This window comes from Vibrio caribbeanicus ATCC BAA-2122 (genome assembly GCF_000165125.1).
In the GTDB taxonomy this organism is placed as follows: Bacteria; Pseudomonadota; Gammaproteobacteria; order Enterobacterales; family Vibrionaceae; genus Vibrio; species Vibrio caribbeanicus.
In genome coordinates, this window is record NZ_AEIU01000072.1 from 1 (window position 1) to 56,692 (window position 56,692).

The window sequence follows — 56,692 nt, forward strand, 5'->3', positions numbered from 1 at the left end:
TACCTTCTAGGTAGCCATCCATTCCGCAGCAATATTTTGCTTGAACTTACCTGTGGCAATGCTTGAAACCTGCACCTTTGAGTCAATACCCCCTACTAAAGTATATATTTCTTATTAAGGGCACACGCCTTTTTTTATATATCAAACGATAACTATTTAGTATGTATTTTTGAGTTATTTATTTTTATTACTAATGTTTAATGGGAGGTGTCAATTTAGAACCACAAATGATACGTTTGTAATCTCGAGGCTGAGATAAAATCTAGATTATATTTTTTGTATATCGTAATTTGTCATTTAAACCATTCTATATGTAATGACTATTTGTATGATTTTTTCTTTAACCTTGAAGGTTAAATGATGATAATAATAATGAATTTCCTTTGTTTGTATTATTCAAGCTTCTGATTTTTATGGTTATTTTATTTTTGTTGATTTTTCTCTTTGTAATTTAATTAATGTAATTGTTAAACAGGTAAATTATTTATTTTGTCATGTTTTTGTCTAAATTAGCTCTTTTTCTCAACTATGGGTAAAAATCACTGAAATTATCTAGTAAACTGTGACCACTGAAATATTTACAATAAGAATATCGATGAGGAGATCAGTAATGAGGCAACAGAAAGTCGCTTTCATTGGTTTGGGCGTTATGGGATACCCCATGTCAGGTTATCTAAGTAAGATGGGGTATGAGACTAAAGTCTATAACCGGACGAAGGCAACGGCGGATCGCTGGGTAAATGACTATACGGGAACCGTTTGTGATACTCCCAAAGAAGCGGCGATAGATTGTGATGTTGTTTTTATATGTGTCGGTAATGATGAAGACGTTCGCAGCGTAACTTACGGTTCAGATGGTATTTTATCTGGAATGAAAAGTGGGGCTGTGCTTGTGGACCATACCACAACATCCGCTGAGCTCGCAGTTGAATTAGCGAAAGTAGCTAAAGAGCAGGGTATTGATTTTATTGACGCTCCAGTTTCGGGCGGTCAAGCAGGGGCTGAAAATGGGGCTCTCACTGTTATGTGTGGTGGAGACCAGGCAGTGTTTGATCGCACGGCTCCCTATATGGCAGTGTATGCCAAACAAATCTCTCTACTCGGAGAGAATGGTCAAGGTCAACGTTGTAAAATGGTGAACCAAATCTGCATTGGCGGTGTGTTACAAGGATTAAGTGAAGGTTTGTTACTTGCTCAAAAAGCGGGTTTAAAAATAGAGGATGTCGTAGAAACGCTTAAGCATGGTGCTGCTGGTTCATGGCAGATGGAAAACAGAGCAGTCACTATGACTCAAGATAAGTTCGACTTTGGCTTTGCCATCGATTGGATGCGCAAAGATCTCGGTTTTTGCCTTGATGAGGCTGAAAAATATGGAATTACATTGCCTTTGACCAAAGAAGTCTATGAAAAATACGGAGCTCTTCAAGCAAAGGGGCTCGGGAGACTTGATACCTCAGTTTTATGTAAAGCATTAGAAGAGCATCAATAATACTTTCGATACCCACGCAACTTCAAAATTTTAGGTTCTAGGTATAAGTCAGTACCACTTGCTTTTACAACAGTATGCTGAACCTTACATTTTGAAGTTACTTGGGTATGTTTTTCGATAAGTGAACCCCGTTAGTTACTTGAATGTTTATGAGGCGCTTTAAAGCCCCCCATGCTACCTGATATTAGAGATCAAAGCGGTCGTTGTTCATTACTTTCGTCCATGCTGAGACGAAGTCTCGAACAAATTTTTCTTTATTATCTCTTTGAGCGTAGAATTCAGCATAGGACCGTAGAATTGAATTGGAGCCAAATACAAGGTCTACGCGAGTCGCTGTCCACTTGGTTGATCCAGTTTGACGTTCCACAATATCGTAACTATTTCGTCCGGTTGGTTTCCAAAGGTATGTCATATCCGTCAAATTGACAAAGAAGTCGTTGCTCAAAACACCGACCCTATCAGTAAATACGCCATCTTTTGTTCCTGAATGGTTGGTTCCAAGAACACGCATACCACCGATTAAAACCGTCATTTCTGGAGCACTAAGTCCAAGAAGTTGTGCTCTATCCAGCATGATCTCTTCTGGACTTACAGAAAAGTGTGATTTTTGCCAATTACGAAAGCCGTCAGCAACAGGCTCAAGTACAGAGAAGGACTCAACATCTGTTTGTGCCAAGGATGCATCACCACGTCCGGGATAAAATGGAACTTGAATCTCTACACCTGCCGCCCTAGCTGCTTGCTCAATTCCAAGGTTTCCAGCGAGGACTATGGTATCAGCAAGACTCGCTCCCGTTTCCTGAGCAATGGTTTCCAAAACGGCGAGCACACGGTTTAACCGTTCGGGCTCATTGCCTTGCCATTGATTTTGAGGACTTAAACGGATACGTGCGCCATTGGCTCCGCCACGTTTATCAGATTGACGATAAGTTCGAGCACTATCCCATGCCGTCACAACCCTATCTGAAATGCTCAGGTTGCTGGCGATGATTTTTTCTCTTACATCATTGATATCATAATCTAAACAGCCTTTTGGAATCGGATCTTGCCAAATAAGGTCTTCATCTGGAACGTCTGGTCCAAAATACCGTGTTTTTGGCCCCATATCGCGATGCAGAAGTTTAAACCATGCTTTAGCAAAGGCTTGGTCAAAATACTCAGGGTCTTGATAAAAACGCTCAGAAATTTTTCGGTACTCAGGGTCGAACTTTAACGCCATATCAGCGTCAGTCATCATTGGATTAAGCTTGATACTCGGGTTCTCAACATCAACAGGTTTATCCTCTTCTCGGATATCTATTGGCTCCCACTGCCAAGCGCCAGTAGGACTTTTGGTCAATTCCCATTCATAATTCATTAGTAAATAGAAAAAGCCGTGATCCCACTTTGTCGGGTAAGTAGTCCAAGCACCTTCAAGGCCGCTGGTTACCGTATCTCGGCCAACTCCTCTCGTAGTGTGGTTGTTCCAACCAAGGCCTTGCTCAGAAATACCGGCTGCCTCAGGTTCTGACTCTAAGTGCGCTGCGTTGCCATTGCCATGGGCTTTGCCTACTGTATGTCCTCCTGCTGTGAGAGCAACAGTATCCTCATCATTCATCCCCATACGCTCAAAAGTTTCTCGCATGTCTTGCGCCGTTTTTAACGGGTCTGGATTACCATCAACGCCTTCAGGGTTAACATAAATAAGCCCCATCATTACTGCGGCAAGCGGATTTTCAAGGTCTCTCTCTCCTTTATAGCGGCTATTCTCTGTACCACTCTTTGCCAGCCACTCCTTTTCAGAACCCCAGTAGATGTCTTTTTCTGGATGCCAAATGTCTTCACGCCCAAAACCAAAGCCATAAGTTTTTAGACCCATTGATTCGTAGGCCATGTTACCTGCAAGTACGATAAGATCTGCCCAACTTATATGGTTGCCATATTTTTGTTTTATCGGCCAGAGTAGGCGGCGAGCTTTATCGAGATTCGCGTTATCAGGCCATGAGTTTAATGGAGCGAAGCGTTGGTTTCCTGTATTGGCTCCACCGCGACCATCACCAGTACGGTAAGTGCCTGCCATATGCCAAGCCAAACGAACCATAAGCCCCCCATAGTGACCCCAATCGGCTGGCCACCAATCTTGGCTGGATGTCATCAGTTCAGTTAAGTCTTGTTTTAGTGCTTCGATATCGAGTTTTTTAAGCGCTTCAGTGTAAGAGAAGTCATGATCCATTGGATTGGTTTTTTGATCGTGCTGATGAAGTATGTCAAGGTTTAGTGTATTTGGCCACCATGCCACATTCTCATTATTGTTTGAGGTAATCGCGCCATGCATGATGGGACATTTACCCGAGTTCGATGATTTATTATCCATTACTTGCTCCTTTACTAGCGTGTTCCAGCTACTGCCCACTCGCGATTTCTTCAGTTCAAAACTGGGCGATGTTTTTGCGAGACAATGTAGAGATTACCGAGCAAAAAAAGGTTTTTGAAATGGATAATGACTATAAAATTAATAGTTAATTTCTATCTTGATGGTATTCATTAATGCGGATTCCTCTTTGACGAGAACAGAATAATTATTCAACGGAGTAATGATTTGATTATTATCGAGGCACTTCAATTTATGAGAACGATTTGGAGAAGTAGATTGGTCGGTAAAAGGAACAGAAGGCATCGCTCTGAATCCTGCATTTTGAAGTCACTTGGGTATATCATTCCGCGGCGTTATTTTCCTTGAATGCAACACTATGATAAGGCTCTGAATCTTGAGGTAGAGTTACAGAGCCACTCTAACTGTCTGAAGACCTCTCCTTGTTAGGGGAAGTTTAGCCTAATAATTGTCTCAATCAGATCGGGACCAGGGAAATCGGCAGCAATAATACCCACATAATTTAGGTCATTATTGGCAAGGTACTCTTGGGTTAATATGTTGGTGCCTTCGAAAACAATAGCACACCAATCTCCCCAACAATCAACGCGCGGGAAGTCAGGGTAAAAGTCACCTTGAGAGCTAATAAAACCAGTCCATAGACGCTGTGAATCTGTTTCTGGTGAAGAGTGTCCACTGGCGACAAAGTAAGGAAAACTTCCCACTGATGCACTTAAGTAATTGATTACTCCGCGGTGATCGGTGGACTGAGCGTCCTGATTCGCTTTAATGAGTTGCTGTTTAATTGCACTCCACTTGCTGTAGAGTGACCAGTTTGAGTCCATTTTCCACTTATCTTGAATGCTAAAAGAACCATAGGGCAAGCCAAACTTTTGATTAGTTTTCCTCGCAAAGTTCTCAAGTATGACAATCTTTCCGCGTAACTGACTGATGGTTGGGTTTTCTTCAGAGCCTTGCCAAAAAAGAGGGTAGTAGTTTGAGAAGTAACGAGCAAACGTGTCGCAAAAGGGCTCTGAGTTATTTTTACCGCGATACTCATTTCTTATTCTTATTAACACAGTTTCTGTTGGGTAGGAGTAAAGAAATCGTCCAACTTGATGGAGGATATCTCCAAACATCTGACGCTGAAAAACGGGACCATGGTGTACAGCCAACACATTTTCGGTCTGCCTTAAACGTATATCAAGAAAACGTACTCCAGCCAATAGCTGCTCCTCTATCGACATTTTCTGTGTGATAACGATATGTCCCCCATAAAGTGACGCTGAGTTGTGAGTTCCGGGAATATTGATATCTCGTAGCCGTGTGTTGTTATCTAGCTCACTCATCCAACCAGGAAAATGCCTTGGGCTATGTTCTTGATATAAGTAACTCAAATCCTGATGACTGGAAACAGAAAATGTCAGTAAAGAGAGAAAAAGACCCATAATTACTTTCATTATTTTACCCTATGCACTGAATTGAAATCTCAGTATAGAAGGGAAAAAATTAGGTGATAAATTAGCCTATCTTCATTCTATGAAGCAGGTCATAATTAACTTAAACATTTCTTTGTTGTTTCTTTTAAATTGCTATGTTAGCTATTTATTTATATTTATTTTAAAGAAAATGAACTATTGTGTTAAATAATTTTGATAAGAGAAAATGGTATTTTGAGTGTTTAAAATAGAAACAAAGCGATTATTTTTGAGAGATATGATATTGAGTGATGTAAAGTCTTTTGTCGCTATATCACAAGAAAGAGATTACCAAGAATATTATTCTGAGCAAGACTGTCAGCCAGAATTGTATGAAAAATTAACCAGACAGTTTGTCGATCAAGCAAATCAATTACCCCGGCAAGCCTATCAGCTTGCTGTTGAATGTAGGGCGACATCTCAGATGATTGGCGTGGTATGTCTGCGGCTAGAGAGTGAAGACCAAGCCTCTTTTGGGTGTGGTTTGGCAACGAATCGATGGGGAGAAGGTTTGATGCATGAAGCAGCGAGAGCATTGCTCAATTATGGGTTTGAACATTTGAAAATTCATCGAATTTACGCAGAAACTATTAGTGAAAATTGTTCCGCAATTAAATTGTGTCACAGTCTCAAAATGCGTAAAGAAGCACATTTTGCTCAACATCGATTTTTCAAACAGAGATGGTGGGATACTGCCGTATATGCGATATTAAGAAATGAATGGCTTGAAATAAATAGTAGGGAAGAAATATGAATCGAATTAATCCAGCTAAATTAATGAAAAGTAAATGGACGGCGCTAGAGCCACGTAATAAAGAAAAACACTTTTTAGTAACCGAAATAGAATTCAATGAAGATGGCAGTGTTAATGAATGTATCATTGAGGCTATCATGTCAAAAAATATCTACAGCATCGATTGGGTCGAGTTAAAAGATGAGAATAAATGGTTACAGGGCTGGAAGTAGTCAATATACTCAAGTGACTTCAAAGTGCAGGATTCAGAGCGATGCCACAGCGTTGAGTTTAAGGGAAATAACGAAGCGGAATAGTCGGCTCTTACCAAATTGTTTTATAGGTCATTTGGGAACATGTGGCGCACATACCTAAATGATTTGGAGGCACTTAGGTATGTCGCCAGTTTGTCTAAATCTAAGAGTAAAAAATAACTTGTTCATCATCAGAGGTCATAAGACATGCTTTTTTCTCTTTGATAAGCTGTGCAGCGTAAGAAGGAGTTACCGCCGCTACATCACCTTTCGCTTTGACCGTTAATGCTTCCCAAGCTTGGTCTCTGTATTTACCTGTTTCGGTATATTGGATAAGTACTTTCATCGTATTTTCCTTCAATTTTTGTTGCTGTGTAATTAACACTAATCCTTTTAAATCCGAACTGCGATGGCTAATTTTGCAACATAAGTTTCTCTAAAATGAAACCTATTGATTAATTTTTGAACAATCATGGGGTTGGAGAGAGGTTTGAACCTTAACAAAGACGATTTTAAGATTTGAACACTAGAAAGAGGATTCGTATGTGATGGAATTGGGGACGATATGTCCCCAGCTAAAAAGTGAGGTTAATTGATCAGTTCGTAGCGTATTTCGAATAGTGAGTCGATGTTTGGGTAAATTTCTCTGATCAAGGTCTTTAGACGCTCAAGATCCATAGATTCCTGTTCTGCATGGTGTTGGTTGATATCTGAAAAAGCGAGGGGCTCGACCGATAAGATGCGGATGTTGCATACTTTTTCGTTAGTTTCTAGTGTGTATACAGACACCGTAGAACTCGGTACATAATGCGCTTCTGATGCATCACGGATGGTAATCGTCTTTTTGCCAGCCTTGATGAGAGGGGTTAAAAACTCGAAGAAGGTTATTTTAGATGGTGCGCTCATTGATCATCCTTTATCTGACGCTTATGTTTAGGAACATAATTTAAAATAGAGATCGGGACAGGTTTGCGTGGTTGAAAACCCTCAATTTCTCTTCGCTCAATCAGATGCCCAAGGCGAGATTCAATCATGCAGAGGTTCTTGAAATTATCTTTTGACACAAATGAGATAGCTTCACCGTTGGCATCAGCTCGACCCGTCCGCCCGATACGGTGAACATACTCGTCAGCTGGAAAGGGAAGGTCGTAGTTGATGACTCGGCTAAGTCCTTCAATGTCGATACCACGAGCGCCAACACCTGTTGCAATAAGGTACTTAATCTCTCCAGATTTGAAATCATCCAGCAGTTTTGAACGAATTGCTTGGCTACGTCCACTGTGGAATGCCTCGGCATAAATGCCTCGTTTCTCAAGTTGGCTAGCCAGTTTCGCTGCACCATGTTTGGTTTCGATAAAGATGAGCGCCTGGTCCCAGTTGTTGTGCTGGATCAGATGGCTCAATAACGCAGATTTTTTATCCTTATCCACAGTGATTAACCATTGCTCGATGTTCTTTTTGGAGGCTTGGTTAGCTGCGATCGAAATCTCATAAGGATTGTAGACAGCGGTTTTCGCTAAATCACGGACTTTATTTGATAACGTGGCAGAGAATAGTAAGTTTTGAATGTCTCTAGGCAGGCGGTCTAGTATTTTATTGATGCCCTCGATAAAGCCCATATCGAGCATTTTATCTGCTTCGTCTAGAACCAGTATTTCGATTTCTTCAAAGTAAATGGCACGCTTGCCGTAGAGATCGAGTAAACGTCCAGGGGTTGCGACGACTATATCGATCCCATCTATGAGTGCTTGCTTTTGTGCCTTGTCGTCAACACCACCATAGAGAGCGATTGACTTTAGTGATAAATACTTTCCATAGCTTTGGATTTTTTCTTCAACTTGAAGAGCAAGTTCTCTTGTCGGCGTAAGTATGAGGGCGCGAGCGCGTTTCTTTTTTTGAGTTTGACCAGCGTTAAGCTTCTGTAGTATCGGAAGAACAAAGCTCGCCGTCTTTCCGGTTCCCGTTTGTGCCGCAGCAAGTAAGTCTTGCCCACTTAAAGCTGAAGGTATCGCTTGTGTTTGGATATGGGTTGGTTTTTGATAGCCAAGCTCGTGAATGGCATCAATAAGGGGTTGCTCTAAGCCAAGTTTTGAGAACGACATGCTTACTCTCTGGGTTTTAACGTATATGGTTGGCATATTGCCTTGTTCAACGCAAGATTTTAGCATGAGGAAAGCAAACTGGGTGAGTTATTTATACTCCAGTATAACTTTCCTCTAATATACCCAAGTGACCTCAAGATGCTAGGTTCAGCGAGAATGGCTTGCTTTCCAGGCAAGGCAACGATTTGAAAATCTAGTCATCTAAATTGAAAATCGGTAACGACGCATGTAAAGCAAGACAACTCGCCCTTTGGGAGCGTGCCACAGTGCCGATTTCATCGTCAAACAACTTGGTAAGAGTCGACTATTACGCTGCGTTATTTTCCTTGAACTCAACACTGTGGCATCGCTCTGAATCCTGCAGTTTGAAGTCACTTGGGTATAGTATGGCAGTACCATTATTCTGGTATTTTGGTAATAATTTCAGTAGTGACAGAATTGGCGATAAAGCAGTGTTCATGTGATAGATGGTGCAGTTTCTCTAATTGTTCACGATTCGGTATCTTAGAACCAGAAAATTGAATCTCGGGGTGCAAGATAACTTTAGTCACAGAGCTTTTTCCTTGACTGTCCTCCTCTAAGTAACCCACGGCATGATCAAAATACTGATCGATCACAAATCGTTGTTTGGCAGCAATGTTTAAAAAAGTCAACATATGGCAGCTTGATATTGCGGCAATAAACGCTTCTTCTGGATCGACATTATCGGCGACGGACAAAGGCAATGGTACGACATGTGGCGAAGATGAAGCAGGGACGACCACACCACCATCAAATACCCAAATGTGCCCACGACTGTATTGGTTGTCTTTAAAAGGTTCATTATCATCGCGTTGCCATTTGATTACGGCACTGTGTTGAGCCATTCGATTCTACCTCAGTAAGCGAAATTTAATTTAGTTGTTTATCATTAAAGCGGGTCAACAATAAAGTCAATCTAAACAAAAATTTAGCACGCCTCGCAAGTTTTTATTTAAAATAAAAAAGCCCTATATTATAACAGGGCTTTCTTGTCGGCATTATTTACATCTTATAATCACCACGAGCGGAAGCTCTGATATATTCCTCTAGTTTGCCTTGCATTTTTAATTCAGCTAAGCCGCGATTAAATGCTTCAACGAGAGCATCGTTTTGAGGCGATTTTTTGGAGAAGATGATATGGTAGTCTCGCTCGGCAAATAATTTGGGGTTTGCTTCAATTTTGTGGGTTAAACCGAGCTGTTTAATGATCTCAAGGCCCGCTAAGGTGTTGGACAACACTGCGTCTAATCGATTGAGCATTAACATTCGATAACTTTTCTCTAAGGATGGAGAGCGAAGAACTTTTACCTCTCCCTGTTTTTCCAGCTCATCGATTCCGTAAGTGTAGCCAACCACGCCACCCACTCTATATTGTCCAAGATCTGTATTATGCAGCCAAGAGATGGGCTTGTTCTTTAATTGAAAGACGGAAGTGCTTTTGTTGAATATTGGTTCACTAAAAAAGAAATGCTTTTCGCGCTCCTCGGTTCTAGTCCAACCTATAGTGCTGTCAAAAAAACCTAGTCTTGTCATTTCAAAGCCTCGATTCCAAGATAAGTAGCTAAACTGAACAGTATAACCTTGTGTCTCAAACGCTTCTTTGACGATATGAGTGAGGAACCCACCGTGCCTGAGTTTGCTCGAGGTATAAGGTGGCCACTCACCGTTGGCTATTTTTACGACTTTGGCATGAGCGAAGAAACTTATGTTGAGCAATACAGATAGACAAATGATATGAAACATTACTTTAATCATATTAATGCCTCCTAAACATCGATACACAAGAAACTAAGGTGTTAATGATTACATTATCATTAAGAGGCTAGATTTCATACAGAATGGCGTATTAAAATTGTTTCAAAAATGAGACGTCGGATGTAATAGCGAATATAAAACGATAATTGGCTTTGAAATGATTTGGTTCAATCTATTGAATTTAAATAAAAATTAGTATTTAAACAAGTATTGTTCGGGGGAAGTGCTCGTACTCGGTGCTGAAAGCAATGAACCACAGGTGCACCTATGTAGTAAGGTATCGATATGCTTGATTCAAGCCCCACGCGCAATGAGTGAGGCGAGAAACTGTTTACATTTTATATTCACCACGCACAGAAGCTTCTCGATATGCTTCAAGCTTGCCTTGTGCTTTTAACTTGGCCAAACCTCGATTAAATGCATCTAGTATCTCTTGCTTTTGTGGCGATTTTTTGGAAACAATGACAAAGTAATCGCGTTCAGTCAGTGGTTTAGCATTGGGCTCTATTTTATCTCGTAGCCCGAGTTTGGTAACGGTTTCTAGGCCGACATCTGTATCTTCAAGAACAATATCTAAACGGCCTGCACTGAGTTTTTTGTAATTATTCTCAGGACTAGCGATGCGTTGTACCTTCACTTTCCCTGTTTTTTCAAGGTCCTCTATTCCATAGGCATAACCTGTAACGCCACCAATTTTATAGTTAGCTAGATCAGACTTACTGCTCCAACTGATGGGTTTGGCTTTTTGCTGGAATAATGCAGTACTCAGTGTTATCACTGGATCGCTGTACAAGAAAAACTGTTGGCGTTCATCATTTTTGCTCCAGACCAGAGAAGCATCATAATTACCCGCCTTGGCTTGCTCAAAGCCACGTTTCCACGGTAAATAATCGAACTCAACAGTATAGCCTTCTGCTTCAAACGCTTCTCTTACGATATGAGTGATAAAGCCACCGTGTTTAAGCTTATCAGAGCAGTACGGTGCCCATTCACCGTTGGCGAGCTTGACTGTTTTTGCATGAGTAACCGACGACAAACAGACAATAATGGCGACAAACATCATACGGAAAAATTGGGTAAACATTATTAAAATCCTTTTGAAATCAAATAAGCCCTTAAAGCTTAGTTGTTGATATTAATATCACCAAAAAATCTGTGTCTGCCACTCTAGTTTTTATCAAAATGTGGTGTCGCACTCAAATGAGACCGCTTGATGGGAGTATGGGTGATCGAACTCAAGTCTTTGAGCATGTAAGCACAGTCTGGTAGATTTCTGACCATAAAGTCCATCACCGTCGATAGGCAAATTCAGACCAAGATGATGAGCGCAATGGACTCGCAGCTGATGAGTTCTTCCTGTTTTTGGATAGAGGTAAAGCTTACTTTTTCCTTCCATGTTTTCAATTAGCTGCCAGTGGGTTTGTGCTGGCTTGCCATGCTCAAAGCAGACGAGCTGACGAGGCCTATCAACGGGATCACCGCGCATGGGTAAACTGATATCGCCACTCAACTGAGACACTTCGCCTGATAATAGTGCTACATAGCGCTTTTGAACCCGTCGAGAAATGAATTGCTTTTGTAGGCTCTTATTGGCACGTTTGGTGAGCGCAAAAACAAGTAAACCAGATGTTGCCATATCAAGGCGATGTATCACAAAGGGGCCCTCTGCATCAGGGTAACGCGCTTGAAGGCGAGTATAAGCAGAATCTTTAATGGTTTTCCCCGGCACGGACAACAGTCCAGAGGGTTTATTAACAACCACCATGGCGTCATCTTCAAAGATAATATCAAGTGGTTTGTCTTTAGCCCAGCTCTCCTCTAGTGGGTTTTCATCAACATTTAGCCCCTCCAACATATGCCCGAGGATCGGTTGACATTTACTGTGACAGGAAGGATAAAACTGGCCATGTTGACGTATCTCCGATTTTGGTGAGGCTCCCCACCAAAATTCAGCGAACGCGAGAGGCTGATAACCATTTTTATAAGCAAAATGAAGAAGCTTTGGCGCAGCGCATTCGCCAGCGCCTGCAGGCGGTGTTGGGTGATTGGTTTTAGCAAAAATAGATTGCAGCGAGGCATTTTCACCACGGCCGTTTAAAAATTGATATTGGCTAAACAGCTTATTCTGTAACTGATTCGATAGGCGTTTACGCTCGGTTCGAAGTGTTTCTAATTCGTCGGTCAGTGCTGCCAGTACCGAAGCAACGCGTGCGATTTTGTGCTCCCATTCCAGCTTTAAATATTTAAGGGTATTTTTCTCCGCTACGCTCTGCTGCGCAAGCGCGTCGAGCAATTTATGGTAGTCTTCCCCATTGAGCTGGCTGTTTTTTCGCTGAGCTTTTCGTTCGGCACGACTGACGATCATCGCGTTTCTTTGTGCAGTCTCTTGTTCTTCGTAATCTGTTTTGATTGTTCTTAATTCCTGATTAAGCCGTTTGATATCAGGGTTACTATGTTTACTTTCAATTTCGATGCTCAGTTGGGTGATGGCATCGAGTTCTGCATGAAAAAAACTTTGTTCAGCGAGCATATCAAATACAGGAGGTACAAAACCTGGTAGTAAATTACTCTCTGCCACTTTGCCCGAAAAGGCGCTAAAAAAACCGATCTCTCCTGTAGGTGATGACACTAACAAAACCCCAAACATCTTGCCGATTCCTTGTCTTCCCTCCAAGCCAAAGTCATGCAGCCAATCTTGTTGGTGAACTAGGTAGGCTTTAAGCTGCTGTGCCGCCAATTCACACAATGGGTGCGGCTGATAATAGAAGGGAAAGGTAAATCTCTCTGGTAGCGGATACCCTTGGATATCAACATTAAAGCGGGTAAAGAGATCGTGTGCTTGATGCATAGGGTATTTTCACTGACAGAGAACATTACAGGCGCTGATTGTACTGATTTGCGGCATAAACGCCATTTTTTTCCTGTATATCCGTCAACAACGTTGCGCCAACTATTACCACTTTGTAATAATGAGCCCTGAAAAATAAAACTATTACAAGAGATTATGTATGTCCAACTGGGAAGGCGTTAGCGAATTTGTTGCCGTAGCTGAGGTCGAGTCATTTACGTCTGCAGCCAAAAAGCTCAATACATCAGTAGCGCAAATCAGTCGTCGTGTTGCCTCACTCGAAGAGCGCTTGGCGGTAAAGTTATTAAATCGAACTACGCGCCGGGTATCCCTAACAGAGGCGGGCCAACTCTACTACCAACAATGTAAGCACTTAGTTGAAGGACTAGAGCTGGCTGAATTGGCGGTTACGCAAATGCAATCTACGCCAAAAGGAATGGTCAAAGTGACTGCGCCGGTAACGTTTGGAGAACAAAATCTCGCCCCGTTACTGCATCAATTCTTAGAGCTCTATCCGCAAGTTGATTTAGATTTGATGTTAACGAACCAACAGCTCGACTTGATAGAGACGGGTGTAGATATTGCTATTCGCGTCGGTCGCTTGCGAGATTCGACTATGATGGCAAAACGCCTTGCTACACGCCAACTTTATGTTTGTGCCAGTCCCAGCTACCTAGAAAAATTTGGTGAACCTCATACCTTGTCAGAGCTAGCTAATCACCAGTGTTTGGCGGGTTCTGTTGACTATTGGCGTTTTCGTAATAATAAAACTGAGCAGTCGGTGCGTATTTCTGGCCGTATTCGCTGTAATTCAGGGTACGCATTGCACGATGCTGCCAAAAGAGGGATAGGTTTAGTGCAACTACCTGATCATTATGTGCAAGAGTCTCTCGAACAAGGTGATTTAGTCGAAGTATTGGCGGAATATCGTGATACTCGAGAGGGCATTTGGGCCTTGTATCCACAAAATCGCAATTTATCGCCCAAGGTGCGTTTGTTGATAGATTTTCTTGCCGACAAGCTTGGGGAGTCTTGATTAAGGAGCTAAGAGCTCCTCAATTTGCTATCAGCTTGTTATTTCGAAAGTATTTATGCAATCTGCTCTTCGGCATCTCGGCGTTTTAAGACTTTATGGCCGTCTTCAGTGACGCCTTGTTTCCAATAACTGCTGATGTAGATATTGTCGCGTTCCACTTGTCGCTCATTTCTGAAATATTGGCGTAGTCCACGCATATCGTCGAATTCGCAGGCGCACCAAACAGATGCCTGACCATCAAGCCAAGGGTAGGTTCGCACGGCATCGGCGAGTGCCGTATTTTCCGTGATCCACTCCACTTGCATACCAGTTGGTGCATTTAGCACTTGTTTGTCATGCTCTGAGGCGACTTTTATAATGGCATAACCTTTTGCATCACTGGGTAATTTTGAAATTTTGACCGATAAAGCGGGGAGAGAGGTCATGTCCGCAGCCATAAAGTACCAATCAGAGTCAGCGTTCATATCGCCTAGTAAACCTGGGCCTGCGATGGAAATACAATCACCGATCCTGACGTTCATTGCCCAGCGAGCAGCGAATCCACAATGACAATCATGGGTAATATGTTTAACAAAGTCGACGTCGATCTCTCCATTATCGGCATCGAATCGTCTTATGGTATAGGTGCGCATCACAGGACGCTGACCTTCAGGAATACCACTGATGTCAGTACTGCCTTGTTCATTAAATAGCAGCTTGATGTAACCACTCTCGCAATCAGTGGGGAAGGCTTTTAATTCGTCACCCTGTAACGTTAATCGAAGTATGCTGGGGGAAAGGTCGACCGATGATTTGACCGTGACTTGTTTGAAGACCAGTTTACTCATGACATTTCCTTGATAATGATAATTGTTATCATATAGGGTATCAAGGCGACCTCCTTAAGGGAAGTCGTTTACAAACAATTTACACTGTAATTTTCTCGGCTAGAGCATAGGAATTATGGAAGCCACTAGTAATACAGCCATCAATATATTAAACCGTTTTACTCGTTGTGAGCTTTTTAACCAACGCTTAATTGCTCTGCCTGCAATAACCCAAGTCGTCCCAGAAGGAAGATTAAATAGTAGAAAAGTAGTGGCAATAGTTACTAATTGGCTAACCGAACCATTTTGGTTGTAAACGGTTGTCGCTGTTATCGCCATAGTCCATCCTTTGGGGTTTACCCATTGAAAGCTTGCTGCAGCAAGAAATGATAGAGGTCGATAGTCATGCTGCTCTTTTTGGGCTCCACTTGTTGCTATTAGCCATGCAAGGTAACAAAGGTAGCCAACGCTTAGATATTTTAACCCAGTATAAAGATTGGGGTAGTAGCTAAATAACCCACTTAGGCCGAGACCAACTAAGAAAACCATAGCGGCAAATCCGAATGTAATGCCAAGTAAATGGGGTAGTGTGCGCAGATAACCCACATTGGCACCTGAAGTCATGAGCATTAAATTGTTTGGCCCAGGTGTAAAGGTGGAAACAAAAGCAAAAATCGCTAAAGCGCTCAATTGATCAAAAGTCATAACTTTGTCCTCCAACAACAAATAGTGAAAACGTAACTTGACCGGTCAGGACTCAGTTTAATTAGATTAATTCACAATTTTGTGTTTTTATTTGCTTATATGAGTAATTTATAACAATAATGGTGCGCGGTGGATAAGTTAGACGAGAGAATATTGCGTGAGCTTAAAGGCAACGGCAAGATACCAAACGTTGAATTGGCGGAGAGAGTGGGGTTGTCTGCTTCTGCGACTTTGAGAAGAGTACAGGATCTGGAGCAAAAGGGGGTAATTAAAGGGTATCGTGCGGTATTAGATAAATCGCTATTGGGAGTTGGACTCGTCGCTTATGTCTCAATTGGTCTTGCTAACCACAGTAAACAGGCACAACTTGCATTTGAAGCACATATTGAGTTCGTTGATGAGATTGTCGAGTGTCACAATATTACCGGAATGAGTGAGTACTTGTTGCGCGTTGAAACAAAAGATCTCGCACATTACAGAAAAATACACGCCGATGTACTGGGTGAATGCGAGCAGGTAAAGGCGATCACGACTATGGTTGTTATGGATTCATCGAAAGACACAAGATGAGAACGTGAACAAACGGTTGCGCAAATGGATTAAAAATGCAGGCTAACAGATTGTTTTTGAGCGTGTTAATTACATTTTTACTCAGTATTGCCATACGCTGGGTATGCAACTTAACCGAACTGTATCACAAAAAATCTGAAAATATCAGTCTTGCACGAAATAAATCACAGCCTATAATGCTGAAAACCGGAGCGTCTGCCAACGCTCCGGTTTTTTTGTGTCCGACAAACAGTAATCGCGTCTGCCAACGCTTTTACTACGCACTTTGACACTGATATTGAACAATCAAGGAATACACAATGCGTATCGAACAAGAACTTAAGTTAGGCTTTAAAGACGTACTCTTTCGCCCTAAGCGATCAACGCTAAAAAGTCGTTCTCAAGTTGAATTAACCCGCGAGTTTACCTTCAAGCATAGTGGTCGTCAATGGGCAGGTACGCCTGTTATTGCGGCAAATATGGACTCAGTAGGCAGCTTTGCTATGGCAAAAGCACTTGCTGAACACGGTGTTATGACGGCGGTGCATAAGCACTATACAGTAGAAGATTGGGCTGATTTTGTTGCCTCCCATGACGCTGCTACGCTTAAAAATGTCATGGTTTCCACCGGGACATCGGATGCCGACTTCCAGAAAACTCAAGACATTATGGCGCTCAGTGACGACCTACTTTTTATTTGTATTGACATTGCCAACGGCTACTCTGAGCACTTAGTCGATTATGTTGGTCGCGTACGTAAAGCCTTTCCTGATAAAGTGATTTCGGCTGGAAACGTGGTGACAGGAGACATGTGCGAGGAGCTGATTCTTGCAGGTGCAGACATCGTTAAAGTGGGTATTGGACCGGGCTCTGTGTGTACTACACGTGTTAAGACGGGTGTTGGCTATCCACAACTGTCGGCAATCATCGAATGTGCAGATGCTGCACACGGCCTTGGTGGTATGATCATCGGTGACGGAGGTTGTTCCTGTGCTGGTGATGTCTCCAAAGCCTTTGGTGGTGGAGCAGATTTTGTAATGCTCGGTGGCATGCTGGCGGGTCATGAAGAGTCTGGCGGCGAGTTGGTGACCAAAGACGGCGAGACATTTATGAAATTTTATGGGATGTCTTCTCAGTCTGCGATGGACAAGCACTCCGGTGGTGTTGCTAAATACCGCGCTGCAGAGGGCAAAACTGTATTGTTACCGTTTCGTGGTCCTGTTGACAATACTATCCAAGATATCTTAGGTGGTGTGCGTTCGACTTGTACTTATGTTGGCGCGGCAAAGCTGAAAGAGCTAACCAAGCGTACGACTTTTATCCGTGTACAAGAGCAAGAGAATAACGTGTTCGGTAAAGAATAACGTCTATAACGCTTATTTTAATGCATAGAAATTGAGCCGCTTTTTGCGGCTCTTTTCTTTTAACAATCGTCTGTACTTTATAAGGAGTGCACAATGAATATTCCCTGTTCTCGATAGATTAGCTCGCACTAATTGAGTTTATTCCAAGCCATAGACCAAGAGTCACCGACACCTGGTTCGTATTGTGTGGTGTGTTTAGACCACTGTTTACAAAAGCCATCATTGGGAAAAGGTTTGCATTGATAAATGTGCCCATCTTTTGCCATCACTTTTGTTTGTGCTTTGTACTCTTTGAGATTTTCCGGAAATAGAAAATCGTATTTGTCTGAAGGGGCTGGTGCGGTTGTTTTCCAGACCAGCATAAAGTCTTGGGTGGTTTGGTTGATGAGCTTTCCATCCTTATCTTGAACACGAGTAACAAGCATATGATGGCCAGGCTCTGATTTTGATAATGCCAGTTTAATATCTTGGGCTTTATCCTTACTGATTGACAATTTATTACTTGCTAATGACTCTTGAGCGTGGTTATAAACATTGATTATGATGTCTGCGTTGTCCGTTGATTTTACATTCAGAAGTAGCTCAACTGGGGTATCACCGATCGTATATTCGGAATTGAGGCCAGTTACTTTTACATCAGCAGGAGCTGGTGATGTTTTGACATCATAGCCAATTTCTACCCGTTTGATATCGCTGTCTTTTGCAACCCAAATCGTATTGACGCCAAACACAGGTAAGATACTTCCTTTGCCATCCAACTGGCCTGCTTGAATACTATTGTCAGCTTCATGGACTTTTTTCGCCAAGGCTTGGGCCCACTGATTTGATTGACCTTGTTGCTTTGACTCAATAGAAAGGCGGGTTTGTAAATCAGGGCGCTCACCACTGCTATCAAATACTCGTATGAATACGGCGTCGCCTTTTTTTAAATCCATAGTTGGAGTAATCGTACCAACCTGAGACCATTTGGGTGTGCCTTGATCTGGGGTATCACCATTAAATTGGACATCGATAACGTTATAGAAAGCTGCGGCAGTATCTCCCACATCCCAAACCGCTAAAATGACGTGATAACCGTTTCTGTCGGGCACATCACATGCGTGAGTGGTTCGTTTTGGTGGCTTGCGCATGTTGCCATCGACCACACAGAATGGAGTCAAATCAAACGAAGCGCGAGTCAGAACTTGGTTGGGGTTCCAGTTTGGCTGCGTAATGTAATAGCGCCAATTTCGAGTGACATGGTTTGCGGTGTATGTCCACTCGAAGTTCTGCATGCCAGAACGAATTGGCCGTTTAACCCAACGGTTAGAGGTTTGCTCATTGAGGTTTGAAAATGATGCCAAGCCTGCACTGGCGATTTGACCATCTGGCGGGCCGGCTTCAGGAAAGCCGTCTGGACCTTCTACACTTTGAGGTTCCCATTGCACAGGGCCACAACCGATATTTTTTTCTCCTGTTTTGGCAGAAAACTTACACAGAGTTGCGCGCCCCTCGACAACGCCTTTTTCTACCGCTGAAATATAACCATGGCCCTTTACATATGGGCTCATTATGGTACTGGTTGTTGCTAACACAAGCCAGAGTTTAGAGTGTTTCATACAAATACCTCCATAAAATCAATAGGTAAGCACCAACTCTTTCATCGTGTTTTTTACTCCGATTTCGGGAATTGAGTGCCAGAGCTAAACTAGAGAGGAAGCATTAAACTGGCTAATAGCGTGATTAAATCTTGGAATATATTTCCACAAAAAAAACTTATTGGCACTAATATTACAAAAGTCAGACGAAAATTCTAAAAAAGCATTAAAATAAAGCAATAAAATGGCTGAAAGCCTGAGTTTACAGACTTTATTGACCTATCTGTTTGTAAAAATTGCTTTATGAAGTCGGGCATTTAAGAATAAATGATTAAGATAAGTTAATAAATTAAGGATTACTATTATTATTTTAGATGAGTTGGTTTTTTATTAATAAAAGGCACTCTGGTGAGTGCCTCATAGTCGAAAAATAGTTATTTTTACAGATTGTCAAATTTCTCTATAAACTTTTTACCGTCGGTAGATCTCATAAACTTCTTTCGCGCTTCTTCATCTGGATTATCGAGATTTTTTTTGAATAAGTGAAACCTACTGTTCTCTGCGTTATTCTTTTTACCTTTAAAGAGGTTCGAAAACTTGATGGATTCCTTCGCAGCTTCACTGACTGCCCTATTGAACCTCGCGATATCGTAGAGCCCCTTAAAAGTTGATGCGCTAAGTTCCTCGGTATTGTGAGGCGCGACATAGTTATGTAATGTGCGGTTTTTACCGTGATAATCGGCATATTTATGTAACTCGCGAATTTTATCGTATTGTTCTTTGGTGAATTCTGTATTGTAAAAGGCTTTCATTGTAACGGTGAGTCCCATTTCTTCGCCAGTTGTTGGTAATCCACCCTTGAAGCCTGCGTAGAGGTATTTGGCGGTCATTACATTATCAAAATGTATCACTTGCGTGTGAGTGGTTAGGTCCTCGAGAAATTGTTCGGCTGTTTTTAGCTCTGTGATGTTTTCTGGGTTGGAGTCAAAATGTAGGTCCTGACATGGCGTTGTTCTATCAGAGTATCCGCAGCTATTTATCACGTGTTTCATGGCGAAAAAGTATCGTTCTGTGTTGTAACCTAAACCCTCTCGAGCCGCATTGAGCAATAGCTGGTTGTCATTATCAATATCTTCAACAAAAAGCCCACCCAGATTTGTCTGCTTCACGTATTGGGCTGTATGGAAGACACTTCTTGGCGTTTCTATGGCGATATAGTTATCTTTTTTTGAATCGTAAAGATAGTCTACTTTAAAATCGTGATCGGTAATGAGTTCAAAACCACTATTCTTTTTGTTCCTAAGTCCCTCTATTTGCTTAACATCTAGTATTTTTGTGTAAAGATTACGAGTGACTTGATTATCAACATATTGTTTGTTGGCTGACTCGGCGAGGTGAGGTTGCTCGCTGTCTTCAATTAAGGGGTAGTCACGATAGGCCTGCCTTGAATAACCCAGTTGTAATTGTCGGGCGTGAAACCCTGATTGATAGATAAGATGCTCAACACTCTCCGCGATGGACCAATGACGGTCTGGGGATGTGATCAAGCTAGCATGGTGAAGGTATTGGATCTCGGGTTGCTCAAATTCTAGACGCGGTTTGAGATAGACTTTAGTCATTGGCTGCTCAGATGTATCTTGGATGCTCACATGCTGAAGTGCCCGTGCCTCTTGTTTATTTTTAGGTATAGTAACAGTGAGACTGATTTCAGCTTCAGAGGAGACTTCTTTTAAAGTCTGTCTTAGATTGCGAAGAAATTGCTGATACTGATTTGGGTTGGCCTTAATACTTTCAATGTCAAGAGCGATATTGATCTCATCAATAAATGGATACTCACTTGCAATTTCTATCGCTGGTGCGGCAGTCATATTGAGCTTTTCTACATTGTGAATTTCTTTTGGAGAATGCAAATTAAATTTAATGCCTATTCTGGTATTTTCACGAGCATTAAGTAGTTTAAATGGACTGATGAACGTTTTGATCTTCCTCTTGCTTTGGTGCATGAACGAGTCTACTGATATAAGAACAGCATCATATTGCATTAACCTGTCTAACTCATGTTGCAGGTATTGTTTTTCTCCTGATACATAAGCGGTAATCGTGCTGAGTTTAGGGTCTTTGTAATAACGGTTCGCGTATTTTAAATCTGCGGCTCTTTTGGGGTCTGATTGGGGTGAAGGTATGGATTGTGCACTCATAGTTAACCCAAAGATTACCACAAGCAGAGAAAGTAATTTACTCATCAAGTGTGCCTTTTTATCGACGTTACGTGATTTCCATGAGTTGTGGAAATCGGAATGATTAAAAGCCAGAATTATTCAAATGAGTGGATTGAATCGTGTCAATTTTTTGTAAGCACTTGAAGAGTATGAAAATTTATAATAACTCATTTGCTAGTAATAACAGAAAATAATTTCCTTAACCTTATGATGGTTTTTTGATGTCTGGTCGATAATTGCTCATAATTTAAAGCTAAACTTAGCAATATCGTCGTAACGTAGGGGTTCAGTATGAAAACGTTTATCTTTTTATTTTTGATTGTCAGTGCGTTTTCGGCTGCTTCACAAACCAGATTAGCGACGACGGAATACCCTCCCTATGTAAACCTTGATGGAAAAGAAGTAAATGGCGTGGCTGTCGAGTTAATAGAATATATATATGGGGAGCTAGGAGAGTCTATTGATATTAGTGTGCTTCCTTGGGGCCGAGCACTTGTCAATACTAGCGCAGGAAAAGTACAAGGACTTTTTCCTACGTTTAAAACTTCTGAAAGAGAGGAGTTTGCTATTTTTATGGATGAAGTCCTCTTTGATGAGAATATTATTGCGGTAAAAAATAGCGCATCCCAAAAAAAGTGGAGTCGAGATAACTTTAAAAACCTGACTTTGTGTTTGGTCAACAATTGGAGCTATGGCGCAAAATTTGATGCTTTGGTCGAGCAGAAAAGTTTTGCAGGTATTGTTTACGTCAAAGCGGCACGGCAGTGCTTAGAAATCCTGCTGTTAAACCGGGTAGATTTTTGGGTCAATAATGAATTCGGGGTTCGCTACTTGGCTGCCATTTATGAAGCCGAGAAAAATATCCACTTTGAAGCCAAAGTCATCGACTCCAACCCCAGCTATCTCGCATTTTCAAAAAAAGGAAAAATAACCAAAGAAAAAATTGCAAAACTTGATGCAATCTTGAAACAAATGAAACTCAATGGTGAATATAAACAGCTGATTGACATTTACTTTGATAGCCTGACTGCGTTGAGTCCTTTTTAGTGTCGTTGTCGTTGTCGTTATTTTTCTCTGGAAACCATGAGAACCATGGACCGATGTCCTTTTTCTATATTTGCGCCTAAAGCAACCTATCACCTTGCTGCTAAACTGAAGTATGACCGCTAACACATAGGAATTGTTCATGAAAACTCCGCTTTCCATTCTTTTGCTCTTGTGCAGCTTCTCGGTTTATTCTCAAACCAAGTTGGTGACCGCGGTATATCCTCCCTATGTCACTTTGGAACAGGGTAGAGCGAGCGGAATTGCCGTAAAAATAGTCAAAAGAGTATTTGAAAGGCTGGGCCAACCGCTTCAGATCAATATTGCTCCATTTGTCAGTGCGATGGATGGCACAAGCTCGGGTAAATTTGACGGTATTTTCCCTGTTTTTAAAACACCGGAGCGAGAAGAGTTTGCGAGTTACATGGCGGAGATGTTATTCGAGCAAAATATCGTGATTATGGGAATGAAAGTTTCAAACAAGGTCTGGAATAAAGATATCCTAGAAAATGTCAGTCTGTGTTTGGTTGATGGTTTTAGCTATGGTGAATTGATGGACCAAATGTTGAAATACCAAAAGTTCAAAGCTGTGGAGCGTGTAAAAACACCGATGCAATGTTTGAGGCTTTTAATGAACAATCGAGTCGATTTTTGGATGCATAACGATTATGGTGCTCGTTATTTATTGTTAAGGTACGATGCTAGACCTCACGTATATATTAGGAATCCACCTGTTGACTCTGTGCCCAGTTATTTGGCTTTTTCTATCAAGGGTGGCATGACTGAAGAGGAAATTAGAAACGCTAACTATATTTTGGAAGAAATGAAGATAACAGGTGAGTATCACCAGATTATTGAAGACTTCTTTCAGGATTTATCTTACTGAAGTTTTCTTACACTAAAATTTAAAGGGAGTATAAATTATTTTTATAAAAATCAATAGATTGATGTAATCCTGTGATTAGGAGTTTATTTTCAATTTTCAAATAAAGTAAATGTCTAATTTTTGTTTTTTAAGTAAAAAATAATGTATATTCCTCTCGATTTATTAATATACCCAAGTAACCTCAAGATGCTAGGTTCAGCGAGAATGTCTTGCTTTACAGGCAAGGCAACGATTTGAAAATCTAGTCATCTAAATTGAAAATCGGTAACGATGTATGTAAAGCAAGACAACTCGCCCTTCGGGAGCGTGCCACAGCGCCGATTTCATCGTCAAATAACTTGGTAAGAGCTCACTCTTCCGCTGCGTTATTTTCCTTGAACTCAACACTGTGGCATCGCTCTGAATCCTGCATTTTGAAGTCACTTGGGTATAATATCTATACGAGAGAGATAAATTGAAAATACTTTTTTACTTTGCAGCAACTCTATTATCTTTAAATGTAAATGCTAAAAATACCCATCATTTAACAAGATCAGATGGTACGGATATTACTTATTACCTCAAAGCCCCTACTAATATGCCCCAATCAGAAACCCTCTTGATACTTATTCAGGGCTCGGACTGTAATAGTGTTTTTCGCAATCAATTTATTAATGATCATTTTTCTCAGGTAGTCAGTAGCGCTGATTTATTAACGGTAGAAAAGTATGGGATTGATGCCAGTTTGCCTTGGAGCGAGGCAAATGAGAGGGAAGACTGCCCGAAGGAATACACAATTAATGATTCACTCTGGCAAAGGTTAAATGACTATCAACAGGTATTAAAGCACCTAACGAAAGAAAAAAAGTATAAGAAAGTTATTGCGTTAGGAGGAAGTGAAGGGGCCGTCGTCTCAAACTTACTGACCTCTCAATCTGAGCATATAGATATGACGATTGCTTTGAACGGAGGAGGGCGTTGGTTTCTTGATGATGTTCTTCATACTATTAGGATTGAGGCACCTTCTGATGAGGCGTATAACCAATCAGCCAATGCCTTTATTGGTTTTTCAGAGCATATAGCCAGCAGTGAACCATTTGAATTGGATATGAGCGGACACGGTTTCAAATGGTGGAAAAGCATGTTTGAACTTGATCAAACTAAGACCTTAGCCGCTATTGATACGCCAGTGTTGATCATTCAATCGCAGAGAGATGAGAATGTTTCACCGGAGCTTGCTCAAATTCAAGCCGCGACTCTGCAAAAGACAAAAACGAATATCACCTATAAAACATACGCCAATCTCGACCATGGCTTCCGTCGACCTGATGGTGTACGCGATGCCGATAAAGTAATAGAAGATATTGAGCAGTGGTTAAGACAGCACTGATAAGGTCACTCTTCGTTACAGACACGTTAGTCAAGGCAGGTATCAAGTATGCAGTGATTACAATGCTTGATCCTGACCCAAGGAACAATGGTTAAGGAGTCTCTATCCTTAAAGCCTCTGGCGTGAAAGTCGAGCTAGGCTTGTGTGCAGCAAAAGTTAGTGCCTTTCTAATTCCTTATTTAGGGCGGTCACAGGGTTCCTGAATATGGCTTGGTTTGATTTCTAGCGAGAGAGTATTCGTATTTTTCTAGTAGCAACCGTTCGTTAAATACACTCAAATTCATAATTTTATTAAGTAAATTAAATTGAAATTTTATTTAAGGATGTGTAACACTCGTTACTTTTGTGTTTGAGTAGAGTAAATAATGTATTGGTGGGTAAATCATAAACAAACTCATGATGAGGAGATAAAAGGTGGATACATATGGTCACCAAAGAAAAACAATAATGGAGCAAGAAACCAAAGTTATGACAACATGAAGAGGACTAGAGTTGGTGATATTATTTTTTCGTTCGCAAATGCAAAGATTCAAGCGATCGGAGAAGTTGTTGAACCATGCTCTTCGGCCCAAAAACCAGCAGACTTTGGCGAGAAAGGAAATTATTGGTCTGATGTAGGGTGGTTAGTAAAAATTGAGTGGCATAAGCTTGAATCTCCCTTTAGACCAAAAGACCATATCGAGAGGATAAAATCTTTTCTTCCAGAAAAATATTCACCAATTCAGAAATCGGGCAATGGCAATCAGGGTTGCTATCTAGCGGAAATTGGCAAAGATCTTTCTGACCATCTTATTCGGCTTGCCAATATAAAATACGCGCCATCGGATGCTCCTCTGAATCGCTCTCTCGATAACCAGATTAGAGAGGGTGACGAAAGCTTCGATGAGATTACTGAAACTGATCAAGTTCGCGAAGTAATAGTACGAAAAGTTCAAGGTAAATATAGGACAAACCTCGAGCACATCGAGTCTTGTTGCAGAGTTACTGGTCTAGCAGATAAATCATTTCTGGTTGCAAGTCATGCCAAACCCTGGGTTAAATCAATTCATAAAGAGAAAATTGATGGGAATAATGGCTTATTGTTATCGCCTCATATTGACAAGTTGTTTGATAAAGGATGGATATCATTCAGGCAAGACGGAGAAATGTTGGTTAAGGAACAGAGAGTTCTTAGGGTGTTAGAGATATGGGGTATAGAGTATCCGCAAAACGTTGGCAGTTTTAGTGATGAGCAGGAAGTGTATTTGTCATATCATCGCGAGCTCTATAGATTTGAATGAACTTTTATACGAGAGGAGAGTTGCGTACCCTAGCGCAAAAAGTGCCTAGCTGTTGGCATTGCCTCACCCCAACCCCCTATGCCGCTTGACAAATATCATCAAAGATCAGCTCTGAAAGCTCAAGGATGGTCTTATTGAAGATGTTTTCATGGGCATAATCGGAGAGGTCGAAGTGGTGCTCGTCTAGTAGACAGACTTGTAGCTCAACAATATCCATACTCTCTATACCTAAATCATCCAAGGTATCGTTTAGCGGTACCTCGGTGATGGATGAGTACTCTGGTCTGATATAGATAATAAACTTACAAATGTACTCCGCAAGGTCTATAACACTATTCATTTTAATTCATCCCTAAAATCACATTGGTATATACCGATATCGAACGGCTTAAGTTCATTTCTAGAAAGTGCGCCACCAATAGCGCTTGCCTATAAACGGATATCTTACTCATTTTGAAATTAATTAATCGAATCTAAACCAGCAAAAAAAATGATGTTTACTTAGTGAAAAGTTACTTCATCGGGCGAGTCTTAGAAATGAAGCGCTTCACCTTAATGTGACTTGGGTATAGACTGATAAAAGAGTAAATAAATGATTGATTGAGAGAGCTCTTTAATGAAACAGCAAGGCTTCAACGTAATACTTACAGCAGGGTTGTATATTCTCGCAACACTCTTATTCAGTCTATACGGTGGTCGTGTTTGTCCGTTTTTAGAATCGCTCACACTAGAGGAAGTACTGCTGCATAGTGCTGTGGTATTTGGCATTATGCTTTTGACGAGAGTGATCATAACGCCGATATTGCTAGAAAAAAGGCGTGCTCGCTTTATCTTTCTTGATGGCACGTTGTTTTTGATGGGCAGTGTTCCTCTGTGCCTATTTTATTATTTGCATTACCAATTCCCCTTCGAGAGCAGCCTTAAGATCATTTTTGGTATGGGGCTGTTTGGCTTTTTTACTGGTAGCATTTTGCATTTGGACTACAAGATAAACCGGTTTAGTGAGCGTCTTAATCAAGGTCAGCCCAGCTTAAACTTCTTAGGAGCACGTTGCTCATTGGTGAAGCAGATGATTACGCTGGTGGTGATCTTGCTATGTACCCTAACGATAATGATGATCATGGTAGCTTTTAAAGACATTGGGTGGCTAGAAGAAACACCAGAGGCGCTACGTGATGGTTCCGGAAAGGTCAGTGTGCTCAAAGAGTTTATTTATATTGCTGGGATTCTAACGGGGTACTCGCTCGCCATCATGTTAATGGGAGCAAAGCTAGTCAAACAAATCTTAACCAGTCAAGAGCAGGCTCTAGTAGAGATAACTAAGGGATGCTTTGATGCTCGCTTACCCGCGGCGCAAAACGATGAGTTGGGCGCCATTGCAAGAATGACCAATCAAATGGTTGATTCCCTGCAAAGTGCCCAAGATGAGGTACAAATGACGAGAGATGTCGCTATCGTCAGTATTGCAGCTTTAGCAGAATCGCGTGATAACGAGACGGGAGAACATATCTTACGTACCCAAGAGTATGTGAAAGCTTTGGCGGTTCAACTAGCAAAACATGCGAAGCACAGCGATCTTTTGACACCAGATTACATCGATTTATTGCATAAATCAGCACCTCTACATGATGTGGGTAAAGTTGGTATTCCCGATTCGGTATTGCTTAAGCCCGGAAAGTTGACAGATGAAGAGTTTGAAATCATGAAAGGCCATGTGCAAATTGGAGCGGATGCTTTATCCATTGCAGAAAAGCGCATGGGCGAGAGCTCATTTCTGACTCTGGCGCGAGAAATTGCTCTAACCCATCATGAGAAATGGAATGGTAGTGGCTATCCAAATGCACTGAAAAAGGAAGAGATCCCTCTTTCAGGCCGTCTAATGGCTCTGGCTGATGTGTATGATGCGTTGACGACGAAGCGCGTTTATAAACCAGCGTTTTGTCACGAAGAAGCAAAGCTGATCATCCTGCAAGATAAAGGTAAGCACTTTGACCCCGAAGTGGTTGATGCGTTTTTAGCTATTGAAGATGAGTTTAAAGCGATAGCAGCTTATTATCAGGACATAAAAAAGGTATCGTAAATGTATACCCAAGTGACTTCAAAACGCACGCCCCAAAGGGCGAGTTGTTTTGCTTTGCAAGCGTCGTTACCAATTTTCAATTTAGATGGCGAGATTTTCAAATCGTTGCCTTGTCTGTCAAGCAATCCATTCTCGCTGAACCTAGCATCTTGAGGTTACTTGGGTATAACGTATTTTGATAGAGCTGTGACCAATTAGATTTACAAATGGCGCTCTATCTTTATTTCTATTTTTTTCTTTTTAGTAGAATTGACGTTATTTGATGCTCGAAATTGGAATTACATCCTAAAACTGAACTCTAGATATAAAACAAGCTTTGTTTTTTTTATTTTTTAAATAGAATGCCCATGTTCAGAGTGATGGTTTAATTATGTCTATTTATTTTGCTCTGATGGTTATTTTTATCAAGTTAATATTAAACGGAATAAATGGCTATTTTGTTAGAAAAGCCGAACCGTCTACTTTTAAGGATTAATAAAATGAAAAAATATTCAGTGTTGTTTTTCGTCTCTCTATTATCATTTCTAATGCTTCCTTTTGCTCAGGCAAACGCTGCAGAACCTCTTTCCGATTTGCATGCAGATATTATGGGCGAATGGAAACTAGATACTATTAACGGTAATGAGCCTGTAAATGAACCGACTTTAGAAATAGGATCTGATCGTATCTCAGGCTACACTGGATGTAACACTGTATTTGGCAACTTGCTTGCTCTAAGTGAAGATAATCTACAAATCAACCAACTAGCCTCAACTATGATGATGTGTCACGGTGCGGAATACGATCAAGAACAAAGAGTTATTGACGTATTTACTCATACATCAACCTTGAGCTTTGATAGTGCTATGGGTTTATTAACCATCGGCTCTAATAATAATACGTTGGTTTTCAAAAAGTAGTGAATAGCTAATCAATTTCAGAGTGTCAGGCTAGTTTGTCTCTTTGATAAGGTAATGATCTGCAGCCGACACTCTGAAGTCTCGTTATTGCTTAGTACAAGTTGACGAGCCAGCCAAGTTTACCCAGAGAAGCGGATACACAATTCTAAGCCTATCGGCCTTTTCCTGAAGATAAACAAGAATCAGACGTTACTGAAGCGAAAGGGTATAGAAGAAAGAGAGACCTGAGTTTATTTTCAATGAGGACAGATAAAGAACATTATTTCCTTTTAAAAAAGATAAGATTCATGTTCTTTTGATATTTTTGTTATTTAATTCGACTTTACCCCTGTCATTATTTATTCTTCTGTCAGCATAAATCTTGCTGACATTAAACTTTCCAATATTCATTGCCAATGATCAAATAAGATCTTAATATTTGTTTTTTATATCATTTCATGCTGGTTTATTCGCATTATTAATTATAAGTTTCAGTTTAATTTTTAATATTGTGAATAAAAGCCTTCTCTAGTTGTGGGTTTTATTTTCCTCATACAGGATACCCTGAACTTAATATTAGAAATGACTATAGCTAAGAAGATCTCATATCGAATTTTTATGGACAAAGAAAAATGAAACTAAAAACATTAGCTTTAACGACCATACTCGCTTTGAACTCTCAACCTGCTTTGAGCTACAGCACCGAGAGCTGGATGGAAGAGCTCTTTAGTAACACAAGGAGAGACACTCCGCTTAACAAAATTATTATCCCTGGCAGTCATGATAGCGGTGCTTATGACGCGAAAAACTATCGCAGAAAAGAAGCTGGTGTTAATTTTCCGCTAACGAATCTTAGAGACTGGTCTGAGACACAGGATCTCAGTGTGAGAGAGCAGTTAGATACAGGTACACGCTTTTTAGATTTAAGAATATATGAAGACCGAGGGGAGTATTATTTCGCTCACTCGCTTATTTACGGAAAAATCGATAACATTCTAAATCAGGTAAGTCAGTTCTTAGATGAAAATCGTGGTGAAATCGTCATAATAAAGTCTAAATTTGTCCGTAAGGTGACTGACACTGATAATTTTTATCAATCCCTGTGTACCAACAATTCTATCTCGAAGCACCTAATAACAAATACGTTAAAGCCGACATCTAAATACAAAGATCTCATTAATGCCGGAAACTTAATTATTATCCCTCATGAAGGTGCGTCTGGGTGCGGTGATAGTTTTTGGTCGAGCGAAAGTCTGAAAAGCTATTACAAAGAAAGTATCTATGAAAACCCTAATAAAATAGGAGATTGGATTGCGTCAATATTAAATAATAATCGAAGCTCTAACAACAATTCACTTTATGTGGAGCAGCATATTGTTACTCCCACAGCTGAGGTTATTCTCAAAGGTTTGGCTGAAACCATGGCCAGTAATGCATTATGTACCTTAAGTATCAATTTATTTTGCAAAAACGTGACGGGCTTTTCGACAAACTTGAAAGAGTATGATGCCAAGACTGCTAAACATAACTCCATAGGTTGGCTTTACAACCATTACCACAAGGGAAGCCGTTCGAACATTGTTCTACGAGATTTCGTTTCGTCCGGTAAAAACAAAAAGATTATTGATTTCAATTTGAACAACCGAGATGTCATGGTTCGCGGTAGAGCTGAAAAGGACGATTCATTTGGTAAAGTATTCTCCACTGGCGACTACAACGGCGATGGCGTGGCCGATCTGCTTGTTGGTTACCCGACTGAGGATATTAATGGCGACAATAATGCCGGTGCTGTGACGGTTGTTTATGGGGGGAAATCACTCCCTTCAAAAGGGTTAAGTATGCTGAGCTCTCGAGGTTTTCATCAAGACTCTAGCGGGTTATCTGGCATGATAACTGAGAGCGGTGACTTATTTGGGTTTGCGTTGGCAAGCGGCGACTTTAACAATGACGGTTTTGATGATGTTGCAATTGGATCTCCAAATGAAGATATCGATGGGAAATCCAATGTCGGTATGGTCACTGTACTCTATGGGGGTAACAGAGGCCTTACTACTTCCGGTTATCAATTGTTAAAAGAGGCAAATATTAGTAAGGGTAAGCAAGAAAAAGAAGATAAGTTCGGCTTTGCATTAGCCAGCCATGACTTTGACGGAGATGGTTATGCTGATTTAGCCATCGGTTCTCCATATGAAGATATCGGCTCCAAAGATAATGCCGGCGTAGTCTATGTGAGCTACGGAACCAGTAATGGATTGAGCAAGAGGCGTATCAGTAGATTCCACCAAAATAACTCCGGTTTAGAGCGTATGGCAGCAGAGAAAGACGACCGCTTTGGGTATGAGTTAGCTGCAGGAGACTTTAACGGCGATGGGCTAGGAGATCTAGCGATTGGCGCACCATATGAAGATATAGGTGATGGCGATGACGAAGGGATGGTTGTCGTGTTATTCGGCACTACTCAAGGTCTTCGTACAATGGAGTATCGTTTTTACCACGGTGACAGAAGTGGTTTTGCAGGCAGTGCTGAAAAGAACGACCGTTTTGGTTACGCGCTAGCAGCTGGTGACTTCAATAATGACGATATCGATGAGCTCATTATTGGTGTTCCGTACGAGGATTTGGGTTCAGGCGGAAATAATAATGATGGAAATGTATTCGTGCTGAGAGGGACAAGTAGTGGCCCCTCTAGGAATGGCATTCGTGAGATTCACCAAGACAAGCCTGGTGTGCATGGAGCTGCCGAAAAAGATGATAAATTTGGCTTTTCACTAACGACTGGAGACTTTGATGGTGACGGTTACCAAGACTTAGCCATTGGATCCCCAACAGAAGATTTGGCTGGCAAAGACGATGGAGGCAAAGTGGATGTGTTCTTCGGTTCTGGTAACGGTTTAAGGTTAAATGGTAGTCGTGAGTATCATCAAAACAAAAACAATATCACGGGCACTGTCGAAAAAGACGATAGGTTTGGCTATAGCTTGATGGCTGGAGATTTTGATGGCGATGAAAAAGACGATCTCGTTATAGGTGTTCCATTTGAAGACTTGGCCAGTGGCGGTAATAACAATGATGGGACCGTTCATGTGTTATACGGTAACTCTGATAGAGACTTAAACGATAGAGAGCAAGAGGTTAGGCAAGGTACGCGGTGATTAAGAAGGCCCTCTTTGTAATAGGAGGGCCCGATGCTCGTCACATGGCTTATCGAACTGCATGGGCGGGCTCTAACCTTAGTTATTAGAAATAATATTTTTTAATTTTTAGTACAATTTTTGTTAATTTTCTCAATCAGATTATGGAGTGGGAATTAGTATTTGCATAGATGAATTTATTTGGTTATATATATTTAATTCTATTATTAGTTCTTAGCAAAAATCATTTTAATTTAAGGTTAAAAGTTGAACTGATATCCTAAAACCGATTTTTGATTAAAAAACGTCCTTTGCTTTTATGTTTTTTTAAATAGACTGAGTTTGGCCAGGATGTTAATTGAATTATTGAAATTCATTTTTATCTGATGGTTAATTTTATTAATTAAATATTATATGGAATAAATGGCTATTTTGTTAAAAAGCCAATGCATCTATTTCTTAAGGATAAATAAGATGAAAAAAATTACAGTGTTATTATTTGCTTCGCTATTTTCATTTCTAATGCTGCCTTTTGCCCATGCAGACCAAGGCGTGTCTCTTTCTGATTTACACCAAAAAGTGATGGGAGATTGGAAGCTAGACAGCATCAATGGTGGCGTTCCAATTGGTTATCCAAACCTTGGTATCAGCGATGTACAAATTTATGGTAGTACCGGATGTAACTCTATGTTCGGTGTTCTTTTAGCACTCAGTGAAGATAATCTTCAACATGGCGGGTTAGCGTCCACAAGAATGCTTTGTGATGAAGCGCGTAACGACCAAGAGAACCGATTTATGCAAGCATTCGAGCAAACTACCGTTTTGTCTTACGACGAGGAAGCCGAGGTGCTAACCATTGGCTCTGAAGAAAATACTCTGATCTTCAAAAAGGCACAATAACTTTGCTTTTAAGGGAGCCAGCATTGTGCTGGCTCCTTTTTGCCATGAGAGTGGCTCATTAAAGTGAACTGGTGCGAATAAAGCGCCACTGATTTTTATGTGAAGTGATAACTTTCAGCATAATTTCTAGCATAAGGCGCCATGTAAACATGTCATTAATTGAAGTTAAACGTCTGATAGAGAAGCTTTCTCTAGCGCCTCATCCAGAGGGTGGGTATTTTTCTGAGAGTTATCGCTCACAAGAAACCATTCAACAGCAACCTGACAGGTTTCATGGTGAACATGTCTATAAAACAGCGATTTATTATCTCTTAGAGCGTAACAATATCTCTGCTTTTCATCGTTTAAAACAAGATGAACTTTGGCATTATTACGTTGGGAGCAGTGTGATCCTTCATATCTTAGACCCAACGCAGGGCTACAAACAGCGGTTACTTGGTTGTGCATTGACTGATGAACGGGCATCTTATCAGGTACTTGTTCCACAGAATGTTTGGTTTGCGGCTGAGTTAAAAGATAAAACGCAATTTTCACTCGTGGGTTGTACGACGTCTCCCGGTTTTGACTTCTCTGACTGGGAACTCGCCAAGCCAGATACTTTAATTGATTGTTTCCCTCAACAAGCTGAACTGATCCAGCGATTGGTCGCCACTGCCGTAGCTTAGTATTAAAGGCGTTGAATCTATAACCCTTACCGCGATACTTTTTTCGTATCTCTGCAAAGTATCAAAGCCCATATTTCTTGATTTACATTGTTGCGTATAGTCGATATGTTTCAAAGTAATAAAGATTAAAAAGGGGTTCACTATGACTTCGACGATTGAAACGATATTGTCGCATCGCTCTATTCGTAAATTCACCGATCAGGCTATTGACGCCGCTCAGCTTGAGTCTATTGTTCAAGCTGGTCTTGCTGCGTCATCTTCGAGTATGTTGCAGGTGGTTTCCATTATTCGGGTTACGGACAAAGAGAAGCGCCAGCGCCTAGCGCATCTTGCGGGTGATCAGCCTTATGTCGCAAGCGCAGCCGAATTTTTAGTATTTTGTATGGATTATCAGCGCCATTTTACCATCAACCCGCAGGTCAATCCTGACTTCACTGAGCTTACCTTAATTGGTGCAGTCGATTGTGGCATTATGGCACAAAACTGCTTATTGGCTGCTGAGTCATTAGGCCTAGGCGGTGTCTACATAGGTGGTCTGAGAAGCTCAGCTCAGGAGGTTGATGAACTATTGAATCTGCCGCAGCACAGCGCGGTTTTGTTTGGACTATGTCTAGGCCATCCAGATCAAGCACCACAATTAAAACCTCGTTTGCCTGCCAAAGTCATTGTGCATGAAAATCAATATCAGCCTCTGAACCTTGATGATATTAATGAATACGATAAAACAATGCAGGCCTACTACGCCAGTCGCAGTAGCAACCAAAAGCAAAGCTCTTGGTCACAGGAAGTCACGAGTAAACTCGCCGGTGAATGCCGTCCTCATATTAAAGGGTACTTAAATGGTAAGGGGTTGGCGAAAAGGTAGGGTTGCTTTCCACATCATTCATTGCGCTAAGGGCACCAGCTTTTTCAGTGATGCCCTTAGGTATTGCATCTAAACCTCTCCTTCCAAGCTAAGAATAGACGCAAGTTTCTTGTCTTTTGGTGTTTCCATTTTGGCTTCTCGAAGCAAACGTGTCACTAGCGTTGTGGCCGTGTCACCGTGGAAAAAGTTAACACCTACCTGTTCACCATCGCTGCCCATATCTGAGTAGCCTATGCCCATGCCAAAAGCGTTGTTTAGATTCTTGCCCTGATGTTGCAGTTCTTGTGTTATAGGGTCTTTGGCTACTGAGCTACCGCTAGGAAGTAAGTCGATAGAAATGGGCTTATTCTCAGCGTTAATTATTCTAGGTGGGGTTGGACGATAGCCAATTGCGGATATTATGATAGGTCTGAGAACGTTATGAGAGTTGATATTATCACTAATTTTAATCACTAGACGTTTTTCATTCCCTTGTACGACCCTACGATAAAGATCTCTTGCATTATGCCGAACTCCACTGAACTTATTTACATCACCCGTTTCAGGATCGACCTTATCATTGTCACTGATTGGTATGTGTTGGGCTTCATGTCGGGTTAGCATCTGTTTGATTGGGCTTCGGCTATACAGATAAAATGGATTGGTATCAGAAAAATATTTTCCAAATCTATCCAGCATAAAGCCTGCCGTTGAAAAGCCGCTATGTGACCCGCCAACAATAATTGGTGTGTAACCATTTTTTAAGTACTCGATGATATCTTCATCAATTATGCCACGTTGTAGGGCCTCTGAAGAGTAGGTAGGAAGATTTGAAATTGAAGTTTGCTCAAGCTGCCTTTGCTTGCTGCCAGTACTTACTACAAGATGGCGACTGACAATACGCTTCCCATTAGGAGCATTGCATATAAAATTATCATCAACCTGTAAGGTACTAACATAAGAAGACCAATGAAGGTGACAATTTGGATGCTCATCAATGATACGTTCTACTCTGTACATCATAAGCTTGAGAAACTCTGATACCTTAGACAAGCAAACGGTGCGGTAAGCATTGTAAGATAGGTATTTTCCAGCTTCAGATTCAAGTAAATCTGAAAAGATACCATCTTCTCGAATTCCCATTAGAAACTCACCTGCAGGTGAGTTACTAGGGATGTAATATTTCAGTGAACGCCAATGGTGTAGAGACGGTGTTCTTTCATGGATTTGAATACCAGAGTCAAGAAACTCAAAAAGTCGATGTTCTCTATCGGCAGCAACAAAAAGTCCAAGGGCGGCAGGACCAAATCCTATTATCTGTAGGTTGTGAATATTCACATTGTGACTCTAACGTTCGATGAATGAGCTGTTGAAGCTAGTCGATTTTTTTTGCCTTGGAAAACTCTATTTAGTTTGAGTTTGAAATATTCGGAGCAACCAGCAAAAAAATGAAAGCAACTTTTTTATCAATCTGTAGGCTTATGATCTACATAAAAACCTATTTTAGAGTTTCAAGTAAATAGAGGATAAAACTTAAACAATAATATCGACAACTTTAGCGATTTCTAACGCGGTATCGCCCAGTTGAGTGATTCGTTCTTTTAACAGAGCTTGACTCAGGTTTTGTTGAGAAGCCTCTTGGACGACGGCATAGAGAGCTTCCAAATCGTTGATATTAATGTCAGGATTTATTTTATGGAGCTCAGCGAACGACAGCTCGGACAATGTATCCAATTGTTTTTTATACGTTGCGTTGAAACCTTCTTCGATGCTGGAAAGATCGTTATTGAGGATCGCGTTTAATTCGTCTAACTGACTCATTTTGAATTCCTTCTATGATTTAACCTTGAGTTTATCGATGGCGTTCTGAAGTTGTTTCCGTACGTTCTCTATACCGCTCATAACTTCAATTTTGTTTTGAGTTTTTTGGGTAAGTTGTGCAATGTCATTCGAAGCTTGAGTGAGTTTGGTAGCAATATATTCGTCGATATCGGTTTCCATCCCAATTTCACTTAGCAACTCATTTTGGGCATCGTGTACTTGCGCGATCGAGGATAAATGCCCAGTGACGATGGCGTTGGCTTGATGAATGGCAAGATAGGAGCGATTGATTGAGGCTAACAGTGCCTTTTGCTGCTGATCTAGGCTATCAATAAGCAGTTTGCGCTGCCGCTCCACAGAGCGGGTGACGTTGGTAACGACGATTTGCATTGCACCCATCGCCTCTTTTTGCTTTTTCGGCGTTGCATTGGGCGCAAGTCCAGTAGAGATGATATCGATAAATGAAGTTTGATGGCGGGTCTGTCTCAGACGATCTTTGTCGAGCACTTCTTTAATAGCGTAAGGTAGATAGGTGTCATCAATAAAGGTGTTTACATCTGAGCGCATTCGCGAGTACAAGAGTTCAATCGTTTGTAGATGAGCTTGATGCATTTTGGCGATATCTCTGCCTACGGTAGTCGAGAGCTCGATCGATTGAGTGGGTACTTGAGCGCACCCCGACAGGAGTAGCAAGACAATGAAAATGAGAGCACGCATGTAATATCCCTATTTGTACATGTGTCGATGTTTATTTCAGGCTAACAGTACCATCCTATGCTGACCCCAATTCTTGCTGTTTATTTCTAGATTTCTGTTTTGTCTAAACAAATTAGATCCCAACAAACCCATAAAAATTATTAATACTTGTAGCTAACAGCAATTGCTGGTTGAATACTATTTTAATATGCATTTTGTTGCAAATTAATGGTATAAGATGAGCGTATTAAATCGTGTTAATTCAAATATTGAGACACAAAACAAAGTGTTGAACTTAGATTCGTCGAATTTCCTGTGCTATTACAGCGACCAAGCTGCTTGGTTGATGGCGGTATTTTCGGAGCTTTCCTACCAAGATTTTATGCCATCGCGAGTGGAGGCGTTTCAGACCGAATCATTACAACAGAGCCAAGGTGGCTCTAAGCAAGAGTGTTTGCTTTTACCCACAACAGTGAGCATGAATTCTGTTATTTGTGGCCGAAGTGTGAGTATTGTCGAGTGTTCAAAATTTATCCAAGTCTTTGAAACTGAACTTGGCACTGACGCTCTTTTGGCTGAGACTCCATTTAGCTATGTGTTAGCATTTAGGGGTACTGAACTGACCAGCTTAAGTGACTTGAAGACCAACGCTAAGGCAACCTTAATTCACAGTGGCTCAGCAGGCAGAGTGCATAAAGGTTTTTTCAAAGCGTATCAATCGATTGAAGATTCGCTGATTGAGGCGCTGAGTCATCTGCAAGAAAACAAAACCTTGATCATTACCGGGCACAGTTTGGGCGGGGCATTAGCAACTATTGCTGCTAGGGAGTTAGAGAGCCGATACAACATTTCCGCATGCTACACCTTTGGCGCACCTAGAGTCGGTGACGAGGTATGGTGTGGAAAAATAAAAACCAAGATATATCGAGTGGTGAATGCCGCCGACCCCGTTACTATGTTGCCTCCAAATGGCATCGGTTGTTTGAAACACATTTTGCGCTCTGTCCCTTTGCTAGGTGCCAAAGTCAACGACCTATTAGCCGACACATTTTTCAGTTATGCGCACGCCGGTGAAGTGCGTTATTTAACGAATTGTAAAAAGACGCAATATGGCAAGGTGAAACTGCTTAACTCCGTGTCTTTATTTTCTTTGCTCAAAGCCATATTAATGGGCAGGCTACCTTTTAAAAAAGCACTCTCAGATCATTCAATTACCGTCTACCGAAAGAAATTGGCGATCATCGCATTACAATTTTGTGAATGAGAGGCTTTTGGTTTTTCTTGATTACTATTGTTTGAAATAATCATAAATATCATGGGCTTAAATTATATGCTCTGTATCATACTTAGGGATGTAATTCATAATTTTGCATAGAAAAGAACCTCAATAATCGTCACAAATCCTAGATACCATCTACGGTTTATCTTTGTTATTTGATTTTTTTTCTTAGTATGGGCATGCAATTAATTTATTAAAAATCAATAGTTTAAATTAAAAATAACAGAAGAGTATTCCATGATAAAAAAAGCAATAATACTGACAGCATTATTAGGTGTGTCGACTGGTGCAATGGCAAATGACCTGGAAATAAGCTCGGAAAAAAAGCAGCTTCTTAATGAAATATTTAATGAAAAAATTAGCAATTGTATTGTTAAGCAAGTGAAAGTCCTTCAAGACAATCCCAGCAGAGTCAAGATGCTCGAAAACGCGTTTGCCCGTGCGTTTAGCGATCTCAATGGTGGTGAAGAAGCCTCTGAACCGCTGACCTCAAGAGAGTTGGCTGAATCCGTTATTTCATCTTGTTTAGGTGCTGCCAGACCGCGTATTTAATTTTTGTATCCAAATGCCATTGTTTTGTTGCTGGGGCATGCCAGCAATTATATGAAAAAACCGCCATATCAGGCGGTTTTTTCATTCATTCTTTCAATAATCTTCACCGTAAACTGACATCTATTTATTAATAAATAGGTAAGTATCTGTTATTGTTTAATCAGTCGATATATTCGGCTGTTCACTACAAAATGGGCTGTCTTTTGATGGGGCAGCAGACTTTTATGTTCGAAATAGAAACCATGCTCAGCACAACCAGAGTGACTGAGTATCAGGTTTAGAAGTTAGAGATTGGCTTAATCATGCTAAAACAATGTGTTTTTTCAACTGTGCGTCTTTTAGGGGTGGGGGTAGCAACATTTGCTCTTGCCTCTTGTTCCTCCTTTTCAAGAGTTGAAACACCAAATCAAAACAAACGAGTAAATTCTATTGTTGTTCATTTTACCGCTGTCGATAAAAAAGAAACATTTAGGTTGTTTCAAGATGAGACTAAATCAGTAAGCGCACACTTTGTTGTTACTGAAGAGCGTATTTATCAGATGGCCGATCTTTCTGCGCGTACTTATCATGCGGGCAAATCTTATTGGCATGGAAGACACTCGTTGAACGATACATCAATAGGGATTGAAATTGTTCAAGAAGTGAATTGTAATCAGCGTGAAGAGGGCACTCATAAGTTCCCACCTCAAGTGTGTGTGTATCCAGACTTCTCACCGAAATTGGTAAATAATATATTGAAAGCGCTGGATAAAATTTATCACTATTATCCAGATATCAAAGCGGTGGATGTGGTTGGGCATCAGGATATCGCACCACTGAGAAAGCTAGACCCGGGCCCGAGGTTTCCTTGGCAGTATTTGAGTCAACAGGGCTACGGCGCATGGTATGAAACGGCAGACTATTTAGATGAATATCAAAAACTGTCAGATACGACTCTAAGTCAAACGCAATTTTTGCAAGCGTTAACAATGTATGGTTATCAAGACGTTGAGCCTCTATATCAAGCATTTTTAATTGGTGCTTTCCAAACCCACTTTACGCCAGACAAAATCACAGGAACCGTAACCAAAGAGAGTATGGCCGCAATTTTGGCGCTACTTAAAAAATACTACCCTGAAAAATATGAGCAAATCACGGCTACTTTCTCTACAGAAAATGAGTGATTAATGTATTAGGGGGAGTTTCCAAGGTTTTATGCCCTAGACCCGGAGCATAAGCAGTTATTTCCTCATCAAGCCGAAGACGTCTAACAAGCAATAAACCAAAGCCCCTTAGCTTAAGTGCTTAGGGGCTTTTTTATGCTTGAAAGCCACTTTTGGTCCAAACGCAAAACGGTTACAATCGGCGTATCCGGGGAGCAAGCAAAAGAACCGTCAGTTTGACCAAATTTGGCAGGACGAGCAGGGCAACATCCATATCCTTGAAGCCAAAGGGGGCGCTTCAACATTGGGGGCAGCCAAACTGGATGGGGAAGTGGTGCAGCAAGGCTCACCAGCCTACACCTCTAAGGTGATTGGTGAAATGAATAAGTGGTTTGATGACAATATGGACCAGCTTACTCGCCAGCAAAAACGAGACTACCAGCATACGCTAGATATGCTTGATGAACAGCGTGATACATTGCAATATAAAGTAGTTAGACAGCATATTAATGATGGTGGCGTGCCAACTGGCGTACAAGTAACGGGCTACGATGTAAAACCCAGCAGTCAAAGGTATTAAAGGTTCTGTAAATGTTAAAAATCGAACATCATTTTTGGGAAAAACCATCACGGAAAAACCAAGAATTTATCGACGACGATAAGGAATTCGCATACAGCGCTTATGAACGCGTCATTAAGGGTTTTGAAGCCGATAATACTAAGTATTTGCCAGAGCGATCCTTCTTCAAAATGGTGACAGAGAATCTTCTACGCCAGCATGAAACCAATGCGGTCACTGCGCAGTATTTGTACGAATACTGCCAAGTGCTGAGTAATCGAGTGCTATTGTATTACTACCAAGGGGAAAAACATTGGCAGCAGTTTCGCCATTATCAAATTCCCTATGGGCCGTATCAGGTGAATATGGTGCTGACCATCGATGAATGGTTGGATGCGTTTATGATGAATGTGCTGCTTGGCGACCCGTGTGATTTTGGTCAAAAGCTGCTGCGTATTCCGGAAGAAAATATCCATGCCTTTTTTGAAGAGACGGATGAGGTAAAGGATTTTCGCCGCGTGCTGTTTCGCCTCGTTCGGGCATTTTTTATCGACGATGACCCAGTGCCGATGGGTGAACGGATAAATGATGTGGTGCGCTATTCTGTCCCAGAGTATGTGGGTGGAGAGTTAGCGCAAGATTACACCAATTATTTGCTCTTGCCCTTGGCTGAGCTTTTGGTGTCTATTCATCACCCAGAAAGGGAGACGCGTTATCCAGCAAAGCTTAAGCAAGCATTGGAGTGTCATATTCAGTATTACACCGATGTGGGTAAAGCGGAATCACCCAATATTAAAGGTGATAGAAAAGGCTGGTTTGCCATTTGGATAACGGCGTTAGCGGCGCACGCTTTTGAAGCGCGCGGCCTTGAGCCCACCATTGATAGTGAATATATGCCGCTGTGGTTAGTTAAAGGGGAGTTTCCAAGGTTTTATGCCCTAGACCCGGAGCATAAGCAGTTATTTCCTCATCAAGCCGAAGACGTCTAACAAGCAATAAACCAAAGCCCCTTAGTTAAGGGGCTTTTTTGTGCGCGAAAGCTGCTTTTTAGAGATAAATAAAGGATAGGCACCGAATGGCGTTTTTATTTTTTATCTTGAATGTATTCTTTGATTTTAATAATTACTTTTAAAATGTAATTATATTTTAATTGTTATAAAATAATGAATTTTATTGTAATATTTTTTTGTAATTTAATGATTTCTCAATTTTATCATTGAAACTTTTATTGTTTTTAAAGTAAGGATTTAATTTAAATTGTATTTTTTGAAAGAGCCTCAAAATTAATTAAAAACCACACGTTTCATCGTATTAAAAAATATATAGTAGGATTTATGTAACAATTTTTAGGCTGTAGTTATGGCGTATGATCCAACACCTTCTAAGTTTTTGGCTTGGGGAGACTCAAACAATCTTTTTGATTATAAATCAGCGAATGCTGGGCAATGGTTTTTAGGTGTCCTCGACACCGACAGTAAAGAGGTCTTTATACTTCCCAGTGACTTGGAACCGCCCGATGTATATATAAAAACGGCAGTCGCTCAAAACGGCAAACATATCTCTAGGCCTCAACCGGCAATTCCCAGTGCGGGATGGATGTCAACGCCAATAAAGGGCATGGACATTCATGGCATCAACAGTCCCGAATTTTTTGGAGATGGTGTCGATGGTAAAGTCGCTCAAGGTGGTCTTAGACAACATGGTCGAGTGGTGAGGGCCTATAACCGTATTGAGGACAACTGTTTGGGTTTCGCCATTATTAAAATGGGAACAGGCTTTGGAGAATTTCGCGATCGCTCTAACTCGTTAAATTCGAGCCTCCATAAACTGGATGGTAATCCAAGAATGAGTCCATCAGGTCGCTCAGTGAGAATGCCTGAAGGTTGGAGTAACACGCTAAAACAATGGTTAGAGTCCAAATTAGGAACTCGGCTACAAGAGTCATATATGCCGTAATATTACTCAAGAAAGTGCCAGTTTTTTGCAACAGTAAGCTTTAAAAGATTTATATACCCGAGCAACTTAAGGGTTACTTGGGTATCACTTTTCCCCCACTGCATGTCGATCAAGGTCCTTATGATTCAGCGGCGAACGCTGTACTACTTTCTCAAAAAAAAGACAAAACCAAATCCCCATTATTTTTTGAAAAATTAACTCACCTCATTTTTGTGTGTTTTTTGAGCTCTTATCTGTATGTTTATTAGATAAATATCACAAAATAACACCATTAAACCATAGTAATAGAAATGACATTAATTATTGTAGTCTCAAAAGTGAGACGTGTTTTTACTTCAATAGCTCGGCAGAAGGATGTAGTATTTTTGTTACAAATTTGACAGGGAAATGTTTCTTTGTTGATTCGGTCGGAGGGATTAAAGATGAAAATATGGTTAACGTTAGCAAGCATTATTTCAGTAGTATCTTTACCAGCTCAAGCTTATGGAGGAGCAAGCAGCTATCCGGAAGTAACGTGTAAATTGATAACACCAAAGTGGCTTGGACTTGGGCGGTTGACAAAAACGCTGAAAGAACAGCAACTGGTTGATTTCAATCTTGAACAAGATAAACAGTATACAAGAAACAAAGTCCGAAAAATGATGAGAAAAGCCGTCATCGAGGAAGTAGGTAAGAGACAAGAGCATACCTTCACGTTTCACCCACATTTTTCATGGGGAGCTTATACGTACTTTAGTAATCCTTACAGTGAAATCAATGACAATGTTACTGAGGGTATTACGTTTGCGCTGATTACCCATTTTCATGATTCTATAGTTCCTGTACTAGAAGACCTTCACCTTGCTGGCAAAATTAGAGTCGATGAAAACATTTTAAAGCCCATTACTGATTCAACATGGGCGAATATGAATGAAGTTTATCGATATATGGAGCTTTACAACGCCGGTAGTTACGGTGGGATGAAAGACAGTATCACTATTGTTGATAAGGTAAATGATGTCGACCAAGAAATACGTTATGAGGGATTCGATCACGAGTCAAAACGTAACATAGTAGTTGGTGATTGTACGGCAGAACTACCCCAGTACTAATAGCTACAGAGCCACACTCAGTTTAAAAACTGGTGTGGCTTTACACTTCGTGAGTGTTCCCAAAAACAGCAGAATTTGCTGCTTGTTCAATTTCATCAGCCAATGTAGGATACGCTTGTTTGGGGAGTAGTTAGCGCAAGTTTACCTGTCGTCATCCCGTTAAGCGTTCGCTTATCCGGTAGGTAAAGGTGGATTATGAACAATTTTCCACTTCAACGAGACCAACGCATTCACTGGCTGGCAGCCATTATTGTCAGTTTTCATTGTCTGCGGAAGGTCGGTAGTACTTGCGTCCTTCCGTTTGGGAGGACCTATGTCTCTTGTCGAGAATACTATTCAAGCTATTCAACTTCATCTACTACCAGAATCGTTGGTTTTATATGGCTGGTTCGCTTTACTTACGGTGGCCTTGGTCGCGGTAGATATCTATCAAACACGCGGTGGACTGATCTCACTCAGAAAAGCCGTCGGTTGGAGTCTATTCTGGGTATCACTCGCTGCTATGTTTGCGGTGTCGATTTTTTTATTTTGGGGTAGCTACTCACCACATAGTGAATACAGTAATAAACAAGCAACCATTGCTTTTATTACCGGCTTTTTGCTCGAAAAATCTCTAAGTATCGATAATCTATTCGTGTTTGCTATCATTTTTACTCAATATAAGGTCCCTGATGTTCTTCGTCCGCGAGCATTATTATGGGGTGTCATTGGAGCGCTGGTCTTCCGGGCAATCATGATAGCGGCTGGGGCCAAATTGTTAGAGGAATATCATTGGCTTCTGTACTTGTTTGCGGTTTTCTTGATTTGGACGGGTATTCAATTCGCCTGTAAGAGGGACGAAAATGATGAGCTTAGCCCATACCCGGAAAAGTTGATTCGGTCACTACTTTCAGTAACGGAAGGTTTTAAAGGCAACCAGCTATTTTTCAGAACGAGTAAAAAATGGATGGCAACGCCTATGTTAATTGTGGTGAGTATGATCGCCATTATGGATGTGATGTTTGCGCTAGACTCCATTCCAGCTATTTTTGCTGTGACCCGAGAGCCATTTATCGTATTAGCAGCGAATGTTTTTGCCTTGTTAGGATTGCGTTCACTCTACTTTGTTTTGCAGGCCATGCTGAGTAAGTTTGTTTACCTTAAACCAGCGCTGGCTTTTATCATGATTTTTATTGGCGTTAAAATGTTAATGGTTGAAAGCCAATATGCGATACCCACGACATGGTCACTGAGTTTTCTGGTTGTGGTCATGACAAGTGCTATCATTGCTTCTATCTATAAAAGATCATGAAAAAATAACAGATTTAAAATAATCAATCATCTCTTGCCTCAACATAATTGATAACGTGTTGAGGCAATTTTATGAATGTAATTTATGTTGTACAAGCTAATAATAACGTGCACTTCTTGAAAAATTGACAGACTTTATTTACTGATATATTTAAAAAATCTGATTTTTTGAGGATCCACTATTATGACTTTAAGAAATTTTACTCGCCTTGCAACAGGTATGGGGCTTGTTACAGTTGCTCCTAAGGTTTTTGAGAACTACCAAGTTGCTATTAAAACACAGGGGCCTTATCACCCCAAAGGCACATCGAGAATCGACTCAATTCTTGCTACTAATCATTACAAAGCGGGTCAAGTTGGCTTCGGCGTTAATGGTTGTATAAAAATGATATATATTGGTTTGAGGGGATTTGGTGAAGCAGAAATCGGCAAGGTATTTTGTCATAAAAAGGTACAAGATATGCTATCGAATCCTAGTACATGGCCTGACCATTTAGCGGTTGCAAAAACCGAAGTGAATTATTGGCGTGAAATTGCAGCGAACAGTGATTCGTGGGAAGAGCAAGTCGGATCAGGGATTGCGACGTGTTTTAATGCAGAAAGTCGTGTTTTTATTCAAGAGACCATGGAGAAGTTTCGTAAGGCACTGATCTCTTAATCTAACGCCACTTGGGGATAGGCTTTATTTCTGGTAGAGCTCAAGTGGCAGTCCGTCAGGATCTTGAAAAAAAGTAAAAGACTTACCTGTGAATTCATCAATTCGAATCGGCTCAACGTCTACCCCTTGCGATATGAGGTATCGCGAAACTTGCTCGACATTATCTACTTCAAAAGCGAGATGGCGCAGTCCTTGAGCTTCAGGAAAGCTTGCACGTTTCGGCGCTGTGGGGAAACTGAATAGTTCAATCTGACTTCCATCAGGTAATGCGAGATCTAACTTATAAGAGTCTCTTTCGGCTCGGTAGTTTTCATCAATAATCTCGAGGTTAAGGAGCTGAGTGTAAAATTGCTTTGAGACTTGGTAGTCACTGCAAATAATGGCAACGTGGTGGATGGCTTTAAACATAACAGATGGCTTTAAATAAAGTGTGAGAAACAGAGGTCAGAACCTTAAGCTTGATGCAAAAAACAATCCAACCTTGCTTACCATACCGTTATACCCAAGTGACTTCAAGATGTAGAGACTGAGACTAAGTGAAATTACTAAGTGTTGCACTTTGAGTTACTTGGTTTACTGAGGACGCTTTATAACTAGGCTACTCTCGCTGAGACTAGCACCATGGACAGAAGGTTCTTGATAAACTCTCCAACAAAAGTAACTTACGGTAAGAAACGCCGCAATAATGGTTCCCATGGCCATAAAAGCGATCACATTGACTGTGGCATTCTCATTGACTGAAAAAATAAATGAACAGGGTAGACCAATAATGATCATCGCAAGACGAAACAAAGGGGGGAGTTGCGTAAATCCTCTTACCCTAAGCCAAGCAATCAAAGCTAGGGCAATTCCATCTGCCATAATGACGATAACGGAAAGTACTAACGCATCAACAAATACTACTTTTACGCTAGGTGTGTAGACTTGAGCAATGATGTCTACCGCTGAAAGTAGCACTATTGCAGTAAAGATAATGTACGTAAGTGTTGTGCGCATGAAAGGGTAGTCTGAATGATGCTGTGGCTCAATTTGGGAAAGACAAATTGATAGTGATATCATCAATCCGACGTAGATAACCGAAAACGTGTTCATGAAATTCAGAGAAAAACCCAACACAGCTACGGTTTCCTGATCATAGTTATGATTGAAGAATATCACCAGTGCCGCAATCCCACCGGTAAAAAACAGGCTAGTGAAAGCCTCACTTCTGCCAAAACAAAACAGCTCTCTACACCTTGTGATTGAGACGACAGGAAATGAAATCAGGTTATGTTTTCTTCCAAGAGCAACAATGGGAATCAAGGCACCAAAACGAATTAATAAAGTGGATAAAGCAACGGCAATGGCTGCATTATCGATCAGAGAGATTGCGATGAGATTAAACAATGCATTGAAAATCGAACTGGTAATCGTAATCGAAAGCACTGTCCTTTCTAAACCGGAAGATTCAAGTATATTGGCTAAACCAATATAAACAGTCAAAGGTAATATACTCACGCAAAGAATGTCGTAGCTTTGATTGAAGCCAATGAAACTATTGATAAATAGACCCGAGCAGATCCCAAACATGGAAAGCACTAAGCCAACGAGTAGGGAATAGCCGATCACTTCTTGTCCCACTCGTTTGATACAATGTTTGTTTTTTCCAACAATAATGTTGACGCCAATACTGAGCACAACAGCAAGGATGACTAAGACTTGTGCCGTTTGAGAGGCGACAGTGTATTCTTGCACTTCAGACAGACTAGTATGGCCTAACATGACCATATCCACCATAGCCAGTGAGAGAGCAATAAATCTCGTTGATGATATGATTACTGCTTTTTTTAGGTAATTTTGGATCATAGTTTTTCACCCATAGTACTGGGATACTCGCTGTCGTCTCTGAGAATCCAATAAACAAAGTAACCATCCGGCACATGACTTTGAATAAAAGGCTTGAGTTGCTCTGTTTCTAACAAGAATACCTCACGAAATTCCTGAGCAAAAAGAGATTTATTTCCTCCAAAAACCATACTAGGTAATCTGGTGTGACAGATTACCACCGTTTGATTGGTGCTTTTATCTGCGTATGTCCACTGAGAACAGGCTAGATGAATCAGTTCCTTAAGAATTTCGACCGAAACCTGTTCATTTTTATAACTGAGGTACTGATAAAAAGACAGGGCTAAACACCAATCTGTTCTCTTCTTGTTAAAAAAACACCAATCAATGAACTGTTGATGGTACTCAAATGAGCAAAATTGACGTTGGCTTTGTAAGCTGGGGCAAGCGCTCAAAATCAGACTTTGTGAAGACTGTAAGACAAGAGAGGTATAAATGTGCTCTTTTTTAGTTAGCGGCTTAGCCGAAAGAGGGTTAATTATTCTATCTAGTATCTCTTCCATTACTTACTCTGTTTCTTACGTTATCAATATCCAAAGCCCAATCCGAAACATCAAAGTTTTCATCTCGTTCAACCGAAATAGTAGCAATACTGGTTGCATTATTTACTTCTTGGAGAAAACTCAATACTGGCTCTTCAATACACTGGCTGTGCGTATCAACCAGAAATTGGTTATCAGGTGCATTCTCAAAGCCAGCAATATGGAAATGTTGGCAATGTTTAATGAGATCAAACCATGATGTTCTACTTTGCTTTATATTGACCTCTGCGATGAAAGCGTTTGAAATATCGAAAAGTAAACCACAGTATGTCTCCTCAAGTATCCTTTTAAAGAAATCAATTTGAGACATGTCTTGCGGAAAAATAGAAGGGTAGTTTTCTAACAAGAGCTTGCCATCTAATAGCGACGACCAAGCTTTAACTTTTTTTATTGTGGAGTGTGTTTGCAAGCCATAATCAACCTCAAGCATTTGAGGAAGAGCTTGACCACGATGGTAGAATTTCCCTATGTGATCAGAAATATAAATGGGCTGGAGAGAGTGTATTAACTTATTAATGATTTTTGCCATCGCCAGTAGCTCTCTTTCATCTTTATGTAAAAATTGGGAATTCATAATATGAAAGGCGCATGGTCTCCCCGCGAGAAAAGCTTTGATCGAATCAACGTCGGTGGTTAAAAAATTGTCAATAAGCAATTCTACAAAGTCGATATCGCGTGTTAAAAACAACTGATTGATGCAGGGTAGTTCTCTTTGGCCTGACCAATTAATACCGACATTCATAACTGCTTGGCTTCGACAAAGTTTGAGAATGAGTCGATGAAATGGATCGACTTGCTTGCAATTACTGAGTCCATATCATCGAGAGAAAGGGCGAGTCTTTTTTGACTTTGACTTATATAAGTTGTCCATTCTTCAAGGAGCTCGGCACGTGTCATGTTAAAAAAGCAAGCTATCTCTTCAATATTTTCAACCTCTTGAATGAGAAGTTTTTTCAGATACCCAGTCGCATAAAGTGTTGCTTGCTTACTTTTTTCTCCTTCAATGAATGATTTGTTCAGTAGCACTTTTAATTTGTGAAAGTCGTCATTGTAGGCGTCTTTTTGCTCTGCCCAGTTCTCATCGCTGTGCTCAATATTGTAAATAATCGATGTGTCGATGAGCTTTGCTTTTAATAATTGCTCTAATATTTCCCATACACGAGGGTGTACTTTTGAGCCATGACCGTCATGTAGTGTGCCATCTTTTCCTTCGATGATGCCGGATAAATGCAGTTCAGTGACTGCGCTCCAGTTAATAAAACCTATCGCCATACTGGATTCAATGCCATTGTTCTCACAGTCAATAATTAAGTGAGAAATATCAATGATAGACTTTGCTTTTGATTTTTCGACTATACGGTTGAAGCTTCTCCAGTTTGCAATAAGCTCAGGTGCTGAAGATGAGTAAAAATTGGCATTCTCCAGCCATACCTCTTTTTGAGTGCTTTCTTGAACTCGCCTGATAAAACCAATTGCATTGCGTTCGCGTTCTGGGGTCCCACTATAGTGGGATGAGAACCCGAACTGTCCAATATTGGTATCCCTTTCACCACATAGATGAAAACCAATACTCACTACTCTTTCGTCACTTCGTATGTTAGATAATTTCTCTTCGATAAAGGTGGTTTGATTTTGTAGTGATTCAGTAATAGGAGATCTGGATATATGAAGAGATAGGTTCAAATCCTTCAAATAATGAGGCGGATTATCTTGAGAAAATATTTTATTATAAGCCCTAAATCCTAATTCTAAAAAACGGACTTCTTTATTTGGAAATAATCTACCTGTATAAAAATGGTGATTATAACTACATGCTAACTTCATTTTATTCCTCAGTGGCCCTTTGACAACAAAGGGCCATATTTATTTACTTGTTAAAAGCACCGCAAGTCATTTCTTTATCTTTCACTTTTACAACTACTTTCTTATCATTTTTCATATTACTTTCCTTTTAAAATTTACACTCTATTTTTTGAGCGAGTAGACGGTAAATAAAATTATTGTTTTTTTCTACTAATATTATACTCGTATATCGTATTACTTGATGAAACAAGCAAATAATAAGTGATTAAATAATTATGCTATCACTAGCATATTAAAATAAGAGGTTTTTATAGTAAAAAAGATAAAATCTTTAAATATTTTACTTATTGCATATCAATTGTTTTCATTACAGATAAATTAGGAAATAAAATAAAATTAAGTAAAAAATTTATAAAAATTATAGATAGAAAAGTCTACAGGTGAGAAAATTGGTGTGGCTAATAAACGGCCAAATGATTTCAAAGTGGAGAGTTTAGAGCATACCTATAGTGGTAACTTAAACAGACAATTTCTTGCTATAGCCTGTTATTTAAAGGCTCTTTGCCAATGGCTTGTGCATCTGTGTTTATTTCCAGTGGTTTAGCTAACTGGGTTAGTTTGTGTATGGCCGATGTGATGAGTCGATGCTTTCAAATCTGTGCTCAATACGCGAGGAAATTTATTTTCACTAATTGAGATAGTCTGGTTTCCTATGATTAAGTCTGAGGGACTTTGGCGATAGCCTCTTTGAATATAGCTAGCTTTATGGTAACTGGTAGGACTTAAATAAACCTGCTCAAAGGCTATGGATTTAGCTAAATTATAATTTTAAACGTTATAATTCAATAAGAATACTTTCTTATAAAATTAATCATGTCATTAATTTTAATTAACTAGAAATTCACAATTTAATAATAAGTCATGTGAATTAGAGTGGCACATATGAAAACTACTTCCATAAACAAAATAAAAAACAATTCAAGTTCAAAGATAAGTCTTGATTCAATTAAGACTATTTTTCAAGCATTGATCACCGTATTAGTCATAGTTGTAATCAGCACTCTGGTAAATGTAAGTATCCACCTTGATTATGTTTATCTGAATTCTTCTGTTGGAGAGATTTCAATTACAGAAAATCTTCAATTAGTTATGCTGGCAATATCATCATGGTGTTTTTTAAGTATTTATCTAAAGAACGAAAATGTATCTCATGCAGCTATACTTATTTCTGGCTTCTTTTTCGTTATGATAATTCGTGAGATGGACTTCCTCTTCGATATGATTCATCACGGATTTTGGGTCTTTCCTGCGTTGAGTGTTGCTGTGTTGTCCTGTTTTAAAGCATGCAAGGGCGGTAAAAATACGGTCAATGAAATGGCATGTATTCTTCAAATTCCTCACATGAAATTGCTGATGGTCGCGGTTGTTTTATTGCTCGTTTATTCTCGTTTATACGGGATGGGCAGCTTTTGGCACTCTGTGATGGGTGTTCACTATGTCCGTGATGTTAAAAATATCTCAGAAGAGAGCATGGAATTACTTTGCTACTGTCTAATTGCCATGAGTTCAGTGCGAGTTCGACATACGCTTAAGTCCAAAGGTTAGTAGCATATTGCCAAGCTGTTTTCCTTGGTTGGATAGTTTTTTCTTTATCACCTAATGTAGATATCGCTCAGCTTTTCATATAACCTTTGATAATGATTCTCATTACTGAAAAGTGATAACTGTTAACATTGTCTTAGGTTATGGAGAAAAAGATGGAACATTCGGATATTACAAACTTGTTGATCCCTAAAACTGATTGGGCATCTCCAGACTTAATTTTATATGAAGGTGAGGACAAACTGCGTCTAACTCTCGAGGGAGCAATTCAGTACAGTGGATTGAGTAGTGTAGGGGGCGTCGTCCTTGGATTTAGAATGATCCAATATGCGGTTCAATTGGCCGCAGGAGAGCAATCTTTACAAAGAGATGGTATCAGTATTTATACTGCTTTTCCTGGTCGTGGGGCGCAGGATGCCTTTGAATATACTTGTCGAGCAATACGTGACAGCCGTTATTGCTGCGATACTACTCTCCACCATCCAGGCGCTCAGTCTGGTCAACGCGGACAATTTTTATTTACGATTCGCCTAAACGAACAGTCCATGGTCATGACACCAACCAATGGTCTTCCGAGACAAAGCTATTTTGAATCTTACCGCCAAGCTCAGGATAGCCGTCAGGCAGAAGGAGCATGGAGGGACGAAAAAATTCAATTTGCGAATAGTTTATTAAGCTTGCCTCCAGAGCAATGTTTGCGAGTACTTTAGTCGAGGCGACTGAGAAACCCTGCCTCATATGGGGCAGGTTCAACGTTTTCGTTTAGTAAACTTATGACCCTGTAAAGATTTTGAGTTAGAGTCGCTCTAACGTTGAATACACATAATAAGAGAAGATCATGAAAGTAGTAGAGCTTCGAGAGTACAGGATAAAGCCGGGCAAAACAAAAGAATGGCTTGACTGGATGCGTGAAGAAATTGTTCCTTATCAGATATCTAAAGGTATGAACATCCTAGATACTTACCTCAGAACAGATGAAAATGGGCGGGACTACTTCGTATGGCTTCGAGAATTTGAAAGTGAGTCTTCTAGGCAAACAATTTACCAACAGACCTATAATGATTGGTGGATAAAGGAAGTAAGACCGAGAGTATTTAGTTTAATTGATGAAGACTCTGTCAGTGTTAAGTTAATAAAACCTCTTGACCTATTCTAAATGTTCTCGCCGTTTTGCTTTTAGTTCTATAAATAAGGCACGACAGTCTTTGGTAGAAGCGGTTTCTGCTCGATTCCTACTTCCTGCCAAAAATACTGAAATTCTATCGATAGATTTTTGCGTTATAAGCAAATTGAGCTTCTCCACTCCTCGTATTTTTGTTCTTGTTATTCGAGCCGAATCCAGAGGATATTATTGTCTAATTCTCGGTGCTTTCTCTTTTATAGGAACCTATTAACGACTTATAAAATAGTGGGGCTGTATTTTCTTTACATAATCACAAACAAAAGAAAAACTCTTTTACAATTAGATACCTAGATTCTATATTTAGCTTGAAATTAGCCTATAGAGGACAGGGAAATGTTGTGCCAAGAACAAATTGATCAATACCATCAAGAGGGCTTTCTCGTACTCGACCAGATCATTTCTACTGAAACTTTAATGGAAATTAAAGCTCGAGCGGCTGAGATTGTTGAACAATGGGAACCTAATACTGAGCCAGCAATCTTTACTACCAATGACAATAACCGCAGTGGCGATCATTACTTTTTACAATCCGCAGAAAGAGTGAGTTGTTTTTTTGAGGAGGAGGCTTTCGATAAACAGGGTAATCTAGTAAACGATAAATCACTGTGTATCAATAAAATAGGTCATGGTTTACATGAACTCGATCCTGTTTTTAAAGCATTTAGCCATTTACCTGTTTTAGGAGACATTGCCCAAGAGCTGGGTATCAAAGAGCCTCAAATTCGTCAGTCCATGTATATCTTCAAGCAACCTAAAATCGGTGGGGTTGTGAATTGGCACCAAGATGCGACTTTCTTCTATACCACGCCACAAACGGTGGTTACATTCTGGTTTGCCATAGAAGATGCAAATTTGAGTAATGGATGTTTGTGGGTAGAGCCCAAAGGTCACTTAGGACCATTGCGCGAGCGGTTTAACCGTGATGGGGACAATGTTTCCATGATAACCTTAGACAATACTCCTTGGCCTGATGAAAAAAGTGGTGAGCCTGTAGCAGTAAAAGCGGGCAGTCTAGTCATTTTTCATGGCTTATTACCCCATTACAGTGCTCCTAATCGCTCAAGTCAGTCTCGACAAGCCTACACCATACATGTCACTGATGGTAAGGCAAAATATGCGAAAGAAAATTGGCTACAAACCAAAAGCCTACCCCTTCGTGGTTTTAATAACTAAGGGTTAAGCTATTGTTTAGTGGGCAAAAGCTCCTTGTTTCAGACTCGGAGCTTTTTTTATTCCACAATCGATTGTGCTATCTGTTACAGGAAAAGATCACTCAAGTCCGTCCATTTTTCTTTACCAATAATATCGACAATTTTTCCGCTAAAGCTCGGTCTTAGGTGATCATTTTTGTCAAAGGACATATCGTTTACCAACGAATCTAAATTACTCCCCTTTGACTGAAGTGCCTCGTTTACGCTCTGCCAAAATGCGGCGCCTTTAACGTAAAATAGCGGGTAATATTGATACTGGCCGTCCTTTGTTACTCGTGTTGAAGCTTCCAGTAGCCCGGTTGTAGCGTAAGGAAACACCTTCTTAAATTTCCGCCAATCTTGTATGGGTGTTTTTGTCTTTAAGCGAGTTTGGTTAATTGAATGATATGCGTAGTACTCGGCTATGCTTTCAGCGGCCCACATCGGCATATCCTGAGTGCCCAGAATATGGGTAGACTCATGAGCGGCTATTTTTACCATCAATTGCAGCGTACGTTCGCTGATCGTATTTCCGTCAACTAATAAGTTAATTAAAATCATATTACTTCCGGCTGCACCGCTGACACTTCCTGCTTTCCTATCTCTGGAAAACGTGGCGATATTCCAACTTTTTGTCGGCGCATTTGGAAACACATTTGACAGGTATTTTAATTGCTGAGAAAGCACAGGTAGCCATTGTTCGGAGGATGAAAGGATCTCCGGATTATCGCTGAAAAACTTCACCGTATTTTCGTTGATGGTTAGGGTAATGGAATTGAGTCCCCAAACTAAAAAAAGCGGTGGTTGAGTATTACTGGGTAATGTTTCGCAATGACCTTCAGGTGGACAGACTAATGCTTCAATATTTTGCGATTTCGATGTATGAAATCTAGGTAAGGAATTGAACTCACTGATAAAATACCACCCATCTTCGGGAGAAAAAGTATCATTTTGAGCAGCAATATCAAATCCTGTCTTGTCGACTTCAGCTAGGCTTAGTTGCCAGTTGACGCTGTCACAAGTCACATCTTCCCCGTATTGAATGCTATCTTCTTTTCCATTGGAAGTTACACAAGTCAACTGAGGTTGGAAATCGCTTTGTGCAGTACGAGAGGGTTGAACTTGAAATGCCCCGAGAGATTGTGTGTTGACTTTAACATCAATAATGGAGCTTTTGGTTGAATTTATGCTTATATCGTATTGAATGGCATAAGAAAAAAAGGAAGTTAATGTAAGAGGAATGAGTAATGTGAGCCTTAATAAAGCATCCATATTTGATCTCGTTAGTTATGTCTTGAGTGAGTCGTTGATTATGAGTCATAAAATATGAATAAGTTCCTATTTGGATTGTTAACTTTAGGGTTTCGGATACGAACAAGAAGGTAGTGACCTCCAATAATCGAGAACTTAGTTTTCCAGTCTGTAGGTGGATTTTGGAGATGATAAAATATCGCACTTTTTTATTTACTTGCGTGCCAATGACTGTTCGAGTCGTTCGCGCATATCATCAAAAAGCGATCAAAAACAAAGGGTAATATTTGAAAGATTTTACGAAAGACAGTTTATACAAACATATCTTATTCATGGCAATTCCTATTGCGATCAACATGATTTTACAGACAATGACCAATTTAGTTGATGTTTATTTTGTTGGTCAACTAGGTGAGCATGCATTAGCAGGGGTCAGCACCTCCGGTAATATCAACCTCATTAATATGCTAGTCACTCAAGTCTTGTTCATTGGTCTTATGGCGATTGTTTCTCACGCTGTTGGCCGAAAAGATTTTAAAGAAGCTAAGAGAATTTATAGCCATGGAATATTTTACGGTGTCGCTTTAGCACTCGGCGTGCTTGTTTTGGGAGAGTTATTTGGCGAACTCTACCTCAACACTCTGGTCAGTAGCGAAGAAACCTATTTACAAGCGACTCATTATCTATTTTGGTTTGTACCCTTGCTGTCTCTTCAGGTTATCTATACGGCATTCATTGCTCCAATGTATGCTGTTGGTCTTGCTAAACCCTTTTTGTACATTAACATTTGCGCTCAATTATTGAACGTTTGTTTGACTCCCACTTTAATTGGCGGTGTTAGTGATGTGATACCTGCATTAGGAGTGTCAGGAGCCGCTTTGGCAAGTTTCATCTCTGGAGTCGTCTCATTGACTCTTGCTCTTTACTACTTGTGCTTTGTACAAAAGAGTCTGACTATTGATATTCACTTAATCAGACCAAACTGGGACATTTTTAAACGAGTACTTAAAATTGGTTTGCCATCGGGAGCCACTTTTTTGATTTACTTTATAAATACAGCGGCGATATATTGGGCTTTGAACCAAATTGGTTCCGCTGAACAAGCCGGGTTTGGTTTGGGCGGTAAAGTGGGGGAGTCCTTGTTACTTCCAGCGATGGCAATTGCTTTTGCCAGTCCATCGATCGCAGGACAAAATTACGCAGCAGGTGAACATCAACGAGTGCGAAGCATCTTTACCATTACATCTATTATGACGACGGTAATATTAACTATTGTGGCACTTTTATGTTTTTTCATTCCTGAACGACTCGTAGGCCTTTTTAGTGATGATGCGTCTGTTGTCCATGTCGCTTCTTCTTATTTACATTACGTAGGGCTAAGCTTCCCTGTTTTCGGCTTAATCTTTACCATGTCGGGGATGTTTCAAGCATTAGGTAATACTTTACCGTCGTTAATCAGTGCCGTTATTCGCATGATGGTATTCACTAGTACACTCTATTTCCTCAGTTCCCAGCCATATTTTAATATGATTAATGTTTGGGGCTTAATTGTGTTTGCTTCGATACTGCAAGCCGTGATTATGTACTTAATGCTTGGGAAAATGTTTAATCACAAGCTAAATCAAGTTATTCAAACTTAAGGAAAGCAAATCGCTGGCGTTATTTAACGCCAGCTTAACCGTGGTATTTTTAATACAGGTATACATGAGAAATACCAAGACAAACTACTCCTGTTGAACCTTGTCCCTTGGTATTGTTTAGTTAGTGTGTATCTTTATAAGATTTAGAAAATAAAGCTGTATTAAAAGTACATAAAAAAAGACTGTAGTA

General features: G+C 40.5%; 54 protein-coding genes and 1 pseudogene. 31 read left to right on the plus strand and 24 right to left on the minus strand.

Annotation, left to right across the window (positions count from 1 at the left end; all coding sequences use genetic code 11):
* Window positions 1-610: 610 nt before the first annotated feature.
* On the plus strand, window positions 611-1,489 hold the full coding sequence (locus tag RH40_RS09835; RefSeq protein WP_009601322.1) for an NAD(P)-dependent oxidoreductase: 879 nt from the start codon (window positions 611-613) through the stop codon (window positions 1,487-1,489).
* Window positions 1,490-1,673: 184 nt separating this feature from the next.
* On the opposite strand, the gene katG is transcribed toward RH40_RS09835, so the two are convergent.
* Together katG and RH40_RS09845 are read right to left on the minus strand one after the other, a co-directional pair.
* The gene (gene katG, locus RH40_RS09840) at window positions 1,674-3,842 is read right to left on the minus strand and encodes a catalase/peroxidase HPI (RefSeq protein WP_009601323.1); all 2,169 of its coding nucleotides are present in this window, start codon (window positions 3,840-3,842) and stop codon (window positions 1,674-1,676) included.
* Between the two features lie 443 nt (window positions 3,843-4,285).
* Window positions 4,286-5,299 (minus strand): phosphatidylinositol-specific phospholipase C, encoded by a 1,014-nt coding sequence (locus RH40_RS09845; RefSeq protein WP_009601324.1) that lies wholly within the window; start codon window positions 5,297-5,299, stop codon window positions 4,286-4,288.
* A gap of 217 nt (window positions 5,300-5,516) precedes the next feature.
* On the opposite strand from RH40_RS09845, the gene RH40_RS09850 reads away from it, so the two are divergent.
* Together RH40_RS09850 and RH40_RS09855 are read left to right on the plus strand one after the other, a co-directional pair.
* Window positions 5,517-6,071 (plus strand): GNAT family N-acetyltransferase, encoded by a 555-nt coding sequence (locus RH40_RS09850; protein WP_009601325.1) that lies wholly within the window; start codon window positions 5,517-5,519, stop codon window positions 6,069-6,071.
* Complete coding sequence (locus RH40_RS09855; RefSeq protein WP_009601326.1) at window positions 6,068-6,283, plus strand: TIGR02450 family Trp-rich protein; 216 nt, start codon at window positions 6,068-6,070, stop codon at window positions 6,281-6,283. The genes RH40_RS09850 and RH40_RS09855 overlap by 4 nt, the downstream gene beginning before the upstream one ends.
* Window positions 6,284-6,467: 184 nt before the next feature.
* On the opposite strand, the gene RH40_RS09860 is transcribed toward RH40_RS09855, so the two are convergent.
* From RH40_RS09860 to RH40_RS09890, 7 genes are all read right to left on the minus strand, one after another.
* Window positions 6,468-6,650: a hypothetical protein gene (locus RH40_RS09860; protein WP_009601327.1), complete on the minus strand. Its 183-nt coding sequence runs from the start codon at window positions 6,648-6,650 to the stop codon at window positions 6,468-6,470.
* Between the two features lie 242 nt (window positions 6,651-6,892).
* The gene (gene yqfB, locus RH40_RS09865) at window positions 6,893-7,210 is read right to left on the minus strand and encodes a N(4)-acetylcytidine aminohydrolase (RefSeq protein WP_009601328.1); all 318 of its coding nucleotides are present in this window, start codon (window positions 7,208-7,210) and stop codon (window positions 6,893-6,895) included.
* Window positions 7,207-8,406, minus strand: a complete 1,200-nt coding sequence (locus tag RH40_RS09870; RefSeq protein WP_009601329.1) for a DEAD/DEAH box helicase — start codon at window positions 8,404-8,406, stop codon at window positions 7,207-7,209. Before RH40_RS09870 ends, yqfB begins: the two co-directional genes overlap by 4 nt.
* A gap of 398 nt (window positions 8,407-8,804) precedes the next feature.
* Window positions 8,805-9,272, minus strand: coding sequence for an OsmC family protein (locus RH40_RS09875; protein WP_009601330.1), 468 nt, complete (start codon window positions 9,270-9,272; stop codon window positions 8,805-8,807).
* Between the two features lie 157 nt (window positions 9,273-9,429).
* The gene (locus RH40_RS09880) at window positions 9,430-10,182 is read right to left on the minus strand and encodes a substrate-binding periplasmic protein (protein ID WP_009601331.1); all 753 of its coding nucleotides are present in this window, start codon (window positions 10,180-10,182) and stop codon (window positions 9,430-9,432) included.
* A gap of 331 nt (window positions 10,183-10,513) precedes the next feature.
* Window positions 10,514-11,245, minus strand: coding sequence for a substrate-binding periplasmic protein (locus RH40_RS09885; protein ID WP_412104800.1), 732 nt, complete (start codon window positions 11,243-11,245; stop codon window positions 10,514-10,516).
* Between the two features lie 114 nt (window positions 11,246-11,359).
* Window positions 11,360-13,030 (minus strand): RluA family pseudouridine synthase, encoded by a 1,671-nt coding sequence (locus tag RH40_RS09890; RefSeq protein WP_009601333.1) that lies wholly within the window; start codon window positions 13,028-13,030, stop codon window positions 11,360-11,362.
* 160 nt (window positions 13,031-13,190) lie between these two features.
* Between RH40_RS09890 and RH40_RS09895 the strand changes: the two genes are divergently transcribed.
* Window positions 13,191-14,066: a LysR family transcriptional regulator gene (locus RH40_RS09895; protein ID WP_009601334.1), complete on the plus strand. Its 876-nt coding sequence runs from the start codon at window positions 13,191-13,193 to the stop codon at window positions 14,064-14,066.
* A gap of 53 nt (window positions 14,067-14,119) precedes the next feature.
* Here RH40_RS09895 and RH40_RS09900 read toward each other — a convergent pair whose 3' ends face one another.
* Both RH40_RS09900 and RH40_RS09905 read right to left on the minus strand, forming a co-directional pair.
* Window positions 14,120-14,893, minus strand: coding sequence for a siderophore-interacting protein (locus RH40_RS09900; RefSeq protein ID WP_009601335.1), 774 nt, complete (start codon window positions 14,891-14,893; stop codon window positions 14,120-14,122).
* A 99-nt stretch (window positions 14,894-14,992) separates the two neighbouring features.
* Window positions 14,993-15,577, minus strand: coding sequence for a LysE family translocator (locus tag RH40_RS09905; RefSeq protein WP_009601336.1), 585 nt, complete (start codon window positions 15,575-15,577; stop codon window positions 14,993-14,995).
* A gap of 129 nt (window positions 15,578-15,706) precedes the next feature.
* On the opposite strand from RH40_RS09905, the gene RH40_RS09910 reads away from it, so the two are divergent.
* Complete coding sequence (locus RH40_RS09910; protein ID WP_009601337.1) at window positions 15,707-16,147, plus strand: Lrp/AsnC family transcriptional regulator; 441 nt, start codon at window positions 15,707-15,709, stop codon at window positions 16,145-16,147.
* 299 nt (window positions 16,148-16,446) lie between these two features.
* Complete coding sequence (locus RH40_RS09920; RefSeq protein WP_009601338.1) at window positions 16,447-17,490, plus strand: GMP reductase; 1,044 nt, start codon at window positions 16,447-16,449, stop codon at window positions 17,488-17,490.
* 128 nt (window positions 17,491-17,618) lie between these two features.
* On the opposite strand, the gene gbpA is transcribed toward RH40_RS09920, so the two are convergent.
* Together gbpA and RH40_RS09930 are read right to left on the minus strand one after the other, a co-directional pair.
* Window positions 17,619-19,088 (minus strand): N-acetylglucosamine-binding protein GbpA, encoded by a 1,470-nt coding sequence (gene gbpA, locus RH40_RS09925; RefSeq protein ID WP_009601339.1) that lies wholly within the window; start codon window positions 19,086-19,088, stop codon window positions 17,619-17,621.
* A gap of 419 nt (window positions 19,089-19,507) precedes the next feature.
* Window positions 19,508-21,310 carry a glycoside hydrolase family 18 protein gene (locus RH40_RS09930; RefSeq protein WP_009601340.1) on the minus strand — a complete coding sequence of 601 codons (1,803 nt, stop codon included), beginning with the start codon at window positions 21,308-21,310 and terminating at the stop codon, window positions 19,508-19,510.
* 267 nt (window positions 21,311-21,577) lie between these two features.
* Between RH40_RS09930 and RH40_RS09935 the strand changes: the two genes are divergently transcribed.
* The 5 genes and pseudogenes from RH40_RS09935 (at window position 21,578) to RH40_RS09950 (ending at window position 25,865) form a co-directional block, all read left to right on the plus strand.
* Window positions 21,578-22,333 (plus strand): substrate-binding periplasmic protein, encoded by a 756-nt coding sequence (locus RH40_RS09935; RefSeq protein ID WP_009601341.1) that lies wholly within the window; start codon window positions 21,578-21,580, stop codon window positions 22,331-22,333.
* A 139-nt stretch (window positions 22,334-22,472) separates the two neighbouring features.
* Entirely contained in the window at window positions 22,473-23,216 is a 744-nt protein-coding gene (locus RH40_RS09940; protein WP_009601342.1) for a substrate-binding periplasmic protein, read from the plus strand.
* 454 nt (window positions 23,217-23,670) lie between these two features.
* On the plus strand, window positions 23,671-24,585 hold the full coding sequence (locus tag RH40_RS09945; protein ID WP_009601343.1) for an alpha/beta hydrolase family protein: 915 nt from the start codon (window positions 23,671-23,673) through the stop codon (window positions 24,583-24,585).
* 20 nt (window positions 24,586-24,605) lie between these two features.
* Window positions 24,606-24,788, plus strand: a pseudogene (locus RH40_RS21055) (riboflavin-specific deaminase); the annotation flags it as partial.
* A 162-nt stretch (window positions 24,789-24,950) separates the two neighbouring features.
* On the plus strand, window positions 24,951-25,865 hold the full coding sequence (locus tag RH40_RS09950) for an HNH endonuclease (protein ID WP_009601344.1): 915 nt from the start codon (window positions 24,951-24,953) through the stop codon (window positions 25,863-25,865).
* Window positions 25,866-25,941: 76 nt separating this feature from the next.
* On the opposite strand, the gene RH40_RS09955 is transcribed toward RH40_RS09950, so the two are convergent.
* On the minus strand, window positions 25,942-26,205 hold the full coding sequence (locus RH40_RS09955; RefSeq protein WP_009601345.1) for an acyl carrier protein: 264 nt from the start codon (window positions 26,203-26,205) through the stop codon (window positions 25,942-25,944).
* A gap of 276 nt (window positions 26,206-26,481) precedes the next feature.
* Here RH40_RS09955 and RH40_RS09960 point away from each other — a divergent pair, with 276 nt between their 5' ends.
* The 6 genes from RH40_RS09960 to nfsA all read left to right on the plus strand — a co-directional run bounded on the left by RH40_RS09960 (window position 26,482) and on the right by nfsA (window position 34,384).
* A complete protein-coding gene (locus RH40_RS09960; RefSeq protein WP_009601346.1) occupies window positions 26,482-27,945 on the plus strand; it encodes an HD-GYP domain-containing protein in 1,464 nt (487 codons plus the stop codon).
* A gap of 479 nt (window positions 27,946-28,424) precedes the next feature.
* Window positions 28,425-28,844 (plus strand): META domain-containing protein, encoded by a 420-nt coding sequence (locus RH40_RS09965; RefSeq protein WP_009601347.1) that lies wholly within the window; start codon window positions 28,425-28,427, stop codon window positions 28,842-28,844.
* Between the two features lie 611 nt (window positions 28,845-29,455).
* Window positions 29,456-31,975: a phosphoinositide-specific phospholipase C-related protein gene (locus RH40_RS09970; protein WP_009601348.1), complete on the plus strand. Its 2,520-nt coding sequence runs from the start codon at window positions 29,456-29,458 to the stop codon at window positions 31,973-31,975.
* Between the two features lie 453 nt (window positions 31,976-32,428).
* Complete coding sequence (locus RH40_RS09975) at window positions 32,429-32,854, plus strand: META domain-containing protein (RefSeq protein WP_009601349.1); 426 nt, start codon at window positions 32,429-32,431, stop codon at window positions 32,852-32,854.
* A gap of 149 nt (window positions 32,855-33,003) precedes the next feature.
* Window positions 33,004-33,519 (plus strand): cupin domain-containing protein, encoded by a 516-nt coding sequence (locus RH40_RS09980; RefSeq protein WP_009601350.1) that lies wholly within the window; start codon window positions 33,004-33,006, stop codon window positions 33,517-33,519.
* 142 nt (window positions 33,520-33,661) lie between these two features.
* Window positions 33,662-34,384, plus strand: coding sequence for an oxygen-insensitive NADPH nitroreductase (nfsA, locus tag RH40_RS09985; protein ID WP_009601351.1), 723 nt, complete (start codon window positions 33,662-33,664; stop codon window positions 34,382-34,384).
* Between the two features lie 69 nt (window positions 34,385-34,453).
* Here nfsA and RH40_RS09990 read toward each other — a convergent pair whose 3' ends face one another.
* The 3 genes from RH40_RS09990 to RH40_RS10000 form a co-directional block, all read right to left on the minus strand.
* Window positions 34,454-35,701, minus strand: coding sequence for a hypothetical protein (locus RH40_RS09990; RefSeq protein ID WP_009601352.1), 1,248 nt, complete (start codon window positions 35,699-35,701; stop codon window positions 34,454-34,456).
* 195 nt (window positions 35,702-35,896) lie between these two features.
* Entirely contained in the window at window positions 35,897-36,184 is a 288-nt protein-coding gene (locus RH40_RS09995; RefSeq protein WP_009601353.1) for a hypothetical protein, read from the minus strand.
* A gap of 12 nt (window positions 36,185-36,196) precedes the next feature.
* Window positions 36,197-36,901, minus strand: coding sequence for a hypothetical protein (locus RH40_RS10000; protein ID WP_009601354.1), 705 nt, complete (start codon window positions 36,899-36,901; stop codon window positions 36,197-36,199).
* Between the two features lie 217 nt (window positions 36,902-37,118).
* Between RH40_RS10000 and RH40_RS10005 the strand changes: the two genes are divergently transcribed.
* From RH40_RS10005 to RH40_RS10045, 9 genes are all read left to right on the plus strand, one after another.
* Window positions 37,119-38,144: a lipase family protein gene (locus RH40_RS10005; RefSeq protein WP_009601355.1), complete on the plus strand. Its 1,026-nt coding sequence runs from the start codon at window positions 37,119-37,121 to the stop codon at window positions 38,142-38,144.
* A 252-nt stretch (window positions 38,145-38,396) separates the two neighbouring features.
* Window positions 38,397-38,711 (plus strand): hypothetical protein, encoded by a 315-nt coding sequence (locus tag RH40_RS10010; protein WP_009601356.1) that lies wholly within the window; start codon window positions 38,397-38,399, stop codon window positions 38,709-38,711.
* Window positions 38,712-39,013: 302 nt separating this feature from the next.
* Entirely contained in the window at window positions 39,014-39,874 is an 861-nt protein-coding gene (locus tag RH40_RS10015; protein ID WP_009601357.1) for an N-acetylmuramoyl-L-alanine amidase, read from the plus strand.
* 139 nt (window positions 39,875-40,013) lie between these two features.
* Complete coding sequence (locus RH40_RS10020) at window positions 40,014-40,433, plus strand: hypothetical protein (protein ID WP_009601358.1); 420 nt, start codon at window positions 40,014-40,016, stop codon at window positions 40,431-40,433.
* 11 nt (window positions 40,434-40,444) lie between these two features.
* Entirely contained in the window at window positions 40,445-41,401 is a 957-nt protein-coding gene (locus RH40_RS10025) for an Imm49 family immunity protein (RefSeq protein ID WP_009601359.1), read from the plus strand.
* A 370-nt stretch (window positions 41,402-41,771) separates the two neighbouring features.
* Window positions 41,772-42,368 carry a hypothetical protein gene (locus RH40_RS10030; RefSeq protein WP_009601360.1) on the plus strand — a complete coding sequence of 199 codons (597 nt, stop codon included), beginning with the start codon at window positions 41,772-41,774 and terminating at the stop codon, window positions 42,366-42,368.
* Between the two features lie 422 nt (window positions 42,369-42,790).
* A complete protein-coding gene (locus RH40_RS10035; protein ID WP_009601362.1) occupies window positions 42,791-43,459 on the plus strand; it encodes a hypothetical protein in 669 nt (222 codons plus the stop codon).
* A 313-nt stretch (window positions 43,460-43,772) separates the two neighbouring features.
* On the plus strand, window positions 43,773-44,750 hold the full coding sequence (locus RH40_RS10040; RefSeq protein ID WP_009601363.1) for a TerC/Alx family metal homeostasis membrane protein: 978 nt from the start codon (window positions 43,773-43,775) through the stop codon (window positions 44,748-44,750).
* Between the two features lie 183 nt (window positions 44,751-44,933).
* On the plus strand, window positions 44,934-45,407 hold the full coding sequence (locus tag RH40_RS10045) for a hypothetical protein (protein WP_009601364.1): 474 nt from the start codon (window positions 44,934-44,936) through the stop codon (window positions 45,405-45,407).
* Between the two features lie 24 nt (window positions 45,408-45,431).
* On the opposite strand, the gene gloA2 is transcribed toward RH40_RS10045, so the two are convergent.
* From gloA2 to movA, 6 genes are all read right to left on the minus strand, one after another.
* Window positions 45,432-45,815 carry an SMU1112c/YaeR family gloxylase I-like metalloprotein gene (gloA2, locus tag RH40_RS10050; protein WP_009601365.1) on the minus strand — a complete coding sequence of 128 codons (384 nt, stop codon included), beginning with the start codon at window positions 45,813-45,815 and terminating at the stop codon, window positions 45,432-45,434.
* 165 nt (window positions 45,816-45,980) lie between these two features.
* Complete coding sequence (locus RH40_RS10055; RefSeq protein WP_009601366.1) at window positions 45,981-47,252, minus strand: MATE family efflux transporter; 1,272 nt, start codon at window positions 47,250-47,252, stop codon at window positions 45,981-45,983.
* The gene (locus RH40_RS10060) at window positions 47,249-47,794 is read right to left on the minus strand and encodes a hypothetical protein (RefSeq protein WP_009601367.1); all 546 of its coding nucleotides are present in this window, start codon (window positions 47,792-47,794) and stop codon (window positions 47,249-47,251) included. Before RH40_RS10060 ends, RH40_RS10055 begins: the two co-directional genes overlap by 4 nt.
* Entirely contained in the window at window positions 47,775-48,575 is an 801-nt protein-coding gene (locus RH40_RS10065; RefSeq protein WP_009601368.1) for a multinuclear nonheme iron-dependent oxidase, read from the minus strand. Before RH40_RS10065 ends, RH40_RS10060 begins: the two co-directional genes overlap by 20 nt.
* Complete coding sequence (locus RH40_RS10070) at window positions 48,572-49,408, minus strand: multinuclear nonheme iron-dependent oxidase (RefSeq protein ID WP_158091824.1); 837 nt, start codon at window positions 49,406-49,408, stop codon at window positions 48,572-48,574. Before RH40_RS10070 ends, RH40_RS10065 begins: the two co-directional genes overlap by 4 nt.
* A 292-nt stretch (window positions 49,409-49,700) precedes the next feature.
* The gene (movA, locus tag RH40_RS21300; RefSeq protein WP_439144646.1) at window positions 49,701-49,772 is read right to left on the minus strand and encodes a methanobactin-like peptide MovA; all 72 of its coding nucleotides are present in this window, start codon (window positions 49,770-49,772) and stop codon (window positions 49,701-49,703) included.
* Window positions 49,773-50,578: 806 nt separating this feature from the next.
* On the opposite strand from movA, the gene RH40_RS10075 reads away from it, so the two are divergent.
* The 4 genes from RH40_RS10075 (at window position 50,579) to RH40_RS10090 (ending at window position 53,594) form a co-directional block, all read left to right on the plus strand.
* Complete coding sequence (locus RH40_RS10075) at window positions 50,579-51,241, plus strand: hypothetical protein (RefSeq protein WP_009601370.1); 663 nt, start codon at window positions 50,579-50,581, stop codon at window positions 51,239-51,241.
* A gap of 152 nt (window positions 51,242-51,393) precedes the next feature.
* Complete coding sequence (locus RH40_RS10080; RefSeq protein WP_009601371.1) at window positions 51,394-51,948, plus strand: hypothetical protein; 555 nt, start codon at window positions 51,394-51,396, stop codon at window positions 51,946-51,948.
* Between the two features lie 128 nt (window positions 51,949-52,076).
* Window positions 52,077-52,394, plus strand: a complete 318-nt coding sequence (locus RH40_RS10085) for an NIPSNAP family protein (protein ID WP_009601372.1) — start codon at window positions 52,077-52,079, stop codon at window positions 52,392-52,394.
* Between the two features lie 360 nt (window positions 52,395-52,754).
* Window positions 52,755-53,594 carry a phytanoyl-CoA dioxygenase family protein gene (locus RH40_RS10090; RefSeq protein ID WP_009601373.1) on the plus strand — a complete coding sequence of 280 codons (840 nt, stop codon included), beginning with the start codon at window positions 52,755-52,757 and terminating at the stop codon, window positions 53,592-53,594.
* Window positions 53,595-53,677: 83 nt separating this feature from the next.
* On the opposite strand, the gene RH40_RS10095 is transcribed toward RH40_RS10090, so the two are convergent.
* Window positions 53,678-54,883, minus strand: a complete 1,206-nt coding sequence (locus tag RH40_RS10095; protein WP_009601374.1) for a hypothetical protein — start codon at window positions 54,881-54,883, stop codon at window positions 53,678-53,680.
* A 266-nt stretch (window positions 54,884-55,149) separates the two neighbouring features.
* Here RH40_RS10095 and RH40_RS10100 point away from each other — a divergent pair, with 266 nt between their 5' ends.
* Window positions 55,150-56,502 (plus strand): MATE family efflux transporter, encoded by a 1,353-nt coding sequence (locus RH40_RS10100; RefSeq protein WP_009601375.1) that lies wholly within the window; start codon window positions 55,150-55,152, stop codon window positions 56,500-56,502.
* The last annotated feature ends 190 nt before the right edge of the window (window positions 56,503-56,692 follow it).

Coding starts and splice junctions, on each gene's coding strand:
- RH40_RS09835 (WP_009601322.1), top strand. CDS start 611: ATGAGGCAACAGAAAGTCGCTTTCATTGGTTTGGGCGTTATGGGATAC.
- katG (WP_009601323.1), bottom strand. CDS start 3,842: ATGGATAATAAATCATCGAACTCGGGTAAATGTCCCATCATGCATGGC.
- RH40_RS09845 (WP_009601324.1), bottom strand. CDS start 5,299: ATGAAAGTAATTATGGGTCTTTTTCTCTCTTTACTGACATTTTCTGTT.
- RH40_RS09855 (WP_009601326.1), top strand. CDS start 6,068: ATGAATCGAATTAATCCAGCTAAATTAATGAAAAGTAAATGGACGGCG.
- RH40_RS09860 (WP_009601327.1), bottom strand. CDS start 6,650: ATGAAAGTACTTATCCAATATACCGAAACAGGTAAATACAGAGACCAA.
- yqfB (WP_009601328.1), bottom strand. CDS start 7,210: ATGAGCGCACCATCTAAAATAACCTTCTTCGAGTTTTTAACCCCTCTC.
- RH40_RS09870 (WP_009601329.1), bottom strand. CDS start 8,406: ATGTCGTTCTCAAAACTTGGCTTAGAGCAACCCCTTATTGATGCCATT.
- RH40_RS09875 (WP_009601330.1), bottom strand. CDS start 9,272: ATGGCTCAACACAGTGCCGTAATCAAATGGCAACGCGATGATAATGAA.
- RH40_RS09880 (WP_009601331.1), bottom strand. CDS start 10,182: ATGATTAAAGTAATGTTTCATATCATTTGTCTATCTGTATTGCTCAAC.
- RH40_RS09885 (WP_412104800.1), bottom strand. CDS start 11,245: ATGATGTTTGTCGCCATTATTGTCTGTTTGTCGTCGGTTACTCATGCA.
- RH40_RS09890 (WP_009601333.1), bottom strand. CDS start 13,030: ATGCATCAAGCACACGATCTCTTTACCCGCTTTAATGTTGATATCCAA.
- RH40_RS09895 (WP_009601334.1), top strand. CDS start 13,191: ATGTCCAACTGGGAAGGCGTTAGCGAATTTGTTGCCGTAGCTGAGGTC.
- RH40_RS09900 (WP_009601335.1), bottom strand. CDS start 14,893: ATGAGTAAACTGGTCTTCAAACAAGTCACGGTCAAATCATCGGTCGAC.
- RH40_RS09905 (WP_009601336.1), bottom strand. CDS start 15,577: ATGACTTTTGATCAATTGAGCGCTTTAGCGATTTTTGCTTTTGTTTCC.
- RH40_RS09920 (WP_009601338.1), top strand. CDS start 16,447: ATGCGTATCGAACAAGAACTTAAGTTAGGCTTTAAAGACGTACTCTTT.
- gbpA (WP_009601339.1), bottom strand. CDS start 19,088: ATGAAACACTCTAAACTCTGGCTTGTGTTAGCAACAACCAGTACCATA.
- RH40_RS09930 (WP_009601340.1), bottom strand. CDS start 21,310: ATGAGTAAATTACTTTCTCTGCTTGTGGTAATCTTTGGGTTAACTATG.
- RH40_RS09935 (WP_009601341.1), top strand. CDS start 21,578: ATGAAAACGTTTATCTTTTTATTTTTGATTGTCAGTGCGTTTTCGGCT.
- RH40_RS09940 (WP_009601342.1), top strand. CDS start 22,473: ATGAAAACTCCGCTTTCCATTCTTTTGCTCTTGTGCAGCTTCTCGGTT.
- RH40_RS09950 (WP_009601344.1), top strand. CDS start 24,951: ATGTATTGGTGGGTAAATCATAAACAAACTCATGATGAGGAGATAAAA.
- RH40_RS09955 (WP_009601345.1), bottom strand. CDS start 26,205: ATGAATAGTGTTATAGACCTTGCGGAGTACATTTGTAAGTTTATTATC.
- RH40_RS09960 (WP_009601346.1), top strand. CDS start 26,482: ATGAAACAGCAAGGCTTCAACGTAATACTTACAGCAGGGTTGTATATT.
- RH40_RS09965 (WP_009601347.1), top strand. CDS start 28,425: ATGAAAAAATATTCAGTGTTGTTTTTCGTCTCTCTATTATCATTTCTA.
- RH40_RS09970 (WP_009601348.1), top strand. CDS start 29,456: ATGAAACTAAAAACATTAGCTTTAACGACCATACTCGCTTTGAACTCT.
- RH40_RS09975 (WP_009601349.1), top strand. CDS start 32,429: ATGAAAAAAATTACAGTGTTATTATTTGCTTCGCTATTTTCATTTCTA.
- RH40_RS09980 (WP_009601350.1), top strand. CDS start 33,004: ATGTCATTAATTGAAGTTAAACGTCTGATAGAGAAGCTTTCTCTAGCG.
- nfsA (WP_009601351.1), top strand. CDS start 33,662: ATGACTTCGACGATTGAAACGATATTGTCGCATCGCTCTATTCGTAAA.
- RH40_RS09995 (WP_009601353.1), bottom strand. CDS start 36,184: ATGAGTCAGTTAGACGAATTAAACGCGATCCTCAATAACGATCTTTCC.
- RH40_RS10000 (WP_009601354.1), bottom strand. CDS start 36,901: ATGCGTGCTCTCATTTTCATTGTCTTGCTACTCCTGTCGGGGTGCGCT.
- RH40_RS10005 (WP_009601355.1), top strand. CDS start 37,119: ATGAGCGTATTAAATCGTGTTAATTCAAATATTGAGACACAAAACAAA.
- RH40_RS10010 (WP_009601356.1), top strand. CDS start 38,397: ATGATAAAAAAAGCAATAATACTGACAGCATTATTAGGTGTGTCGACT.
- RH40_RS10015 (WP_009601357.1), top strand. CDS start 39,014: ATGCTAAAACAATGTGTTTTTTCAACTGTGCGTCTTTTAGGGGTGGGG.
- RH40_RS10025 (WP_009601359.1), top strand. CDS start 40,445: ATGTTAAAAATCGAACATCATTTTTGGGAAAAACCATCACGGAAAAAC.
- RH40_RS10030 (WP_009601360.1), top strand. CDS start 41,772: ATGGCGTATGATCCAACACCTTCTAAGTTTTTGGCTTGGGGAGACTCA.
- RH40_RS10035 (WP_009601362.1), top strand. CDS start 42,791: ATGAAAATATGGTTAACGTTAGCAAGCATTATTTCAGTAGTATCTTTA.
- RH40_RS10040 (WP_009601363.1), top strand. CDS start 43,773: ATGTCTCTTGTCGAGAATACTATTCAAGCTATTCAACTTCATCTACTA.
- RH40_RS10045 (WP_009601364.1), top strand. CDS start 44,934: ATGACTTTAAGAAATTTTACTCGCCTTGCAACAGGTATGGGGCTTGTT.
- gloA2 (WP_009601365.1), bottom strand. CDS start 45,815: ATGTTTAAAGCCATCCACCACGTTGCCATTATTTGCAGTGACTACCAA.
- RH40_RS10055 (WP_009601366.1), bottom strand. CDS start 47,252: ATGATCCAAAATTACCTAAAAAAAGCAGTAATCATATCATCAACGAGA.
- RH40_RS10060 (WP_009601367.1), bottom strand. CDS start 47,794: ATGGAAGAGATACTAGATAGAATAATTAACCCTCTTTCGGCTAAGCCG.
- RH40_RS10065 (WP_009601368.1), bottom strand. CDS start 48,575: ATGAATGTCGGTATTAATTGGTCAGGCCAAAGAGAACTACCCTGCATC.
- RH40_RS10075 (WP_009601370.1), top strand. CDS start 50,579: ATGAAAACTACTTCCATAAACAAAATAAAAAACAATTCAAGTTCAAAG.
- RH40_RS10080 (WP_009601371.1), top strand. CDS start 51,394: ATGGAACATTCGGATATTACAAACTTGTTGATCCCTAAAACTGATTGG.
- RH40_RS10085 (WP_009601372.1), top strand. CDS start 52,077: ATGAAAGTAGTAGAGCTTCGAGAGTACAGGATAAAGCCGGGCAAAACA.
- RH40_RS10090 (WP_009601373.1), top strand. CDS start 52,755: ATGTTGTGCCAAGAACAAATTGATCAATACCATCAAGAGGGCTTTCTC.
- RH40_RS10095 (WP_009601374.1), bottom strand. CDS start 54,883: ATGGATGCTTTATTAAGGCTCACATTACTCATTCCTCTTACATTAACT.